The organism is Vibrio sp. AIC-3, assembly GCF_013114515.1.
GTDB classification, from domain to species: domain Bacteria; phylum Pseudomonadota; class Gammaproteobacteria; order Enterobacterales; family Vibrionaceae; genus Vibrio; species Vibrio crassostreae_C.
Map to the genome: position 1 here is coordinate 1 of NZ_VTXG01000022.1, position 57,671 is coordinate 57,671.

A 57,671-nucleotide genomic window follows, 5' to 3' on the forward strand; every position below is an offset into this window, starting at 1 on the left:
TGTTCTTGGCATGGTATTGGTTATGGTTTTACTTTTGGCGAAGCAAATTATAACTCTTTACCATGCTGTTCAAAGAACACTCACGAAAGATCAACACGCCCTAATAACTTTTTCATAAAAATACCTTAAGAATGATTGGAACCGAGATGGCAAGCCACAAAAGCAGTGTCGTGATTATCAAGATTCAATAAGTTCATGGGAGACAGCATCTCCCGACCGATGTTGAACATTATTCCAGAGGTGTTTTGTCGTTACTGTATGGGTTTGTCAGCTGAATCATTACACAGCTGAATGGTAATGGTGAATACCGCACCCTTTAAGGCTTGGCTCTGACCTACCTCCACGGTAGCGCCGTGTTGAGCACAGATCTTCTCGACGATAGACAGCCCTAAACCATGGCCGCTCTTGGCTTTGTTACGCGCTTTGTCGCCAACGTAAAAGGGTTCGAACAGGCGAGCTTGATGTTCTTGAGCCACACCATCACCGTCATCGTGTACCGCAATCTGTAGCTGATCTTGATGCACGGTCGCTGCAATCGACACTTGTGAGCGTGCGAATTTCATTGCGTTACGCACGAGGTTATCTAGTGCTCGGTTAAATAGCGTTTCATCCGCCATTATTGAGCTAGGTTGCTCTGGTAGCGATAGGTCGATGTTGAGCTGAGTGTCTTTGTTCCAACGCGCCATTGCGTGGTCGAGAAAGTCTCGAATCTCTAATGGCTTTTTTAAGTTTTCTAGGTCAGTGCTATCGAGTTTGGCGTAATACAATAGTTCATCGACCATCTTTTCCATCTCTTCCGTGTCTTCGACAATACTCTCAATCGTGCTTTCTTGCTCTGCGTTTAGCTGGGTGTCTTTCAACATTTCAGCTTGCCACTGAATACGGAATATTGGCGTGCGCAGTTCATGAGCGACAGCATTAGTGAGTGAGCGATTACTTTCTACCAAGCGATGAATTCGGTCGGCCATTAGGTTGAAGGATTTGTTCAGTGAACCAATCGCAATACCACTTGAAGTCTCGGCTCGTGTCGAGAGATCGCCCTCCGCAAAACGCAGAGTGGCAGCCTCAAGCTTTTTAACTCGGCGGAAGATAATAAATAGATGACATAACCCATATAAGATAAAGCTCGCTAAAAAGAACAACCAAATGAGGTCATCCTCCAACTCTATTTTTTGCCTAACGAACGCTTCACTGTTGGGGAGGTAGTGATAGGTATTGTCACTGCTTGCTAAGCGAAACCATAGGTCCCGTTCATCATCGTGAAAAACAAAGGTATTCGGATTGGTACTGAAGAACTCTGAAACGGGGCCTGGTATTTCATCGTCTGGGCTGAACGTAACCAGTTTATTTCGTGTGGTTTCTACAAATTGGTTTATCGCTTGATGAGCAGCTTCAAGACCCTGATTTTTAGCGATATTTTCGATCAATTGCTGGTGGGCAGTCGCTTCGTAATCTTCCAGTACATATTCGTAGTCGGTATTGAGCTGATAGACGCTAATCTCGTAGGCGACAAGGCCGGCCATGAAGCAAACTAACAGCCCTAATAGGGACTCCAAAAAGATACGTCGCATAATCGCTCTCTCTATTACGCTCGTATTGAGCGAGGTTAACGCCAGGCGGTCGAAACAAATAAGTAGCCTTTACCGCGAATGGTCTGAATTTTCTCTGCTGGTGTGTGGTCGTCGCCCAAAATCTTCCTTAGACGTACAACCTTGTTGTCAATCGTCCGGTCTATTCCGTCGTACTCAATCCCGCGCAATGTTTGCGTCAAGTAGTCACGAGATAACGGCGTGTCTGGGTTGCTTGCCAATAACCAAAGTAGGTCAAACTCGCTGTCAGTGAGTGATAAAACCGCACCATAAAGTTCACACTTCTTATAAGTGTTTTTCAGAACGAGTTGATCGAACTGAAGGGTGTCTGAGTCATCGACTGAAGCGGTATTGGTGTCTTGGCGGCGTAATAGCGAACGAACTCTGGCCAGCAGAACTCTTGGTTTGATTGGCTTGGTGACATAGTCATCAGCCCCTGTCTCTAAACCAGCGACGTGGTCAAAGTCGTCATCGCTAGCAGTGAGCATCAAGATTTTACCTTTATAGTGCGTACGCGTCTGTCGGCAGATTGTAAGTCCATCAGTTACAGGAAGCATCAAATCCAGCAGTACGATGTGAGGTTGCTCCGTGAGGATGGTGTGTGCGGCATCACTGCCATCGTCCAACACCGTGACATCAAAATCTTGCGCGACGAAGTAGTCCTGCAACATTTTCTGAAGTTTCAAATCGTCTTCCACGATGATCATTTTAGGTTTTGTCATTCCATTATCAGCCTTGTCGTGCGTTTCACTTATTGAGATTAGGTGAGCGAGTCTTCGTCGTGATGAACCATTACGATTATACGCTATTGCATATAAGTTCAGATGCTTCGCCAAATACCTAAAGCGAATGATTAAACACTTTATAAGTTAGTTCAATGATGAATTGGCATTTATAGGAAAATAAAAAACATCGTTCAAATAGGCTCGACATTCTCATACATTTCCACGACAGATAAATTCAGCGCTAAACAATAGAATTTTCTCATCAAACATTTTGGGAATAACGGTATGAACGACTATAGAAATGCATTACTGGCGTTACCTTTGATTCTGTTAGCGGGCTGTAATTCAAGCTCTAACTCAGGTAAAGCTGCCACCAAAGTGCAAGCAAAACCTCAAGCGGATTACGTATTTTCATCAGCGAAACTGGGTGAGTTGTATAAAGAGCGACAAGAGGTCCAAGAATCCATAAAACTTGATTACAACGGTGTGCAGTATGAAATCGTTCTGTTTGCGGAAGATATTAGTGATAAGCAAAAAGTGGTTAGGCTTGCGGATAGTTTAGGTCAAAGTGTGGATCTGTACCTCCCTGATGCAGGATTTGATAGCTGCGGTATCTACACAGAGAGCAAGGGTTTGGACGTGTTTGATTGTGGTGCGGCTCAACGCTCAATCGGCAATGACACCACGTTAATTAACACGACGACGAATACTCATAAGCCCGTCGAGCTTGAGTATCACAATGAACTGGTTCAATACGTGACTAGCCTTGGGTCTACCATTCTGAGTAACACTAAAAGTGGGAACAAGGTAACGATAACCACCTCGTTTGCTTTCAACGCTTTTTACCGTGATGTGCTCAACGAGACTGGCGCTGTTGATCGCATTACTTCCACTCTAGGCGCATCAACCTATTCTCAGCTTTTTGATATCGTGAAATTGTATCAAGGCAGTGAGATGACGTTGAAGTTTACCAACCATATTGGTGGAAGTGCCGACGATGATATCAATATGTACACCGGTCGCATGATCCACAGTAACAACATGACGACGATCGTAACGCCTACGGGGTCGGTGTTCTCTGGCGGCACGGATCTTTTCGCTGCGGGTAACCCACGAGTTTTGCAACGAGCAGATACCACTAAAGCCATTGAGCTTAATAAGCAGGTTGGTGTGCACAGTTGGGCTGAGGATGATAAAACAGCCAAAGACTTCCCATACACGAACGAAAGCCATCGCAAGCAAGCGACCTACTTTAAAAAGGTAATGGGAGACAAAGGAATCGACTTCTATATCTTCACGTTAGATTCTGCTCCGGCTTCTGGCGAACACTGGGTGACTAAGGCTGAGTCAGATAAATACGGTTTCATCACACGCATTGAGTAGCTTAGGCTTGCAATAACATTAGAAACGACTGAGAAGGTTGGTGATGACGCTGTTGTCGCCAACTTTTTTGTTCATTTTTTGATTCGTTACCTGTGTTGATTGTGGATTTCCTTGTCTTAAATTTCAGTATGAAAATTCCTTGATACTTCCTTTCCACTCCCTCCCCAAAAAGTTTCTACAAGGACTCTCACTGATTGATTCTTGAACTTTCTAAGCAAAAACATTTGACCAATAACTATCACACCTCAAATCTTTAATTGTTTTCGTCAGTGCTCTAAATGATATTTAATTTATTGTTTTATAATGATTTTTGTTGTTTTGAATGCTGTATTGTTACGAGTTTGTTTTAAATAATCATTTGAACCCTAACTAAATTTCTGTCATTTTATATTTAACTGAACGTTCAATATAAAATAAAAGGAATGAGAAATGCCGAAGGTTGGGATGCCTGATATACGTAAACCACAGCTTGTTCAAGCCACCATGACGGTGATTGATCGAGTGGGTTTGCATGCCGCGAGTATTGCGTTGATCAGCAAAGAAGCGGGAGTCTCCACTGGCATTATTAATCACTATTTTGGTGGAAAGCATGGGCTGCTCGAAGAGACCATGCGTGAAATCCTTCGTCAACTTTCCAATACCATCACCACGTCACTAAAAGCACTTCCTGTTGATGCTCACCAACAGAGAATTAACGCGATCATCGATGGTAACTTCGAAGGTTACCAAGCTGAAAATAAGGTCGCGAAGGCGTGGTTGGCATTTTGGTCATATTCAATGCATGACGAGCAGCTGAAAAGACTGCAACGTGTGAATGAAAAACGTTTGATTTCACACTTACGTCTTGAGTTGAAAGGTATTTTGAATCATGAACAAGCGGATCTCGTTGCTCACGGGATTGCGTCTCTGATTGATGGTTTGTGGCTGAGAGGCACACTAAACCCAGATGGTATCGATGCTCAAAAGGCGCGTGCCATCATCAATGATTATCTAGATAAACAACTGACGTTCTACTCGTGCAGTACCAAATAGAACGCAGTGTTAGAACTAGAACAGCACTAGAACGACCAATACTTACACCCAAAATTCAAACTAGACCAGTAGAGTCTAATAACAATAATTAAGTCAGAATCTCAAATGGAAATGAACTCGTTATACATCGATGGCGCAGCGGTTAAAGCAACCTCTGGTGAAACCTTTGATAGCATTAACCCTGCCAACGGTGAACCTATCGCGACCTTAGGCCAAGCATCTTCAGCAGATGTCGACAGTGCTATTGAATCTGCGAAACGCGGGTTTGCGGTATGGTCTGCAATGACCGCTGTGGAACGCAGCCGCATTCTTTTGAAGGCAGTGGAAATACTTAGAGCTCGAAATAATGACCTTGCAAATCTTGAGGTTGTTGATACGGGCAAGCCTCTGCAAGAAGCGATTGAAGTGGATGTGGCGTCTGGCGCTGATGTTATTGAATACTTTGCTGGTTTGGCTCCAACGCTACAAGGCGACCAACAGCCGCTGAGCGAATCTCAATTTTTCTACACTCGCCGCGAGCCGCTAGGCATTTGTGCGGGCATTGGCGCGTGGAACTACCCAATTCAAATCGCGATGTGGAAATCGGCTCCGGCATTGGCCGCGGGTAACGCGATGATTTTCAAACCTTCAGAAGAAACGCCGCTAACGGCGCTCAAGCTTGCAGAGATCTTTACCGAAGCTGGTCTTCCTGATGGCGTGTTCAACGTGGTTCAGGGCGATTACCGTGTAGGTCAAATGCTAACGGCGCACCCAGATATCGCGAAAGTGTCGTTCACGGGCGAAACCGGTACCGGTAAAGCGGTAATGGCAGACAGCGCTAAGACGCTGAAATCAGTCACCATGGAACTTGGCGGCAAGTCACCGATGATCGTGTTTGATGATGCGAAATTGGATGATGCAGTTTCCGCTTCGATGGTGGCTAACTTCTACACCCAAGGCGAAGTGTGTACTAACGGTACCCGTGTTTATGTACACGAAAACATCTACAACGCATTCATCGATCAACTTAAAACACGCACTGAGAAGCTGATCATTGGTGATCCAATGGACATGGAGACTCAGATCGGCGCGTTGATTTCTAAAGACCACCTTTCAAAAGTTCTCGAAGCGATTGAGCTGGCAAAACAGTCAGGGGCAACTCTGCTGACGGGCGGCTATCGAGTGACAGACAACGGCTTAGCGAACGGCAACTTTGTTATCCCAACCGTGTTTGTAGATTGCGAAGACAACATGCCTCACGTTCAACAAGAGATCTTCGGCCCTGTAATGTCAGTGTTGAAGTTTACGGACGAAGACGACGTGATTCGCCGCGCTAACGACACCAAATATGGCCTTGCGGCTGGTGTGTTCACGCAAAACCTTTCTCGTGCGCACCGTGTTATTCATCAAATGCAGGCAGGTATTTGTTGGGTGAACACGTGGGGTGACTCACCAGCAGAAATGCCGGTTGGCGGTTACAAGCTTTCGGGTATTGGCCGTGAAAATGGACCAGAAACCCTACTTCATTATACGCAGACTAAGAGCATTCTTATTGAACTTGGCGACTACGCCAGCCCTTATGCCTAACGCGTAACACTCAATTTTATGGGTTAGCTTAACAGAGCTAGCCCCACTGACTTATCTCAGGGAAATCAAAACATGGAACAACGCTACGATTATATTATCGTCGGCGCGGGTTCGGCCGGCTGTGTGTTAGCGGATAGGCTAACGGAAAGCGGTGAACATAGCGTTTTATTACTGGAAGCTGGTGGTACGGACAAGAGTATTTTTATCCAAATGCCAACCGCGCTTTCTTACCCAATGAATACTGAAAAGTACGCTTGGCAATTTGAAACAGAGAAAGAGCCGGGCCTTGATGGACGTGAACTGCACTGCCCACGTGGCAAAGTGTTAGGCGGCAGCTCATCGATCAACGGTATGGTTTATGTTCGTGGCCACGCGTGTGATTTTGACCAATGGGAAGAAGAGGGCGCTGCGGGTTGGAACTACCAAGCATGTCTGCCTTATTTCCGCCGTGCTGAATCATGGAACAAAGGTGGTGATGAATACCGTGGAGACAATGGCCCTGTAGGCACTTGTAATGGTAACGATATGGAGCTCAACCCGCTTTACCAAGCGTTCATCGATGCAGGTAAAGACGCCGGTTACCCAGAAACACAAGACTACAACGGCTACCAGCAAGAAGGCTTCGGCACTATGCATATGACGGTAGACAAGGGTGTTAGAGCCTCAACCTCTAACGCTTATTTACGTCGAGCATTGAAGCGTTCAAACCTGACCTTGAAGAAAGGTATCGTGGCGCGTCGTTTCCTACTTGAAGCACAAGACTCAAATGGTCAATCGGGCTTGAAAGCCGTCGGTGTCGAGTTTGAAAAGTCAGGAAATACCCAGGTGGCTGTGGCGAACAAAGAAGTGATCTCTTCTGCGGGTTCTATCGGTTCTGTTCAACTGCTGCAGCTTTCTGGTATCGGCCCGAAAGCGGTGCTTGAAAAGGCTGGCGTTGAGCTGAAACACGAACTGAGCGGTGTCGGTGAAAACCTTCAAGATCACTTAGAAGTGTACTTCCAATATCACTGCAACGAACCCATCACGCTCAACAGCAAGCTTGGTATGGTCAGCAAGGGCATGATTGGCGCGGAATGGATTCTGACTCGCAAAGGCCTTGGTGCTACTAACCACTTTGAATCGTGCGCGTTCATTCGTTCTCGCAAAGGATTGAAGTGGCCAAACATTCAATATCACTTCCTGCCAGCAGCGATGCGTTACGACGGGCAAGCGGCCTTTGATGGTCACGGTTTCCAAGTACACGTTGGCCCGAACAAGCCAGAGAGTCGCGGTACGGTTGCGATCACTTCTGCTGATCCGCATGCCAAGCCAGAGATCATTTTCAACTACATCTCGACTGAACAAGATCGCCAAGATTGGCGCGATTGTATTCGTCTGACGCGTGAGATTTTGTCTCAACCTGCGATGGATGTGTACCGAGGCAAAGAGATTCAGCCGGGTCTAAATATTACTTCCGATGAAGCGATTGATGAATGGGTTAAGCAGAACGTTGAAAGTGCTTATCACCCTTCATGTAGCTGCAAAATGGGTTCAGATGATGATCCAATGGCAGTGCTTGATGAAGAGTGTCGCGTTCGCGGCATTGATAATCTGCGCGTTGTTGACTCATCTGTTTTCCCTGTTATTCCGAACGGAAACTTGAACGCCCCGACCATTATGGTGGCTGAGCGTGCTTCCGATTTGATTTTGGGTAAGCCAATGCTCAAAGAGCAGGACGTTCCAGTGTGGATTGCACCTGAATGGCAAGAGAAGCAAAGAATCAACAAACCAGTAAGAGAAGCGTAAGCCTCTGTTATTGAGATAAAAATAATAAAAAGTAACAACCAAAATTAGTCAAAAGTCAGCAAAACTGCCCTGATTAGTATGAGTTAGGGCAGAAAAAGGAAAGATAAAAAGGAATCATTATGACGACTCAACATAAACAAACCGCTACAAAAAAGGTATTAGCAACATTAGCCATCAGTTCATTTGCATTTGGTGCTAACGCTTCTATTGAACCACAGCAATGTGAAAACGTCCGCTTCGCTGATGTAGGCTGGACTGACATTACCGCAACAACCGCCGTTACTTCTGAACTATTAAAAGGCCTTGGTTACAAAACCAAAACCGACCTACTTTCAGTACCGGTGACATACTCTTCAATGGCGAACGGCGATATTGACGTATTCCTAGGCAACTGGATGCCAACCATGGAAGGCGATATTGCTAAGTACCGTGAAGAGGGCACGGTTGAAACCGTTCGTGCCAACCTTGAAGGCGCAAAATACACGCTAGCCGTACCAAAATACGTGTACGACTCAGGTGTAAAAAGCTTCGCAGACCTAGCAAAACATGCCGACAAGTTTAAAGACCGCATCTACGGTATTGAGCCGGGTAACGATGGCAACCGCTTAATCCAATCAATGATTGATTCTGACGCGTTTGGCTTGAAAGATTTCAGCCTAGTGGAATCAAGTGAAGCGGGCATGGTATCGCAAGTATCTCGCGCTGCTCGTCGTAGCCAGTGGATTGTTTACCTTGGTTGGGCTCCGCACCCAATGAACAGCAATGTTGAAATGGAATACCTTTCTGGCGGTGACGACTTCTTCGGCCCTAACTACGGCGGCGCGAATGTTTACACCAACGTTCGTTCAAACTACCTGTCTGAGTGTGCAAACGTCGGTCAACTTCTACAAAACCTAGAATTCACTCTTGAGATGGAAAACCAGTTGATGGAAGAGATTCTTAACCAAAAAGTGAAGCCAGAAAAAGCGGCTCAACAATGGTTGAACAAGAACCCTCAACAAGTTGAAGCTTGGTTAGACAACGTAAAAACGCATAAAGGTGAATCAGCGACTCAAGCCGTTACTGAATACCTAAAGCAAGTTAAAGCTTAGTTCTACCTATCTCAACAGCTACATAAATAATAAAGGTGGGCTTGCCAATTTATCGATTGGTTTGAAGTAGCCCACCCATAATAAAAGGCAATATTGTGAATTTTATTACGGAAAACAAAATCCCTGTCGGACAATGGATGGAAGCGGGTGTTGATTGGCTAACAATCAATGCAGCAGGATTCTTTGACGCTATTTCGATTTTTCTAGAAACCGTCATTATGTTTTTAGTCGATGTATTTAAGTGGATGCCGCCTGCACTGCCAATCGTGATGACTGCTGCGATTGCATGGTACTTACACCGTAAACCTTCGCTGGTGATCTTTGTGGTCGCAGCACTGCTGACTATTCTTAACCTCGGCTATTGGCAAGAAATGCTGGAAACCTTTGTTCTCGTCTTTGCGGCGACAACGATTTCCGTATTAATTGGCGTACCGGTTGGCATCCTGGCTGCTCACCGTCCTTGGCTCTATACAGTTTTGCGTCCAATTCTTGATTTGATGCAGACAGTCCCAACTTTCGTTTATCTGATTCCAACTCTGGTTCTATTCGGCTTGGGTATTGTTCCTGGCTTAATCTCTACCATTATTTTCGCGATAGCTGCACCGATTCGTTTAACCTACTTAGGCGTCACTAAAGTGCCTGAAGAGTTGATTGAAGCGGGTAAAGCGTTTGGTGCCAGCCGCATGAAGTTGCTGATGAAGGTCGAATTACCGGCTGCCTTACCAAGCATCATGGCGGGTGTAACCCAATGTATTATGTTGTCGCTTTCGATGGTGGTTATCGCCGCTCTTGTCGGTGCTGACGGACTTGGTAAACCTGTTGTTCGAGCATTGAACACAGTGAACATCTCACAAGGTTTTGAAGCTGGATTAGCGATTGTATTAGTCGCAATCATCCTTGACCGCTTGTGCAAAACACCAAACCAGAAGGAAGCTTAATCATGTCTAACTCTCAGGAAAAAAAGACAATGGACGCGATTACCATTAAGAATCTCGATGTTGTGTTTGGTAATAAATCGAAACAAGCGCTTGAGCTACTCGACCAAGGTAAAACTCGCCAAGAGATCATTGATGAGACTGGCCAAGTGGTTGGCGTAGATAATGTGTCGCTGACCGTTGAAGAAGGCGAGATTTGTGTGCTGATGGGGTTGTCTGGTTCTGGTAAATCATCTTTGCTTCGCGCAGTTAACGGCCTGAATGAGATCAGCCGTGGCTCATTGGCGATCAAAGATGGAGACAAGCAGGTTGATTTAGGTGAACAGTGCGACGAAGCGACCTTGCGTCATCTTCGTACTCACCGCGTTTCTATGGTGTTCCAAAAATTTGCCCTAATGCCTTGGTTAAACGTGTTAGATAACGTGGCGTTTGGTCTTGAAATGCAGGGTGTAGCGAAAGATGTTCGTCGTGCTAAAGCGCGTGAACAGCTTGAAATGGTGGGTTTGGCAGAGTGGGAAACCAAATTTCCACATGAGCTTTCTGGCGGCATGCAGCAACGTGTTGGTTTGGCGCGTGCGTTTGCAATGGACACCGACATTCTGTTGATGGATGAACCGTTTTCGGCGCTTGATCCACTGATTCGTGCTCAGTTGCAAGATGAGCTAATTTTATTGCAAAACAAGCTTAACAAAACGATTCTGTTCGTGAGTCACGACCTAGATGAAGCACTGAAGATTGGTAACAACATCGCGATCATGGAGTCAGGAAAGCTGATTCAACACGGTAAGCCTGAAGAGATCGTATTGACGCCAAAAACAGAATACGTAAAAGACTTCGTTGCACACACCAATCCATTGAATGTGCTTAAAGGTCGCTCTTTGATGCAGCCTCTTGATTCACTGACGCAAGAGAATGAAAGCTGGAAGATCTGCGATTCTAAAGATCTCTGGATTGAACAGAATGAAGGTGCTTTATCTGTGAAAGGTGAATCTGCTTTGGCGCTTGTCGAGTGGAGCGAGTCTGACGACCTAACCGCGATCAGCGCGTCGAGTGTGGTCGTGGCAAGTCCGGAAATTGGCATGCGTGATGCGATTAAACTGAAACAGCTAAGTAATCACCCGATTTTGCTGGTGGAAGACAATCAACTGGTCGGTATTCTGGATAACAGCGAGTTTTACAACGCACTAACGGGTAATTTTCAGATGAATACAGCCGCGTAAAATTTCGTTTTCCAGCTTGGCGATTAGGGCTGGTTTTTTATTAGGTGGAGAGGGTTAAGTCTCTCTACCTCTATGATTATTAAAATATATTATTCTTTGAACTTGTATTCTCTGACTCGTTATTTTTGCCTTCATTGAAGCTTTCATTTCCCCTTCATTAAGTAAAAGTGCCGTACCACGCAAGTTTAGTGGTATAGAAAAGATTGAGAATAGTATGAACATCAGTACAATGCGGAAAAATCAATGAAGTAATTTATCAATTTACAGTGTAATTCGAGCTCACCTGACGTAAATAATCAGGACATATCATCGCTTCGACGCTGTAAAACCATTCACAGTATATTAGTACAAAGGTCTGCATCTTGGACAAACATGACGAAATCCTGGTCGCTATTCGCCAAATTATTCGCGCTATCGATTTACACTCGAAGAAGCTGAGTAAAGAGTATGGTTTGACTGGCCCTCAATTAATCTTAATGAGAGCAATCCAAGAAATGGGTAATGTGACGATCAAAGAATTGTCTAATCACACCAATGTAAGCCAAGCCACCACAACCACGATCATCGATCGCTTGGAACTGAACGGCTATGTACAACGTGTTCGCAGCTCGTCAGATCGCCGCAAAGTACACGCAAACCTGACTGAAAAAGGTCAAGAGTTGCTAAACAATGCGCCACCACCGCTGCAAGATAACTTCGTTAAAAAATTCCAAAACCTAGAGCCGTGGGAGCAAAGCTTACTGCTTTCTTCAATGCAGCGAGTATCATCAATGATGAACGCAGAAGACATCGACGCCGCTCCAGTACTTCAACTTGAAGGCATTGCAAACGTAGCCAAGAGCTAACCTTATTTATAAATTGTTTATTTAGAACAACAACTTAAATAATTGTCAAATGGTCGCACTAAGCGGCCATTTTTGATCCTGCCATTTAAAATCTCTATTTGCCCTGCGTGTTAGTTACGCCTTCTTATTTTAAATTCCCCTGACTTTTTGCCCCGTTTGTAGCCGCCTCATTGGATTGTCATCAAAACTCCATTGACGATTCTCTGACAATAAAACACTAGACCGACCGGTCTGCTGTGTATTATTGTGTGCTCATCTTAACCACGAGGTGATGTATGAAATACGAATTGACGCCAACACAAATGACCATGACGTTGAACAACATGCAGGGAGCTTTTGCACAGAACCCGATGCCAGCGGTATCGGTGAGAATTGAGCAGTTGCTTGCACTTAAATCTGCGCTTATCGACTACACAGATCGTTTGTGTTCAGCCGTGAGTGAGGACTATGGTCACCGCAGTCGACAAGACACTTTGATGGCCGACATATTACCTTGTATCGGAAATATTGATCACAGCATTGAGTGTTTACCTCATTGGTCGACTTCTTCGATTCGTCATTCCGGCCCTTTGCTTTCAACCTCTCGTGTTGAAGTGGTTTATCAACCCAAAGGTGTTGTCGGGATCATTGCTCCGTGGAACTTCCCGATCATGTTATCCGTCGGCCCGCTTATTTCGGCGTTGGCAGCGGGCAATCGCGCCATGATCAAGATGAGTGAATTTACCCCAGCGACGAACCAAGTATTAAGAGCGCTATTGGCGGAAGTCTTTCAATCCGATGAGGTGTGCTTGGTTGAAGGTGAGGTAGAAATCGCAGCCGCATTTTCGGCGTTGCCGTTTGATCATCTTCTGTTTACGGGGTCAACCCAAGTGGGTCGCCAATTGATATCGCGGTTGAGCGAATCATTTATGGTAAGAGCCTCAATAACGGGCAGGTGTGTGTGGCTCCTGACTATGTATTGCTACCCGAAGGGAAAGTTGAATCTTTCATTCAAGAGTATAAAAACAGTACCAATTGCTGTTCGATGAAGGGGTCTATTCCGAGAGTTTGACGTCCCTAATCAATCCTCGTCAATGCGATCGTATTGTCGGCTTGTTGAATGAAGAGCAACAAGCAGGAACGCGAACCGTCGCTTGCCATGACGAAGCGATGGACTTAGGTAACCATCGTTTGGTGACGCACCTAATTGTTGAACCAAGCCTGTCATCCAAGGTGATGAACGAAGAGATTTTCGGCCCACTATTACCCTTGATTACGTATCGCAATATCGAAGAGGCGTTCCAAGTCATCAATAGCAAACCAAGGCCGTTAGCGCTCTATCTAATGAGCTTTGATTTGAGCTTACAAGCTCAGGTTAAACACCAAGTTCATTCCGGCGGAATGTGTATCAATGACTGTGTTTTCCATTTAGCGGTTGATGACGCGCCGTTTGGTGGCATTGGCGAATCAGGCCAGGGCAATTATCACGGTAAAGAAGGGTTTATCACTTTCTCTCACGCTAAAACTGTGTTGGAAACAGGTTTAGATCACCGCGTTAAGCATCTGTTTTCAAAAGAAGACAACGAATTAAAAACCGCAGTGATGGGCATGCTTGGCCAGTAAATCACTGTTGGAATGACACTGTTTATTTTTCAAAAAGTTATTTTCACGAAATTATTTTAAGAGGTTACTTTTATGTTGGAACGTTTTTTTGAACGTACGATCAAATCGTATTTGATGATTACAGGTTTCTTAACAGCGACGGCATTTTCCACTTTCCTAGCGCCAGATTGGAGTATGCAGACGCTGTTCTCGTACAACGATACCATGATGGAAAACAAGGAGTACTTGCTCGGTACTTATCAACACTGGGGTGTGATGGTTGGCTGTATTGGTGTGTTGTTGATGTTCTCGGCGAAGTACAAATCGTTGCGAACCTCGACCATGATTTACAGCGCATTTGAGAAGTCGATGTTTGTTGGTATCTTCTTATACAACGTGTGTATCAACGATTATGAGTGGTTCTATGGCAGCAGCTCAAGAGTATGACCCTGCGCTCGACTTATTACATTGGATGTCGCAAGCCGCGCATTAATTCAAATCTTAACTCAGGTTACTCGCAGAAAAGTTAATTACTGAAAAAGTTAATTACTGAAAAAGTTAATTACTGAAAAAGTTAATCACAGAAATTGGAGAACGTCTTATGCAGACATTCAAGAAATCTTTAGTCTTCACTGCAATGGCTGCGGCAAGCAGTGCTGCTCTGGCGGCTGAATCAGAAAAACCGAATATTGTTGTTATTGTTGGTGATGATGTTGGCTTTGCCGATACACAGCCTTATGGCTCAGAAGCCAATACACCAAACCTAATGGGGCTGGCTGAAGAGGGGGTTAAGTTTACTAATTTTCACGCGTCACCAACTTCATCGGTAACGCGCTCTATGATGTTAACCGGAGCAAATAGCCACGAGGTTGGGCTAGGCACTTTCGACTATGCTGTCTATCCGGGTGCGATTGGCAAGCCGGGTTATGAAGGTTACCTCACCAAGAAAGGGGTTACGGTCGCAACGCTGCTTAAAGAGAGTGGCTATAACACTTACCTCTCTGGTAAATGGCACTTGGGGCACGACGATGGCTTCTTACCTGACGATCGAGGTTTTGGAGAGAGTTACGGTATTTTAGCGGGTGGTTCGAATCACTTTAACCGAGATATGATGTTCCCGGCCAAAAACGCCGCGACAGCGGATGCGCTGCAAAAAGGCGATATTCCCGGTGTTGAAGTTGAGCCAACTTACCGCAACGGTGAAGTGGTTGAGGACAAGTACAAAGGCGAGTACTCAGACCAAGTTTACACCAACGAGATCATCAAGATGATCGACAGCAAAAAAGACGACGGTAAGCCTTTCTTCGCTTACGTCCCATTCACCGGTATTCACCTGCCACTGCAAGCGCCTGAGTCTGCCTATCAAGATAAAGTCGATTACTACGTTGAACATGGTTGGGACTCGGTTCGAGAAGATCGTTTCCAACGCATGAAAGAGATGGGTGTGATTCCAAAAGACGCCGATATTTCAGATCGTAACGCATTAAGCCGACCTTGGGACTCGCTCTCTGAGAAAGAACAAAAGTGGTACGGAAAGAAAATGGCTGTCGCGATGGGCATGATGGAAATGCAGGACCAACAAGTCGGTCAGATAGTCGATTACCTGAAAGAAATCGGGGAATACGATGATACTTACATCATGTACTTAGCGGATAACGGCCCAGAAGCGGCGGATATTACCGGTGAAAATATCAGTGATTTGATCCGAACGTGGACTGCTCATCATTTTGATAATTCGACTGAAAACTTGGGCAAGGCGAACTCCAGTGTGTCACTTGGCCCTGAGTGGGCAAGCGCTTCAACCGGTGGCCTATCTTGGTACAAAGCTTACACAGCAGAGGGCGGTATCCGTGTGCCGTTTATCGTTAAGCCAGCCAAAGCGCTTCTAGAAGGTGAAGATGCGTTACAGCCGGGAACTCAAACAGATGACTTATCACAAGTGAAAGACATTGCAGCCACGATTCTTGAGATTGCAGAGGTCGATCATCCAGGAACCGAATATCAAGGTCGAGAAGTGGCGCCGATGAGTGGTGTGAGCTTGTTGCCTTACTTCAAAGGGGAAACGGCAGACGTGCACAGTGCCAACAATGCGATTCCATTTGAATTGTTTGGTAGCGGAATTCTGCTTAAAGGTGATCATAAGATCATCCGAATTTCTACGGGAATGGGCGGTGACAGTGAGTGGCACTTATACAACACCAAGAAAGATCCAGCTGAGCAACATGACTTGAGAAATGAAATGCCAGATCTGTTCCTTGAAATGGTCGCTGAATATCAAGAATACGAAAAAGCGCAAAATATCGTCCCGGTTGACGAAGCGTGGAACCCGTTTGAAAACGTGAAATAGAGGAAAAAACCACTCGGCCAACCTAATGCCATTAAGCTTGGTTGGCCGATGAACACCGTGTAAAGGAATTACGAATTGTTTTGGCTAATACAATAACTTTACATCGAGGCACTTTTCATGACGACATTATCGCTATCAAATTTGAGTTCAGTTCCGCAGTTCAATGGCAAAGCACACAGCAAGCTTCAAGCGCTAGCAAAACCGATTGGGGCGGTGTGTAATATCAGTTGCACCTACTGTTATTACTTAGAAAAACAACAGCTGCTTGAATACCCAAAAGGCTCTCAATATACGATGGATGAAGCTCTGTTAGAGCGTTATATCAAGCAATATATAGAAGGGCAGAATACACCTGAAATCATCTTTTCTTGGTATGGTGGAGAACCTACTTTATTGGGGATTGAATATTTTCAAAAGGTGGTCGCACTGCAGAAAAAATATTGCCCTAGCTACAGCAAGATCAGCAATGACCTTCAAACCAACGGCACGTTACTGAATGATGCGTGGTGTGAGTTCTTCAAGAAGAATGACTTTATCATTGGTGTGAGTATTGACGGCCCAGAGCACTTACACAATCACTACCGAACCAACCGTGCAGGCAAAGGCACTTTCTCTCAAACAATGCGCGGCATTCGCTACTTGAAGCAACATAACGTCGAGTTCGCGACCCTAAGCTGCGTGAATGATGTGACAGGAAAGTATCCATTAGAGGTCTATCGCTTTCTGCGTGATGAAGTGGGTTCGAAGCAATTGCAGTTTATTCCTGTGGTCGATAAGCGCGAAGCTCACACCAACAATAAATGGTTGAGCAACCAACAAGCGATCATACCCGTATCAGGCGAGGTTGAAGCTTGGAGCGTCGATTCAGTGCAATGGGGAGAATTCCTCACTACCATTTTTGACGAGTGGTTCGAACACGATTTTGGTCGGGTATTAGTGCCGTACTTTGAAAATTTTGTCGGCGTATGGATGGGCAGAGAAAGCACCATGTGCACCTTGAGTGAGATCTGCGGCAAAGGGTTAGCAGTTGAGCCCAATGGCGATGTTTATTCATGTGACCATTATGTCTTTCCTGAATTTCAGTTAGGTAATATTCAGGAACAAGCACTTTCAACTTTAGCCTTCTCGCCAAAGCAGCAGCGTTTTGGGTTCGCCAAACAGAAGTCTCTGCCGAAACAATGCCAAGCCTGTGAGTTTAAATTTGCATGCCATGGCGAGTGCCCTAAAAACCGCATCATCAAAAGCCGAGATGGTGAGGCTGGGTTAAATTATCTCTGTGAAGGATGGCTAAGCTTCTTCAAGCATGTCGACCCTGTTATTAAGGGCTTACTCAAAGCCAATAATATTCCGTCTCGTCTGGGGTAACGGAGTAGGCGTGAGTCAATTTAGTTAATATTTACAGTAAGATAGAAGGCTCGCATGAATTATGCGAGCCTTTTGGTATTTGGTAACGGGTATATCTAGTCAGCCGATTCTTGGGCTGGGCTTATGGCGAGAAGAGTCTCTTCCATGGCATTGTTTAGAATCGAACGGTTACGCTGCATGGCGGCCATGAGCGTTGAGCCTAGCCATAGGCCATAAAGCATTCGAGACAGCGATTCTGGCTCTGCGATCGTGAAATCACCGGTCTCATTACCTTCTTCAAATAGCTTCGCCATACGCAGGATGATCTTTTCTGCGCCTATTGCCATGGTCGATTGCAACGGGTTAGCAGACCCAGATACTTCTCCCGCCAGTTTTACGACAAGACATTGGATATTGAAGTCTTCAGTCAGTTTCGATGCACACCAAAACTCGAAATAGGCTTTAACGCGATCACGACGAGAAAGCGACTCATCACTTAAAAAGTCGTCCAGCTTAGCGAGATGCTCATCAAAGTAGTTAGTAAGAAGGATCTCACCAAAGTGTTCTTTGGATTTGAAGTAATGGTAAAAAGAACCCTTCGTGCCTTCCGCTTGGTTGATGATTTTCATCAGGCCAACACCAGCAAACCCGTGTTCATTGATAAGGCTAAACCCTGCATCGAGCATAGCTTGTCGCATGTCTTTCATTGTTCTTACTCTTTATGCTGAGAATGAGGAATAGTGTAACGAGCAACATACCAACCGTCCAGTCTAGCGCGTTAGGACGCGGTCAATAATTGACTCGTTTCGTCAAAGTAACTTTTTCTCTTATTGTCGCTTCTAAGCGACAAAACTTTTTTCAAGATAAGCACATCCTATAAATCGAAAATAACAACCTTAAAGGGCTTGTTTGGTGCCTTAAAATGGCTAAAACAGGGCATTTTAAGTTGCTGTTTTTGTTGGTTTTTAATTTGGTGTATTCTTAAGATCGCAATGGTAGTCTTAGCTTAATTTCTTTAGGGGGCTAAATGGACACCAATAACAGCACTTATCATCACCACAATTTTGCTCAGCAAGACTTATCAGAGCTTACATTTACAGCCTGTACGTTTATCCGTTGTGATTTCAGACGTTCGAACTTACGTGATGCAACGTTTATTAACTGTAAGTTTATCGAACAAGGCGATATTGAGGGATGCCACTTCGATGTTGCAGATTTGCGTGATGCAAGTTTTCAGAACTGTCAGTTGGCGATGGCGAATTTTAGCAACGCGAATTGCTACGGTATTGAGTTACGTGATTGTGACCTGAAAGGGGCGAACTTTACTCGTGCTAACTTTGCCAACCAGGTAAGCAATAGAATGTATTTTTGCTCCGCGTATATTACGGGCTGTAACCTGTCATACGCCAACTTGGAGCAAGCTTGTTTAGAGAAGTGTGAGTTATTTGAAAACCGCTGGATAGGTACTTACCTTGGCGGAGCGTCACTAAAAGAGTCCGATCTTAGCCGAGGCGTGTTCTCGGAAGATGTATGGGGGCAATTTAGTATGCAAGGGGCGAATTTATGCCATGCTGAATTAGAAGGGTTAGATCCTCGCAAAGTAGACACATCGGGGATTAAAATCGTTGCTTGGCAGCAAGAGCAACTGCTTGAAACCATGGGTATTGTGGTAATGCCCGATTAATAGGGCTAGCGAAGCGAGTAAATGGTATAGAGAAGGCGGTTGTTTTGTTTTCCTAACCATTGATAGACTACTGGCTCGCGGCTGCACATGTTTATATTCAATTTAATCTAGAGAAAATTATGACTATAGAAAATGTGCTTCCTGAAGATGATGCAGAAATGCTTAAGGTTTGGGAGAATTCGGTCCGAGCAACTCATGACTTTATTACAGAAGAAGATATTGAGTTTTTTAAACCTATCATCATGGAACATGCGTTCCCTGCGGTTTCTTTGAAATGCGTTAAAAATGAAAGTGGTTCGATAGTTGGCTTCGTGGGTGTCCATGATGCAAAAGTCGAGATGCTTTTCGTTTTGAATGAAGTTCGAGGGCAAGGCGTAGGTACGGTGCTGTTGCAACATGCGATTGAGCAGTTAGCAGCCACCAAAGTTGACGTTAATGAGCAAAACCCACAAGCGGTAGGTTTCTATCAGCACATGGGGTTTAAAGTAGAATCACGCTCACCACTTGATGATATGGGAAAACCATTTCCAATTCTGCATATGACGCTGTAAGACTCGGTTGTCGTATCACTCGGTTGTAATCAACCACAGTCGCTAGAAGAAAAGCCCAAAGCTAATAACTTTGGGCTTTTCCGTATCTGAACCAATGATAACCAAATTATCCAATATGAGGCAGATCTGAATAGGTGCGTGAACGAGGTGTTACTCACTTACAAAGTGGTGGTGTTTGTATTTCATACGGGATCTTGGTCACTGATCTTAGCGCTTAACATTACCCAAACGCCCAAATTAAATGTAACCATCATCACAATTAATACTTGGTCAATATGTATAAATAGATCTTTATCACGTTTGTGTAATCTTATTTAAATCCTATAATTGGGCTTGCTATCAAATTTAAACTATTGACTTGTTGTTAATAATAAAATTGTAATTAAATTTCATGATAAATATGAGAGGTAGAGAATAACTAATCGTTTGACTCTGATATTTAAGTGACCTGGATCTCACTTTGTTGCCATTTCTCTATTCTTCTACTTCCATTGATAATAATCCCAACAAAAACGAACAAAGAATAACTGGGATATATTATGCTTTATGACCTTATTGACCACGACCTAATTGATGTTATTAACCACTCTGAATACAAGTGGGAAGATGCAGTTAAGGAAACGACTCGTTACCTACAAGATAAGGGCTACGTTACCGATAACTACGCAGACGCGATCATTCAGTCAACGCATGATAATGGACCTTATTACGTTCTTTGTCCAGGTATTGCTATGCCTCATGCCCGCCCAGAAGCAGGTGTACTAAAGACTGGACTTGGTATTCATGTCTTTTCTAACCCGGTGGATTTTGGGTCTGATATGGGGCCTGCCAATGTCTTATTAACATTAGCTGCAAAGGATTCAGATACACACATTGAGGTTATTCAAGCGCTTAGCGAAATGCTGGTTGATGAAGAAAACATTGCCAAACTGGCTGCTTCTTCTTCAAAAGCAGAAGTGCTTGAAATTATTAAAAGTTACTAATAATAACCTTTGAAAATAAGGAATATAACGTGTCTACAAATATAAGAGCCAAAGTGCAAGCTTTTGGTGGTCATCTGACTGCCATGGTATTGCCAAATATCGGAGCCTTCATTGCTTGGGGCTTCATTACCGCATTATTTATCCCAACAGGTTGGATGCCGAATGAGTATTTCGGTGAGCTTGTTGGTCCGATGATTACCTATTTATTACCATTATTGATTGGTTATACCGGTGGTCAGATTGTTGGTGACAAGCGTGGTGCTGTAGCTGGTGCTATCGGTACTATGGGTGTTATTGCCGGCGCCGAGATTCCAATGTTTGTTGGTGCAATGATCATGGGTCCACTAAGTGGCTGGGTGATTGTTCAAATCGATAAACGCCTACAAGACAAGATCCCTTCTGGTTTCGAGATGGTGGTAAACAACTTCTCGCTAGGTATCTTCGGCATGTTGATGTGTCTATTTGCTTACGCGATTGTTGGTCCAGCTGTAACTGCAGCGAACCTATTCGTTAAATCGGGCATCGAAGCGCTTGTAGCGACTGGCTTCCTACCGTTACTTGCAATTATTAATGAACCAGCAAAAGTCTTGTTCCTGAACAACGCTATCGACCAAGGTATTTACTACCCACTAGGCCTACAAGCAGCAGCTGAAACAGGCAAATCTATCTTCTTTATGGTGGCGTCTAACCCTGGCCCTGGTTTAGGTATGCTTCTGGCTTACGCTAAGTTTGGTCAAGGTCTAAGTAAGAAATCAGCACCAAGTGCAATCATCATCCACTTCTTCGGTGGTATTCATGAGCTGTACTTCCCATACGTGCTAATGAAGCCAATCATGATTTTAGCGATGATTGCAGGTGCGGCAACAGGCATCGCAACGTTCAATCTACTTGATGCTGGTCTGGTTGCAGGTCCAAGTCCAGGTTCAATCTTCTCTTACCTAGCTCTAACACCAAAAGGCAGCTTCTTCGCGACCATCGCCGGTGTAACAACAGCAACGATTGTTTCTTTCTTAGTCGCAAGCGCAATCCTCAAAGTAAGCAAGAAAGAGGAGTCTGAAGAAGAGTTTGAGCAATCAATCACAGACATGAAAGATATGAAAGCTGAAGGTGTAGCAGCAAAATCGCCAGCACAAGCAGCGGTAAAAGCAGAAGCGAAAGACATTAAATTTGTCGCCTTTGCATGTGATGCAGGGATGGGCTCAAGCGCAATGGGGGCATCAACCTTTAAGCGCAAACTCGAAAAAGCCGGCTTTAACGTTGAAGTGAAGAACTTCGCAATCGAAAAAGTGCCGAGCAACGCGGACGTGGTGGTGACCCACGAGAGTCTAGAGAGTCGAGCAATCAAAGCAACAGGCCTGCCTGTGGTGACCATCAAGAACTTCCTACATGACCCAGCATTAGACAACCTAATGGACACCATCGGTCAGCAAGCTTAATTAATATTCTGGGGTCAGGTATTGGCCCCACTTTTCGGAGATAAAATCATGGTTCAAACAACTGCAGCGGTAATTTGTGGTGAGAAAGACGTTCAACTAAGAACCTTCGATCTACCAAAGATTTCAGATGATGAACTGCTGGTTAAAAACGTTTCAAACAGCATCTGTCTATCGACTTACAAAGCAGCACTCCTCGGCAGTAACCACAAACGTGTGCCTGAAAATATTGCTGAAGTACCTGTAATGACAGGCCATGAATACGCAGGTGTGATTGTAGAAGTAGGTGCTAACTTACAAGACCGTTTTAAGCCGGGCGAACCATTTGTACTGCAGCCCGCAATGGGCTTGCCAACAGGCTACTCAGCAGGCTACAGCTACGAGACATTCGGTGGTAACGCGACGTACTCAATCATCCCTAAAGTAGCGATTGATTTAGACTGTGTGCTGCCATACAAGAGTTCTTACTATGCAAACGCATCGCTTGCAGAGCCAATGTCTTGCATCATCGGTGCGTTCCACGCTAGCTACCACACAACCCCATACGTGTATGAACATCAAATGGGCATCAAAGAGGGCGGAGCGTTAGCGCTACTTGCATGTGCTGGCCCTATGGGTATTGGCGCGATTGATTACGCGATTAACGGCCCTGTGAAGCCAAGCCGTATTGTGGTGACTGATATCGATGAAGCTCGTCTCTCGCGCGCAGAAAGCCTTATCCCGGTATCAAAAGCGACCGAGAATGGTATTGAACTCCATTACGTAAACACAGCGAAAATTGATGACCCTGTTACGTACTTAAAAGAACTGAATGACGGCAATGGCTATGACGATGTCATGGTGTATGCAGCGGTTGCACAGGTGCTTGAGCAAGCTGATGAGCTATTAGGTAACGATGGCTGCCTGAACTTCTTTGCTGGTCCAACAGATAAGCAATTTAAAGTACCGTTCAACTTTTACAATGTGCATTATGAATCTACGCATATTGTAGGAACCTCTGGCGGTTCAACAGGGGATATGGTTGAATCCATTGAACTTTCGGAAGCGGGTAAGATCAACCCATCATTTATGCTAACTCACGTTGGTGGCTTAGAGGCGGCACCTCACACTATCCTAAATCAACTGGATATTCCGGGTGGTAAAAAGCTAATCTACCCGCATATTGACCTGCCACTGACGGCAATTGATGAGTTCCATAAGCTAGCAGAGCAAGACCCGTTCTTCGGCGAACTAGACCGAATTTTGAAAGATAACAACTACGTTTGGAACGAACTGGCAGAGAAAGCACTGCTTGAGTTCTACGGCGTTAGCCTAACGGCGTAATCGATGATTTCGTGGCAGCTACACTGCTGCCACGACCAATAAGGAACATGTTATTACGGTGCAAGACGAATTATTAGATGCCTTAGAAGAGTGCGAAACCGCCACTTGTTTTATCCAAGCATCTCATAAGCTGATTAGCGTTAAGTTAAAGCATTTGTTACCAAGGGTATTTGTTCAAGATCCTTTGGTGATTGAGTATGCCGTGACCCCTCTACTCAAAGAGGATGGTCCTTTGGTCGAGATTGATGTGGTATCAAAGCTGATGTTTGCGATGGGTAAGATCTCACTAGAGAGTTACGCAGATATTAACTTGTTTGACCAAATGCACGGTTTTGTCGCTCAGCAACAAGAGCCAATTTCGTTTAGTGATGATGTCATTTACGACTTCATCACTAATCAAGCGACGCTCTCAAAGAGCGACGGCAGCATCTATCTTGATTCGATTAACCAATTAAAATTTTCATCATTCGACTCCTTTTCTCAAGCTCGCTATGAGTCACTGGTCAAAACCGTGTTGAAGCTCGCTTGCGAAGGTTTGTTAGAAACCGTGGAGAACGAAATTTTAGATTAAGGCTTTTCATATGAAAGTTTCCCTAAATGTCAGTGGCTTTGAGACCGAAGCTGTGTTTTCAGATAACAATATCGAACAAATTCATAAGCCATTGGTTGAAAAGTTTTCTCGTCTTTACCAAGAAAAGAACGAACGAACGGTTATATTCTTAGCTGCGCCTCCTGGCAGTGGAAAATCAACCCTAGCGGCATTCTGGGAGTACCTATCTCACACAATCCCAAATGTTGAACCATTGCAGGTGCTGCCTTTCGATGGCTTTCATTACCCGAACGAGATCCTCGATTCGAATTACACCATCCGCGGTGAAGAGAAGATAAAGCTGCGTAGTATTAAAGGCGCACACGAAACCTTTAACCTCACATCTCTTATCGACAAACTCAAGAAGCTAAAAGTTCAAGACCCAAAGTGGCCTTACTACGATCGTAACCTGCATGATCCAGTTGATGACGCAATCACCGTTGAAAAAGAGATTGTGGTGATTGAGGGAAATTGGCTTCTGCTCGATGAACCAGTATGGAGTGGGTTGAATGAGCTTGCTGATTTCACCATCTTCATCGATACCGCTCCTAAGTTTTTAGAAGAGCGTTTAGTGAACCGCAAGATTCGTGGTGGCTCAACGCTTGAAGAGGCTCTCGCTTTTTATAAAAGTTCAGATTCAAAGAATGTAGACATGGTTTTAAATCATTCTGTAAAAGCGGACCTAACTCTATATATGAACCAAGATGGTTCTTTTGATATCAATTAATTCTAGGAGGTCGCTATGAAGATCGTCGTCGACAGCCACACTCATACTCTTGCCAGCGGCCATGCTTACAGCACTATTATTGAGAACGCTAAAGCAGCACAGCATAAGGGGCTGAAACTTCTTTGTACAACGGATCATGCTCCTGAAATGCCGGGTGCCCCCCACTACTGGTTTTTCAACAATCAAAGAATTTTGCCCCGCTTTCTTCACTATGTTGGAATCCTGCGTGGAGTGGAAGCAAACATCACCAACATTGAAGGAGACTTAGATCTATCCCCTTCAACCTATCAGCACCTTGACTGGACTATTGCCAGCTTCCACGAACCTGTGTTTCCTCCATCCACTGAAGAGATACATACCCAAGCCCTCATTAATATAATTGAGGGGGGAAAGGTTGATGTGCTTGGGCACCTTGGTAACCCAAATTACCCATTTGATATTCGAGCCGTGCTCGAGTGTGCTAAACAGCACAATGTGGCGATTGAGGTGAACAATACCTCTTTGACGGGAAAAAGCCGCAAGGGGAGTGATGTACGCTGTTCTAAGATTGTGGAGATTGGAAAGCGAGTTGGTGTTTACTTTTCTACAGGTTCTGATGCGCATTTCTGTGAAGAGATTGCTCATTTGGGTCTTGTAAAAGCATTACTTGAAAAGCACGGTGTGGAAGAAGACAAAATAATCACTACCTCAACATCCCGCTTTTTGAACTTTTTATTACTGCGCGGTAAGAGTCGAATCGAAGAATTTGCACACTTATATTAAGTGTGTTGCTGAGTTAATGATTACTGGTATCAAAAAGCCCAAAGCTAATAACTTTGGGCTTTTCCGTATTTGGTAACCAGCATTTTATAATGAATTGTAGAAAAGAGAATGCTTGGTGAATAGAGAACTGATTAGTGCATGCCTGAACGCATCTTGTCGGCGAGAGCAAAGAAGACAAAAATGACGAAGCATACTAGAGCAACACACAGTGAAGCTATGATTGTTGTTGCGTCTTTTGATATCAATGGAACAACGATAGAAGCTAATGCAACTAACATAACCAAGATATGAACGATTCGTCCGATGATTGGGTTTTTATGACAGAATGAAGCCCATAGGTAACGCATTTTTAACACCAGTATAATATTAGTGGGTTTATTCTATTTTCTTAATGAGTATTTTGTAAATAACATTTTGTTACAAGAACCAGTAAGTATGATCTAAGTCGTTTTAGTATAAAACTGATTAAATAACAGAAAGTTACTTGTATTATATACAATGTTTATCATCTAAATGAGAAACATAGTATTCCGTATTCTTTGGAATACTAAGTCAAATATTATTCAACTTTTTGTTTCTTGACTTAAGATCTCATTTATTGAGTGTTTTATTAAGAGATCGGTTGCGTATAGCCATTGATATCGTAACTATCAATCGAATTAGAGTTATTCTAGAGCCTGTTATTCGCTTTATGTTATTTATCAAAGCGACTCCTCAAATTGAGAGCGAGGTAATCTTGTGAGTTGTTCGGTTTGATATACTCAGTACTCAGTACTCGTTCGATAAAGATGATGGAGATGATATGTCGAAAACCGCGAAGATCATTAATGAAGATAAGCTGGTAAAAAAAGCAGTTGAAGTCGGTTTTAAGATGGCAAAACTACAAGGTTTTGATTTGCCAAATTCATCCCAACCGATAAAGGTTAAAGCGGTGTACTTGTTCCTTGTTGAAGTCAATCAGATCACACCTCTCCCTGAGAGCAAGCTTGATGGTGCGAACATCAAGAAGCGTTTAGCACTCTGGCTTCATAATGCACTTCCTGACAATGACCCTTTGAAGTAAACCTTTTCTAAGCTGATATTCCTGAACTCGTTCCCTCTGAGTTCATTATTCATCGATATGTTAGATAAGAAACCTAGCGAGCTCTCGCTAGGTTTTTTTGTTTTTGAGGCCGATATTTTAATAGTGGATAGCGAGTCACTGCCATTCGAAGCGTTGTTATCTACTCGATAGAATGTTCAACACTGAGAGTGTTGGTGATTTATGCCGCTTGATTGGCAATCTGAGCACATAATTTACTAATGACTCTAACCTTCTTTTGACGCTTATTCGGTTAAAGACATTTTCTTAAGATCTCCACCGATCAAATACATTAGAACTCAAAGTATTATTTAATTCATGCTGACCGCTATTAAATGTGATACAGATCACTTATTTTTGTTTTTTAAAGTTAAGGTGTTGATCTTAGTAGGGGGTAAATGCTCATAATAAAAAGGAATTTAATTAGAGCTCAAAGGAATTTCTCGGTATGATTACATCAGCGCCTTGGGTGTTGTGTCCAGAAGTGATAGAAAAAACGAGTGAAGAATGGAGTTTTCGCGAGCCCAAAGCTTCAGATGGCAACGACATTTATCGACTGATTTCAGAATGTCCGCCACTAGACACCAACTCGTCATATTGCAATTTTTTGCAATCCACTCACTTTAGTAAAACTTGTATTTTGGTTGAGAACAAAGGTGAGCTTGCGGGCTTTATCTCGAGTTATCAAAAACCGAGTGAGCCTAATGTTCTCTTTATTTGGCAAGTTGCAGTTGCCCCTCGATTTAGAGGTCACTCTTTAGCTTACAAGATGTTGAACAGCTTACTTCGTCGAGAGTGGCTGAAGAGTATAGAAGCTATTGAAACAACCATTACTAAGTCAAATCAAGCGTCTTGGGCACTCTTTAAAAAGCTAGACGCAAAAAATAGTAGCACTGGAAAAGTGACCACTTTCTTAGATGAAAATGTTCATTTTAAAGGGCTGCACGATACTGAGTATTTGTATCGAATACCCCTTAAATAATCATTAACTTATAGGAATCAAATAACGGCCTTATCATGGATATTTTTAAAAAGCAGGAATCTAACGTACGTTCATACTCGAATAGTTTTCCAGTCACTTTTGCTAAATCAAAAGGCTGCTGGCTTGAAACAAAACAAGGTGATCGTTACCTCGATTTTCTTGCTGGAGCAGGATCTCTCAATTACGGTCATAACAATCCAATACTTAAGCAAGCTTTACTTGAGTATATTGAAATGGATGGAATTACACATGGCTTGGATATGAATTCAGAAGCCAAAGCTGAATTCCTAGAAGCTCTTAGTCGCTTTATTTTGGAACCTCGAGCATTAGATTACAAAGTTCAATTTACCGGCCCGACAGGAACAAATGCGGTTGAGGCAGCGATTAAGTTGGCGAAAAAAGTAAAAAGTCGAAGCAGTATTGTTGCATTTACCAATGGTTTTCATGGTTGTACGGCGGGTGCATTGGCTGCTACAGGCAACCAACACCACAGGCAAGGTGCGGGCTCAAATCTCAACAACGTTACGCGTTTGCCATTTGAAGGTTACGCTGGAATCGATGGTTTAAAATTATTTGAAACGATGTTAACCGATAATTCCGCTGGTATGGATAAACCTGCTGCCGTTTTATTGGAAACGGTTCAGGGTGAAGGTGGGTTAAATGTCGCTTCAAATGAGTGGCTACAGAAGTTAAGCAAAATCTGTAAAGCCCACGATATCCTACTTATTGTGGATGATATTCAAGCCGGTTGTGGTCGAACAGGAACGTTTTTTAGCTTTGAACCTTCAGGTATAAAACCAGATATCGTTACGCTATCTAAGTCGATAAGTGGTTATGGCTTACCGATGGCTGTGGTTTTATTAAAGCCTGAACTAGACAAGTGGGAGCCGGGAGAACACAACGGCACCTTCCGTGGTAACAACCATGCGTTCATTACTGCTGCTAAAGCGTTAGAAATGTATTGGTCAAATGATGATTTTGAAAATCATATTCAACGTAGCTCAAGCATGGTCGATGATGTCATTCAACGCAATCTCAAGCGTTTCCCTGAGCTATTTGTTCAACGCAAGGGACGCGGAATGATGATTGGCATTGAATGTAAAGATGGGAACACAGCTGATGAGATTGCAAAAGTGTGTTTTGACAAGGGCATGGTAATTGAGACCGCAGGTCCAAACGATGAAATCTTGAAGTTCTTTTGTCCATTAACCATTTCAGAATCGGAATTGATGCAAGGTTTAACTATTTTCGAAGACTCAGTTGAAGTGGTAGCAACCAAGCATTTCAAGAAAGCATCGTAATAGGGAGAGTAAAATGATTGTTAGAACACTTGATGAATGTCGTAATAGTGAAAGACGTATTGTATCGGATAACTGGGAAAGCACTCGCATGTTATTGAAAGATGACAATATGGGATTTTCTTTTCATATCACAACAATTTACGAAGCGACAGAAACACATATCCATTACCAAAACCACTTGGAGTCTGTGTTTTGTATGAGTGGTGAAGGGGAGATTGAAGTCGTTGGTGGTAAAACTTACCCAATCAAACCCGGTACGTTGTACATCCTAGATAAGAATGATGAGCATTATTTACGCGCATATAAAAACAAAGAAATGACAATGGCTTGTGTGTTTAACCCACCAATTACTGGCGCTGAAGTACACGATGAAAACGGCGTTTATCCACTCGTTGATTAACCCATATATTCAGGGGTGATATCTCACCCCGCTCCCTATTATTTAGTCTTTAATCTCTTCAAGAACAAAGGTCTTTTATGACATTTACCGTAGAAAAAATCGGCGGTACATCAATGACAGCATTTGATGCTGTGCTCGACAATATTATTCTCCGCCCTCAAAATCCTTATAACCGAATCTTTGTTGTGTCCGCTTACAGCGGTATGACGGATGCATTGTTGGAATGTAAAAAAACAGGTAAGCCTGGTGTCTATCAATTGATAGCGATGCGTGACGATTCGTGGAAGGATGCTCTATCTTATATTGAACGCCGCATGCTATTGACCAATGAGCATATTTTTGCGGATCCAATGAATCGTATGAGAGCAGATAAGTTCATCCGGTCTCGTATTTCAGAAGCCAAAAACTGTATTACTAACATTCTTGAAACGTGCCAATACGGACAGTTTTCACTGAGACATTATTTACCACAGATTAGAGAGTTTCTTTCTTCAATTGGAGAGTCACATAGTGCATACAACACGGCTCTTAAATTAAAAAACATTGGTATAAATTCGACCTTTGTTGACCTTTCTGGTTGGGACAACAAAACCCCTCAAAGTTTGGACGATACGATTAGAGAGGCTTTCTCTGACATTGATGTTACTGAGGAGCTTCCCATAGTAACTGGTTATGCGTATTGCAAAGAAGGTTTGATGCATACTTATGATCGTGGTTACAGTGAGATGACGTTTAGTCGTATCGCTACTATTACTGAGGCATCATTGGCGATCATCCATAAGGAGTATCACTTTAGTTCGGCTGACCCAAAAGTCGTTGGTGTAGGTTCGGTTAAACCGATTGGGGCAACTAATTATGATGTTGCCGATCAACTGGCTAACCTTGGTATGGAAGCTATTCACTCTAATGCGGCTGCTGGGTTACGAGAAAGTGGCATAGAACTGCAAATCAAAAACACCTTCGAGCCAGAACATGAGGGTACACTGATTTCTTCTGATTACCGACCAGACACGAATCACATTGAGATCATTGCCGGAAAACAGAAGGTATATGCGTTACATGTTTTTGACCAGGGAATGGTCGGTAAGGCGGACAATGTTAGTTATGAGTTAATGGAGATTATCGCAGATGCTAGAGTGAACCTTATTGGTAAAGAGATGAACGCCAATTCTATTACCTATTATCTAGGTGGTAGCACCGAGAGTTTAAACAAGGTGTCTTATAAGGCTGAGAAACGTTACCCTCAGGCATCTATTTCAGGTCGAATGGTCGCTATAATCTCAGCGATCGGTTCTCAAATTGATACCAATAAAACGCTCGCTAATGGTGTATTGGCTTTGATGAACCATAGTGTTACGCCTATTGCATTACATTCGTCTATGAGAAACGTAAATGTGCAATTTGTTGTGAGTGATGACAAGTATCAACAAGCGATTTGCGCGTTGCATGAAGAATTCTTTGACCAAGATAAAAGAACCGAGACATCGGTGAATGCAGCATAAAATTTAACAGTGGAGGGCTCACCCTCCACTGTTAAATTTTCATGGAAAAGCAAAACATCAACTGCAAATTAACGATCGCCTGTATCTATTTTGATCACACAGCAACATCAGATATGAGTATTACTACTCTTGATACTTATCGAGCTTGTTATAAAGCGTTTTGATGCTGATTCCCAAGTCTTGTGCTGTTTCCTTTTTGTTGCCTTCATTTTCTTCGAGCGTATTGATAATCGCCGCTTTCTCAATCTTCTCAAGAGAAACACCCGCCGGAACCATATCCTCAACGGTAGTCCCTGTTTCTAAAGGAGGAGTATCAAAAATTAGGTGTTCATCTTTAATCGTCTCATCTGCCAATATAAAAGCTCTTTCAATACAGTGTTTTAATTCCCTGACATTCCCTGGCCATGCATGGGCTGATATTTTTTGAAGCGCTGATGTGAAAATGGTCTTCGCAGTGGTTTCATTTGCGTTGCGATGAGCAATAAAATGTTTTGCTAAGCCGACGATGTCGTCGCCTCTTTCACGCAATGGAGGGACATGTATGGGGAAGTGAGCCAACCTGAAATAGAGATCCTCTCTCAAAAACTGTTCTTCAATAGCGACTTGTGGATCTCGGTTTGTCGCTGCAATGACTCGAGTATTAGCGATACTCGTTGCATTACTGCCTACAGGGCGATATTCACCTGTTTCTAAAACTCGTAGTAATTTGACCTGGTGTTCAAGTGGCATTTCGGTGATTTCGTCGAGAAACAATGTGCCACCTTCTGCTTGCCTAAACACCCCTTGGTGTGTGCGATTCGCCCCTGTAAAAGCGCCTTTTTCATGACCAAATAATTCACTATCAACTAACTCAGGGCTGATAGCACCGCAGTTGATCGCAATAAAAGGTTGGTTTTTACGATCACTGGCAAGGTGAATCGTTTGTGCGACTAATTCTTTACCTGCCCCACTTTCGCCGACAATCAAAACATTGGTGTCAGTCTTCGCGACTCTTCTTAAAGTTCGATACAGCTTATGCATGGGCTTAGAAGAACCGACTAACATACCGAACTGGTCTAAATCGCTGGTGGACACTTTACGCCCTTCTTCCTGCTTCTGGAGGAAGTATTGACTGAAGTCTGCAAGGGTATCTTCCAATATTTGCATGTCGACGGGCTTTCTATAATGGAAGATTGCGCCATGGTTCATCATCATGTCTAAATTTTTGTTTGGCGTACCTGTACTGATAATAATCAAGTCCATTTCGTCCAACCCTGTTGCACTCGATAAGGACTTAAAATCATCGTTAGTAAATCGAGAGACTTCAACAATAGCAGTATCTGGTTGCAGTTGTTGTAGCTTGTCAATCCAATGAACATCCATAGTACTTTGAATTATTTCAAAGCTTGATAATTCATCTAGAGAGTTTACTTTAGACCGCAATAATTCATCTTTTAACTCTATAAAAAGTGTCGGTAATGACATGATTTAACTCTCTTTTTGTACGACAGAAAACGACCTTGATAATAACATGATGTCCTTCAAATACGAATCTATCATTTACTATACGCCACCTTTTAAATGTAGTTACAATATTACTGATAGTAGAAGTGGCTAATTAACAGTATTGATATTAATTATTCTAGGATCTCCATTGATGATAATTTTTACAAAATACTCGTGTAATTAATACACCTCCGATTATTTTACCAATGGTAAATTTTCAAAATTAAAGTGTAAATCCTTTATTTTCAGTCAGTTAAAAAGTTGGCATGCTGGTTGCAATTGTACAAGTGTCAGTTAACTAGAGGAGATAATTAATGAGAAATACTGCAAGTAAAATATTATTAGCTACTTTGATTGCAACTTCTTCATCAACTGTTTTTGCTAATAGCATGTGGGAAAAAGAAACTTTCGATGCGTGGATTGATGGAAAAGCAGAAACGACTTTATTACTGAATACTAATTTAAACTCATTTGACATCAACACCTACGTTAAAAATCGAGTGGTTACTTTAACTGGCTCGGTTAAAAATGAAACAGAGAAAGATTTGGCAGAAGAGTTAGTGCTAAGCCTAGATGACGTTAAGTCTGTAAAAAACGAACTTACAGTGATTGATGAAGACAAAGAAAAAACACCCGCAGCCGTACAAGCTTTGACTGATGCTCACATAAAGACACTGGTAATCACTCGTTTATTAATGAATACCAATGTTAGTGGTAGCGATATTCAAGTTGAAACCGAAAACAGTGTGGTTATCTTGAAAGGTTCAGTTTCATCAAGCAGTGAACACGACTTAGCTTTATCTATAGCAAATAATACCCCGAATGTAGAGAGAGTGGTGGATAAATTAAATATTATTTAACCTCTCTACAATTGGTAATTTATTAAAAATTGGGGAATAACGATGATTCGCTGGTCGCTAATATTTTTTATTGTCGCAATTATTGCCGCCCTATTGGGATTTAGTGGTATCGCTGGGGCTGCTGCGACAGTAGCAAAGATCATATTTTATATATTTGCAATATCACTACTGGTTTCAGTGGTAATTATGTTGCTGAATAAAAACAAACATTAGGAGTTTATATGAACATCAAATCGAACGCTTACCGTTTTTTAACTATTGTGGGTATTACATTTGCACTTGCGGCATGTAGTGATGAAGGTCCGATGGAACAAGCCGGGGAAAATGTAGATGAGGCTGTAGAGGATACTCAAAACGCAATAGAAGATAGCTGTGAAAATATTAAAGAGCATTTAGATGCGAAAGATGAAGATTGCTAGAACTGTCATCTAGAGTGCAATGAGATGCCAAAATCCTCATAAAAATAAACCAATGAAGTAGGAATTAGACATGAAAAATATATTTGATGTGCTCAAAGACAGTCATGAAAAGCAACGACTTTTGATGGATGCGTTACTCCAAACTTCGGGAGACACACAAGCTAGGCAAGAACTCTATGTTAACCTTAAGGATGAGTTAACCAAGCATGCGATTGCAGAAGAGCGCCATTTTTATGCACCTTTGATCGAGAGTGATAAATCCATTGACATGACTAGACATGGAATCGCTGAACATCATGGAATCGACAAAATACTCGCTCAACTCGATGATACAGAGATGTCTTCACCAGCTTGGCTTGTTTTAATGAAAACATTAAAAGATAAGGTTGAACATCATTTAGAAGAAGAAGAGCAGCGTTTTTTTCAAACCGCAGGTCGAGTCTTAGATACTGAACAAAAAGAAACATTAGCTCGTAAATATGAAAAAGAGGTTGCTTGAATCACGAAGTAATCAAATTCTTTAAATAAGTATAAAACTGCTTTGTTATCAAGCTAAGGGCTCATTCTTGAGCCCTTCTTTTATTTAATTTAGAGATAGATAAATTTACGGATAAATATATTTAAATTCACGGATAAATTAAGGCGTAACATGTTTATTATTAAATATTATATGCTTCTTGCTATAGCTTGTTTTTTTGCTGCTGCTCTTATACCACAACTAATAATCCGTGGTGTTTTTTCCTGGTGTAGTTTGTCGATGTTCATCGTTAGTGTTGCCTACATCTTCGATATGCCGTCAATATTTAGGAAGACTAGCGATGGGAAAATAGTGTGGTGGATTAGATGGATCTTCATTCCATTCTTCTTAGGTGTTCGACTGTACAATGCATGGGCAATGAAAAGAGATAAAGTTGAACCAATACAGAAGGTTGGAAAAGGTTTATATGTATCTCGTCGTTTGTTCCCTTCAGATTTATCGTTCTTAGAATCTCAAAACATCCATTGTATTGTAGATGTTACAGCTGAGTTTTCTGGTTTAGAAAGTGCAATGACCGGTGATCAATTTCGCTATTTAAACACCCCGGTTCTTGATCATAAAGTCCCTAAAACGCATAAGCTTAAACATGCTATAAATTGGATCGATACCCAAATCAATCAATCTAGATCGGTTGTTGTGCATTGTGCTCTCGGTCGAGGACGTTCTGTCTTTGTCGTAGCTGCCTACCTTTTAGCAAAAAATCCGTCACTTACTGTAGAGCAGGTCTTGAAAAGTATTAACGACGTGCGAAGTACAGCCCAATTGAACCATCTACAACTAAAAACACTTCAAGCAATCAGTGATAAAGGTTTGCTCACTCTTGGCCATAAAGCTTGCCTTATTGCCAACCCTGTTGCAGGTGGTGGTAAATGGTTGGCGAATGAACAACAGGTTATTCGTGAACTTACGAGAAAGTACAGTTTAGATATTTTTCTTACTAGCCAAGAAGTATCAGCAGAAATATTAGCTAAGCAGGCCAAAGACCGGAATACTGCGCATATTATCGTTGCAGGTGGCGATGGGACGGTTAGTGAAGTCGCAAGGCAAGTTAGGAAGACTGATACACAACTCGGGATTATACCTTTGGGTACCGCGAACGCTCTATGTCATATGCTTTATGGATTGACCTCGAAAATATCGCCTGTTGAAAAAGCGTGTGAGGCTATTTTATCTGGCAACTCAAAAAGAATCGATCTGGCGTTCTGTAATCAACAACCAATATTACTGCTTCTTGGTATTGGGTTTGAAGAACAGATGATCGATTACGCACATCGAGAACAAAAAAATGAAAAAGGGCAATTCGCGTATTTGACTGGGTTCTTCAATGCAGTAATCACCGACGATAATCAACACTTTCAAATTTCAATCGATGACCAACCATCACAAAGTATGAAATTACAAAGTTTGGTCGTGGCGAACTCTTCCCCTTTTAGTACTGTGCTTGCTCAAGGGGGACAGCCTCCTAGGCCGGATGATGGGAAGCTGCATATTACCTATTTGGAAAACACAAATTCACTTAGTAAACGAGCTATCGCTCTATCTGATCTGTTGTTATCGAGTCTCGGAGCGAAAGAACAAGCTAGTTACTTTACTTATGCTTCGGCACAGCTCGTTAAAATTGATTCTGACCGACCTATTTCATACGTGATTGATGGAGAGACGTATTTGGCTGATTCACTGGAGATAAGTATTGATAAGCAAGCCTTAACGGTTTGTATTCCATGAATGTATTGAATAATCCGCATATTGAATAAGAAGGAGACACCATGGAAATGAATCTCTCTTTTAACTTAGAGAAGTTTCAGCATCTGATAGAGGGTAAGTTAGAGCATTGGTTAGTTGAAGCAATTAAACTTATCCCTAACCTGATTGTTGCTTTTGTTACGTTTCTTATTTTTATCTTTGTTGCCAACATAAGCGGCAAGTTGTTTAAAAGATTGAGCAATAGAGTTGTCGACTCTCAAGAAGTCATTAACTTACTGGCTTCTATTGTTAAGGTTACCATTGTTACTATTGGATTTTTTGTCGCGTTAGATTTTGTTGGGCTCCAAGGTACGGTTACATCGTTGCTTGCCGGTGCCGGTATTCTAGGTTTAGCTATCGGTTTTGCTTTTCAAGATATGACTGAGAACCTCATTTCAGGTATTACAATGAGTATTCGTAAACCTTTTAAAATTGGCGATGTTGTTGGTTCCAACGATGTCATGGGTACCATAGTCAAAATAAACTTACGAAATACACTGGTTGAAACGTTCTCTGGTCAACACGTCATGATTCCCAATAAGATGGTTTTCCGAAATATTTTGACGAACTACAGTCGAAAAGGACGAAGAAGGGTCGAGATCCCTGTGGGGATTTCCTACGCAGACTGTCCCAAAAGAGCCGCTGAGGTGATAACCAAAGCGATAAACCAAAAGTCTTATGTTAGTCGGAAAGAAGATACGACGGTTTACGCTTCAAGCTTTTCTGATAGTAGCGTTAACTTATTGGTTTGGTTTTGGATTGAGTACCCAGGAGGTTTTGGTTATATGGACGCAAAGCACGACGGTATTATAGCGGTTAAAGAGTCATTATCAGAGGCTGGAATGACAATACCGTTTCCGATTAGAACACTTGATTTTGATCCCAAAGGCGGTAAAAGTCTGTCTAGAATGATGACTGGGGCTGTCGATGACGCTTCCTAGAATAACATAGCGGTCCCTCTCGTAAAAAAGCGTCAAGGCAATATGCCTCGACGCTTTTTATTTTGAGTGATGTCAGAATTAGATCAGAATTAAACCTAGATTATTCCCACTGTTTAATTATTGTGTTGTAGGCTTTGATTCTCTTCTCAAGTTAATTAATCGTATCTATTTTAGATGGGTTATATCTGTTACAAATGCTTTGCTATCTCATCATTTTCAACTTGCAACGCCGCAACCCAATAGGAGAAAAAAGCAGACATATGTTGATTGTTAAACTTTCTAATAGTGTTTTTGAGGTAAGAAATTAGGCTTAAATTACTCTGGTACATATCGTTATAACTAACAATTAACGCAGGGGGCTGACTCAATATGTCATTGTCATTAACTTCATTGTTAATGCAGAACTTGGTGTTTACTTCGTTTATTAATGAACGTTCAACTTTTATAAATCGATTTGCAGCTCTTGCAATGTTCCCATGTGCTTTCTGTTCAATTAGGTCAACACATGAGAAGTAGTGATCTTTCAATGTACATAGTATTTTTTCTATGCCTTTATAGTGAATTACCTCAAGGGGATCATTGTCCTTTTTAAACAACATATCATTACTCCTTTTTATCTCAGTAGTATTTATAATTTCAGTTGATTTATAATAATTAAAATAAGCCTTTTCTTTGATTCTGATTTCCAACCATCATTCGCTAATAACTAATTCTGACGCATGTTGTGTATTTGGTCTCGACATGATTCCATTTCATTTTTTACCACTTTTAATCTTCTTCTCCCTTCTAAATCAGGGTTAGTTTCTAGCAGTGATTCAATGTCGGAAATGATCTTTGTCTCGACACCTTCTAGGTGCTTTAAATAGAGCTCTTGATTGTTTTTACCTTTTGTATCTTCCGCTTCAATACAGCGCTCTCTGGCATTTATCGTATAACTAGCGGGTATCTGTTCTTGATGTATTTTTGAGTAGTAAGTTAAAGATTGTAACTTTAACTCTGCACATTTCTTTACCGTGTAGATATCAAAAAGATTTTTTGCCATCTTTTCACTTCTTATGTTGGATATCGCTTTTTCGTAAATAATATTTCCACTTTTTATCAGGTTAACAATAGATAATATACTTTGGTTTCTCATGAATCCTCATTTGGTTCTAAGCTGTATTTGGTTTATTGCATTTTTTATGCCAATTAATAACCCTATATTCAGCTTGTTTCGTCTAAGGTTTTACTTTGTTTTTGTAAAAAATACATTAATAGATGTTTTCTAGTGAAATTATTACATTGATTAATGCCATTTATTAATGATATGGGAGCTTATCTTCAATTATTCTGGTACTTGTGAAAGTTGGCACGATGCTAGCATTGATTATTAAAGTAGCTAGAGATTAATAGTATTAATATTATTCTCTGGCTTATGATAATCAAATAAGGAGAAAACTTATGCCAAAGTCAAACGCTAAAAATTCAGAAGCCAAACAACAAATTGAAGAAACTTATGAAAAAGCTGAAGAGGCCGCAGTAGAAGTTATCGAAAATGTGAAAGAGGCGGTCCATGAAACTCTCGAGGCCAGCTCTGAAAGTGTGAAGAACACGTCTGAGAAAGCGGAAAACATCATTAAAGAGCGTCCATTATTGAGTGTTGGCTGTGCGTTTCTCGCTGGTTGGGCTGTCTCGAAGTTAATCAAATAGCCATATATCAACATCGCAATTGAGAGAGCACCGTTATGCAGGTAAATAGTCAAAATGATCCAGTAAACTCTGCCAATGATAAATCGAGCGATCGTAAGGTGGATGATCTTAAACGTTCTGCTTCTGAGTTAAATGGATTGTGGAAAGACTTAGCTATATTACAGACACATACCCAGCAATGGTCTCAATCGACCTTAGAGCTTTTCTTATTGGAGTTTCGCAATAGTGTTGATGCATTTAAAAAGCGTCTTGTGTTTCAGCTCCTCTTTGTTGCGTTGTTACCGCTGTTTCTTTTTAGTATCGCCGTCGGTGCTGGAGTAGTGATCTACTACTTCACTTTGAATCTGTTAGCGGGTTACGGCGCGTTTATATTCACACTCGGTTTGATTCTAATATGCTTGGTACTTCGTTCTAGTTACTTAAAGCAATTTATAGGTTTTGAATGTACGAAAGAGCAATTGAAGGAGGGGTTACATGTCAGCACTCAAGAATCGACAAAGACAGATTCAAATGAAAAGACTTGAGGGGAGAAGTAGAGCTCGTCAAGTTGCACTTTGTATGGGACTTATTCGTCACAAAGGAAAAGAGTTTGTTCACAAGTACCCCTTGTATGCTCTTGGCATCACAGGCCTTGGTGTTGTAATTTTGAATCGAACTCATCGTTTTAAATCGTCTGTTTTTGGTTATAAACAGCTATCGCTAATACTTAATTTACTTAAGTAACCATCATTTTTAATTCAAGTTAGTGTTGGCTGACGGTATCGAGTGCCTGATTCAAATTGACGAAGCCTCAAAAACAAAACCTCCTACTCATAGGAATAAAATGACATCAAAAAAATACAGTATTCTTAGACAACGAAGTGTGTTGCAAACTAGTTTTATGCTCCTTGCTGTTCTCATTATGTCTATTTTTACATTACATATCGGCAAGCCATTTTTGTTGCCAATCATCTTTGGTGCTTTTATTTCTTTGCTATGTAGCCCTCTAGTTAACTACCTTACTCGCTTCGGTATCCCTCGAGTCATTAACGTAATGGCTGTACTTATTGGTTTTATTGGCTTTGTTGTGATTAGTTTGAATATGTTGAGTGAGCCCGCTCAGCAATGGTGGTCAAAATTACCAATGTTGGTTGAGAATGTATCTAATGAAGTGAGTGAGGTTACTCAAAACAGTCGCTTAACTGACGCCACCGGGTTCTCCATGAGTAGTACTGTTACCAATGATGGGCTTACCAATAACACGGCTTTTTCCATTATAGAATCAGTGCTTACGACAACACCAACCATTGTTACTCAGTTGTTGGTTGCGTTTCTTATGGCGTATTTCATGATGAATTACGGTCGAAAAATTTATTCTCAAAGCTTATCTCTTTTTGAATGCTTTTCAGATAAGCGTAGGGCTGTTGAATTGGTTAAAGTTGTTCAAAAGGATTTGTCTCGTTACATAGGCGCCATCACCATCATTAATGTTTGCTTAGGACTCACTGTTGGCTTTGCTTTTTATATGATGGGATTGCAAGACCCTTTCCTTTGGGGCGCTTTTGCAGGCTTAATGAATTTTATCCCCTATCTTGGCCCGATGGTTTCAGTTACGTGCTTTGCTTTAGTCTCTTTTATACAGTTTGAGTCGTTTAGCTACGCATTGACGGTCGCTGCGATCTTCCTGGCGATTAATTTGATAGAAAGCCAATTGGTTACTCCTACATTACTGGGGAAAAGGTTTAGTCTCAATCCGCTGATTTTATTTGTATGGCTTGTATTTTGGGGTTGGCTATGGGGCTCTATGGGAATGCTAGTAGGGGTCCCATTACTTGTCTGTGTGAATGTATTTTTTGAACAGTTAAGACATCCAAGGTTGAATGCTCATAAAGGTCAGTAGAGCAGAAGTAAGCCTTGATAACCACTCAGCGTCACTTCTTTCACATAGTCTCCAATGTTGCCATTTGTATCGACGGGCCTCATTGGCTTGTTTAATGGAATACTGAGTTTCGGTGCCGAATAGAAGTCACGATTTTTACCATAGAAATCGGTTCGATAAAGTACGCGCCCATGCTCAAACTCTCTCGCGAGCACCATCTCTTGTGGGCCTCTCTCTACGATGTTTGTTTCCGATCGATAAAGAAAATAGGTATAGGTTGGTAACAGCTGAACCTTGCCGTTTGGCAGATCAGCATGCACAACTTGATGCTTGGTTGAATCGCCGACAATAGTGTAGTCACTGGGTGTTGAGTGTGTGGTCGAAAGCATCAACGGAATGGGCTCTAATTTATTCGGAATCCGGTTGGCTGGAAAGCCTAGGTCGATCTTGTGCAGTTGTGTCGGTCGGTAAGCCATGTTTTTCGGCACGCCACTCTTCCAAAAATTCTCTTCGGTAGTATTGCCGCTGCCATACACATAACTGCTATTCCATTGGTTAAAATAACTATGTTGTGGCTGGTAACTGAGGTAATAAATAGCGAGGGTTGAATACTGATCTTGTTGCCAGTTATCTTGGCTGTTACCTAGGTATTGAACGCGCCCATAGCGAGTAGTGGCTTGGAATATAACGTTTGAATCAGTGTTAGCTAACGCTGAGTTATCCCAAAACTTAGACAACCCGGCATAACCACTAAAGCCTGTAGAGGGGAATAAGTAGTGCTCCCTAAAGTACAGGTTTCCTGAGTCAATTAAGTGTGATTGCCCGTTTCGGCCATAAAGGTTGGCCGTTCCAATATTAAGGCCAATTGAAAGAGTGTCGTCGTTAGCTGATAACCGTTTGAGAAAGGCTGCGAATTGCGTTTTGTATTGCTTATCCGCTTCATTAGACCCTACGACAAGACCAAGCTCTTGAATGGTTCCTCCTGAATGAACCTCAAATTGATTGCTGCCAAGGAGTTTGTTGGTATCGTCGTTGTAGGCGCCATTGAGCCCCTGTTGCCCCCAATGTTTGGAATAGTAGTTTCGCATCAACATCAGTAGGTCTGGGTTAGCAAGGTTGGCCAATGACCATGATGAGTTTTGGTTCCACATTCGGCCGAAAGGAATGACGCGAGACTCCCAACGAAATCGAGCCGTAGCCAATTTGTTGTTCCTATTTTTATATTCAACAGGTGATAAATAGTTGTCTTGGTCGAGATCGGCTGATTGGTCAAAACCACGGATCTTGCGCCAATGCTTGGTTTCGTTTGGTGGTTGTGAATCTGTCTTTGAAGTCTGCAGATCTTTGAGTACGATTCTCGGGAAATAGTCCTTCAATTGAACTTGATTTAAGCGAGGGCGGATATCATTTGGGTTCCCTTGCCAGCGCACCCTAACAACGTATAAACGCCCGCCATCTCGAATAAACGTAGAACCAAAATACTGACCCCCACCATAACTCTGACCACTTCCATCGTGAGTATTTGCTCTTACCCAGTTAGATGGGACTCGCCAGTTTACGGCTTGGTTTCGGGTCATGTTGTTCGTGTTATCTTCCGTTACAACGACGTTAGACCATGCCGTGACTTTGCCCTCAATGTTTATCGATGATGGATACTCAATCTGAAACTCTCCGCCCTGTGCAAAGTGTGAAAATTCGAATGCTAAGTGATTGAATTTTTCAGAGTGATAAACGTAGAGAGCGCCACCTTTGTCGAAATATTCAAACACATCAGCATCCCAAGGTGGTGGTTGATAAAGAGCAAAGCCCGCGTGCTTTTCATCAGCGGTATAGCCGATAATCATAGGTTTGCGATTTAAAGTGGTATTGGCGCCGTGACTCGTATCAGGCTCTGCCAGAATCGTGTCTTCTGAAAAGTGTAGGAAAAAATCTTCGTAATCAATGCCATTTCGCTCTGCGGCGTTTCTAATTTCGTTTTCTAATTCTCCTGAATTCAGATCCAATTTTTGGTTGTACATATAACCAATCGCGCTGACGCTTTCGTTATCATTTTTATCGGCGTAAGCCCCAAACACTAAGTCACTATTGTTGACCTCCCAATCGATCACCTCTCTGGCTGATAAGGGGGAGCCATGTAAATTGAACCCATTCTCATGTTGGCTTGGTAGCACAATGGTATAGCTTGCCAAGCTGGTGTTTGAAGACACAAGGCATGTGAAGGGAAGGGCCAATAGTAGTCGAGTACGGTGTTTTTTCATCAAGCTTCCTAGTCACAATGGGAGCGATTTAATATCAGCCAAATTAAGCATCTCACGCTATGTCAGTGTAGCAAAGCACGGTATTGGGGTTCGGTGTAAATCGGGAGGTTAGCTCGAATAGATATCAGCATGTAGCTTCTAACTTGACAGTTTGGAGGTTACTAACAACTATTAAGTTGATGATTTTAAATCCGTAATCCATTGGTTCACCTAAGGTGAATGACTAAGGAAGTAGGTGCGGGTGTTTTGTGATGTTCAATATGACTGAACTCGATAAATAAGGAGGGGATGCCCCTTATGATGTCTTTACTGTTTTTGTTATTACTTGTAGCGATGATATGTGCTGTTTTTGGTACAAAGACCGCTGCGTATGGCTTTTTCGCTAGCTCAGTGATCCTTGGTTTGTATTGGTTCAATCATCATGCCACTGATCCACTCTCAATCTTATTGTAAGGAGCTAGCATGAATCGAAATCAGTTAACTCTCTTGAATACGCTTGGCCTGCTAGGCATGACAGCCGTTTTATTGATCGGCTTTGTTCTGCAGTTCGTGTTAAATGAACTTCCTTGTCCTTTGTGTTTGTTGCAGCGCATTGGTTTTGTGATGGTGGCGTTTGGCTTCATGCTGAATGTGGTTTATGGGCCTCAATCTCGTCACTATGGCGTCATTCTGATTGGCGCTTTGTATGGTGTGGCCACATCGCTAAGACAAGTCTCTTTGCACGTAATTCCCGGAACTCCAGGCTACGGCAGCCCTATTTTGGGAATGCACTATTACACTTGGGCCTTTGTACTGTTTGTGGCGACGATTCTTGCTGTGTCGATTATTTTGATGCTGACCAATAAGACCGAATCTCATGAACCATACAAGATGGGTAATTTCGGGCGGATTGTGTGTCTTCTGGCAATCGCGGTGGTGGCCTTGAATGCTATTGCTACGTTTGTGGAGTGTGGGCCATATCAGTGTCCGGATAACCCGGTGAGCTATTGGTTACTCAATCAAGGTGCGAGTTAGAAAAATGGTGCTTTGAGAGAGCGATTAAAGAGCAACTGGCAAAAGAAAAGCCACAGCGTTCGCTGTGGCTTTGTCGTTAGTGTTGTGGAGTTTATTACCGTCAGCAATTAGCTAGAGTGGTGCAATCCATTCCAAACGATGTCGCGGTAACGTGTTTGGTTGGTGTCGCCTTCCGTGCTGAAGAGCATGATGGTTGCGTCTTCATTTAAGCCTAGAGTGTCACGCGTTGCTTGGTCTGCGCCCTCTCGACAAAGTTGGTAAAGAAGACCTAGTGTAATCGCACCTGACTCACCGCTGATGATTTGGCTGTCACCTTGTAGTGGGTTACCTAGAACACGCATCCCGTTTGCTGAAATACTGTCATCAACCGAGATAAAGTAGTTACTACAATCACGCAATACTGGCCATGTCACTGGGTTTGGTTCTCCACACGCAAGGCCCGCCATGATTGAGTTCAACTCACCGGTTACGTTGACCATTTCGCCTTTCTCGCCTGAGCGGAAAATACAATCTGCGGCTGCTGGCTCTGCAATGATGGTTTCAAATGTATCTGCGCCTAGCTTGTCTGCAAGGTAGCCTAATATGCCGCCTGCCATTGCACCTACACCAGCTTGTAAGAATACGTGAGTTGGAGCGCTAAACTCTTGCTCTTGAACTTGCTCGACGGCTTCGTCTGCCATGGTCATGTAACCTTGAGAGATCCATGTTGGGATCTCTTCATAGCCATCCCATGCTGTGTCTTGTACTAGCATCCAACCGTTATCTTGAGCGGTTTGGTTTGCCATGCGTACCGTGTCGTCGTAGTTAACTTCCGTCACGATGCATTCTGCACCTAAACCTTGAATGCGGTTAACACTGGCTTGAGACGAGCCTTTTGGCATATAAACCACAGCTTTTTGGCCCATTTCACGAGCCGCCCACGCGACACCAGTGCCATGGTTACCCGCTGTTGCTGTCGTAAATACAAGTGGCTTATCCAGTTTTGAAGCAACGGTTTTAAGGTTGATCTCAGAGATGTCGATACCAAGATGTTTTGCCAGTTGACGACCTAGAGCGTAAGAGCCACCTAGCACTTTAAATGCATTCAACCCAAAACGCTTAGATTCGTCTTTTACTAGGATCGCTTTAACACCAAGGTGATTAGCAAGATTAGGAAGAGAGACAAGTGGCGTTGGTTGGTAACCTTCGATCTGACGGTGAAACTCACGCGCTTGTTGCGCTTGAGATGCAGTGAATAGCTCGCAAACTTGTCCAGTGTAAAATGAATTTTTTGATAGTTTTAACATAGGGCACACTTAGATACAGGCAGAGGAATTAAAGGCCATCAAGCGATGTTCAATGACCTTACTTTGTCGTTAATAACATTACATAGTTATTTTTTGCTATACGCAGTCACTAAAAGCAATACGTGATTACTTGATGTAAGCGATCGCTTCAACTTCGACTAGTGCGTCTTTTGGCAAACGAGCGGCTTCAACACAAGAGCGTGCTGGCGCGTTCTCTGTACCAAATACTTCCGTGTACACCTCGTTAAATGCAACGAAGTTTTCCATATCAGATAGGAAACATGTGGTCTTAATAACAGTGTCCAGTGAACCACCGCTTTGCTCTAGTACAGCTTTCAAATTTTCTAGTGACATACGAGCTTGCTCTTTAATGCCACCTTCAACAAACGCCATTGTTTTTGCATCAAGAGGCAGCTGACCAGAAGTGAAAATAAGGTCTTTGAATGCCATGCCTTGAGAGTATGGGCCGATTGCTGCAGGTGCTAGATCTGTATGGATTTTTGTTTTCATTTCATTTCTCTTTATAGGATTTTTAAGCTCTAAACTCGCGGATATATTTATAGATAGCGTGGCGAGTTATACCAAGACGTTCAGATACGAATGCTGTCGCCTCTTTCAATTCGAAAATACCATTCTCAAGCAATAGCTTGGTAATGGCTTTGTTTCGACCTTTCAAGTTGACTGACTCATCGTTGTCGACTTCAAAAATAGCGTGCTCAAGTGCTTGCTCAATCACTTCTGTTGTTGAAGCTCCAAAGTTCTCATGCACACCCACAGGGGCATGAGCAATGTCCGGCATTAAAGTTTTTATGATCTCAGGAAACGGGTGAGACAAATTCATGTTGATACAGAATAGTCCAATCGGTTTGCCATTTTCTCCAGCTAGCACACAGGTCGTAGATTTAAGCAGTGACCCATCTTTGCTGGTGGTGAAGTAACTCTTTGGCGTGACCTCACCAGTGCTCTCAAACACACTCAGCATTTTCAGCCCTAGATCGGTGATAGGTGACCCTACTTCTCGACCTGTGTGATGACCGTTCACGATCTTCACCACTGATTTTTCAAAGCTCTCGAATGAGTGAATCACTACCTCACAATGCGGACCAATAAAGTCGGCAATAGTTTCGGCTAAGCGAAAGTTCAGTGCGAGATGCTCTCTGTCATTGTCGGTGAATTCTACGTTAAACGATTTATATGCTGATGCGTTCATTTTAGACCACTGTTGTTAACTTTAATTGCCTTTCATTATCTTTGGTTACTCGATGGATTTCAAGTTGCCAATTAACTTTATGTAACTATAAAACTATACACTCGCTCCTTGCACAAGCCTAAAGTTACAAATAAGTACCTAAAATTGATCAAAATCAACAAAAATTCTGGTTTTAGATGCGTTTGGGTCACTATAGTTAACTGTGAGATTGTGGTCACATTATTTAACTGGAATGTCAGTAAGATGCTCATCGTAACGTAAACAAAATTGAACTATAGGGTCGGTTCGTAATTGCTGACCCAACAATAATAATTAGAGGCCCCAATGACTAACTACCTAAACCGAGGCTTTGAACAAGCTGAGTTTGAAAACAGAACATCACGCGCTCAAAAAGTTATGCATGAGATGAAGCTAGACGCGATGATTTTTACTACGGAACCAAACGTTCGCTATTTTACTGGTTTTCACACTCAGTTTTGGCACAGCCCAACTAGACCATGGTTCGTTGTTATCCCAGCAGAAGGTAAACCTATTGCTATTGTTCCTGAGATTGGTGCTAGCGGTATGGCAGGAACATGGGTTGAGAACATCATTACTTGGCCTTCACCAAGGCCAGAAGATGACGGCATTAGCTTGGTTGCAAGCACGTTGAACTCTTTACCTTGTCGTCACGGCAGAGTTGGCGCGACATTAGGGATTGAGTCTCACTTGCGTATGCCAGTAAATAACTACCTCAAATTAACCACCATGGTTAAGAAAGATTTTGTTGATGTGTCATTAGCGATGCATGAGCTTCGTCAGATTAAATCACAAGCTGAAATAGAAAAAACTCGCGAAATCTGTCGTATTACCAATGTGGGCTTTAGCAAAATTCCTGGGTATGCAAAAGCCGGCATGACCGAGCGTGAAATCTGTAAACAGTTCCGTATCGATATGTTGTTAGAAGGTGCAGATGAATGTCCTTACATCATCGCAGGCTCAGGACCTGATGGTTATGACAGCATCATCATGGGTCCTACCGATCGCATTATTGAACCGGGAGATGTGTTGATCATCGATACGGGTGCTGTACGCGATGGTTACTTCTCTGATTTCGACCGTAACTGGGCATTTGGTCATGCGAGTGAGCAAACCAAAGCGGCATACCGCGCTACTTACGAAGCGACCACGAAAGGCTTCGAGGCAGCGAAACCGGGCGCAACCACGACTGACATCTACAACGCGATGTGGGGAGTACTAGAAGCTAATGGTGCATTGGGTAACGACGTTGGTCGTCTAGGTCATGGATTAGGTATGGAACTGACAGAGCGTCCGTCTAACACCGCTACCGACAACACAGTACTTAAGCCTGGCATGGTGATGACGCTAGAACCGGGCATGGTTTACGCACCGGGTAAGTCGATGGTTCACGAAGAGAACATCGTGATTACTGAAGACGGCGCTGAATGGTTGAGCGAACGAGCTGAACCAGAACTGATCATTATTTAGCTAAAAATTTAGCACCGTACAAAAGCTGACTCTGGATTCTGGAGTCAGCACATAAAAACTATAAAAATACGAGTTTCTCATGCAAACAATAGAACAGTTTCGACAATTTGAAATCCCATTACAGCACGTTCAGGCTCCAAGGATTGGTCGAGTTCATATCGGTTTAGTGCAACTAAGTACTGACCACTCTTTAGAGATGGACTGGGCAAAATTACTGGGCACACAAGCAGGAGTGTTTAGCTCCCGTGTTTATTACAGCAGCGAAATGACTCCAGAAGCGCTCGACCAAATTGCGGTTGGTATCAGTGAAGCATCCGATCTAATAGCGACGGGTTTACCCATGGATGTCATGGCGTTTGGTTGCACTTCAGCTTCTATCATTATCGGTGAAGAAAAAGTCGCTAACCTTCTTACACAAAATCGCGGTGATATTCCCGCAACCAACCCATGGACAGCTGCTCAAGCCGCATTTAAGCACTTGGGTGCAAAGAAAGTTGCCGTGTTTTCCCCCTACCCAACAGAAGTGAATTTCCCTCTTTATCAACAACTGACTGCCGCTGGCTTTGAAGTCCCTGTTTTAGGTTCACTTGGCATTGAGAAAGACACTGACATCACGACGGTTTCAAAGGAATCGATGATGGAAGCGTTGAGCAAAATGTTGCCGGGCTCTGGTGCCGATGTGGTGTTTATGTCTTGCACCAACCTTCGTGTTCTTGACCACATTCAAGAGATTGAAGATCGATTTGGTATCCCAGTCGTGTGCAGCAACTCTGCGATGTTCTGGCACTGCATGCACTTAGTCGGCAACAAAGCTCAATGTCCAGGTTACGGACAATTGCTAAATCAATAGCAACCAATGAATAAAGGAATTTTAAGATGAGTAATACAACTAAAGGTTGGTTAGCTGCCATTTTCATTGGCATGCTTTGGGGTATTCCGTGGATCGTAGGGACACCTATTTTAGAAGTAATGGACGCACAAGTCTTGGTATGGGTTCGCTATACCGTCGCTTTCATTACTCTGTTTGTGATTATCCAAGTCAGCAATGCGATGGGTAAACCACAGAAAAAAGTCGATTTTAAACTTAATTGGGCAAACCGACACGACATCTTCTGGGCGGCATGTTGCGGCATTATTGGTCAAGGTGCTTTCAGTTTTCTATCGTTCCTATCTCTTGATTACATTACCGCTTCAGAAAACGGCGTGATCCAAGGCCTTATCCCAATCATCATTTTGTGTGTCGGTTTCCTTCGCCACGGCGAGCGTTTTACACCACTACAAATCTTGGCAGCTGTTGGCGCCTTCGTTGGTGTCGCTATTTTGGTCATGGACCCTTCTGTTGAAGGCAGCGGGTTTAACATTGGTCACTTGATCTGTCTGGGTAGTGCCGCGAGCTTCTCTACGATGGCTTACGCTCGTGCCAAGCTTGCTGAGAAATATGGTTCAGTAGCGACGATGTATCACCAGTTTGTTTTTGCGGCAATTGGCTTCGGTCTTTACCTACTGGTTGTCGGCGCCGATTTCTCTTCAGCTCTCGGTATTTTCAGTTCTCCACTTCGTATGGCTTGTATTGCAATTCTGGGTGTGGGTATTTCAGGTATCAGCTACCTAATCTACATCTATGCAATGGCACGAGTTGGCGTAGACGGAACGGGTATGGCACTTAACTTGATGCCTCTGTCTTCTTTCGTCCTGGCTGTGTTTGCTCTCGGTGAAGCGGTGACGCCAATGCGACTACTAGCGATAGCCGTAGTTATTGGTTCGATGATGATGTTCATGAAGTTTGGCAAGGCGAAGAAAAAAGTGCCTCAGCTGAAAACGGCGACGGAAGCGAATTAACCACTAGTTTCTACATGTAAATCATGAATATTCAGGCGGTGTTCTGCACCGCCGTTATCAAAAATTATGGAAGATAGACAGATGAACACAACAAACAGAGACACATTTTTAGGATGGACTGCTGCCATTGCTGTTGCCTGTATCTGGGGCGTAACTGGGGTTGTATCAAAGCCACTTTCTATAGCGGTTGACCCGATGACATTGGTATTTTTCCGCTACGTTACCGCGGTAATTGGCCTTTCCATCATTTTCTTTTTTACATCACGTAGCAAAAGCTTGAGCGCTGACTTAGGTTCTTCATTGAAGATCGATACCAAAGATATTGGTCGCATTGCGCTTTGTGGCATCGTTGGACAAGGGGTGTTTTCACTGTTTAACTTCCTTTCTCTGTCTCACATTGGTGCGACTGAAAACGGTGTTATTCAAGGCATGCAGCCGTTCGCGACGGTTTTCTTTGGCATGATGTTTATGAACTTCCGCATGAACAAGATTCAGTGGGGTGCTTTTATTGCCTCTGCGGTATGTATCTATGCGATGAGTGTTGGTCCAACAAACTCCATTGAAGGTGGTACACCACTACTAGGCTATGTTTACGTGACGTGTTCAATGCTGGCGCTAGCGTGGACTGCTCACTTACGAGCGAGCCTGGCGGATAAATATGGCTCAGTCGTTTCTATGCTGTACCAATATATTTCAGTTGCTGTCATGGGCATTATTGTTGTGATCACCATGGGGTTAGACTTATCTCAGATCTACATCATATTCTCTAGCCCATTGTTGATTGCTCTGCTTATTTTCTTAGGTACAGGTATCTCTGGTGGTAGCTACTTGATTCAACTTTATTCCTTCAAACGTATTGGTGTAGAGAAAGCGACAATGGCTCTTAACCTAATGCCTTTGGTTGGTTATTTGGTGGCGGTACTAACACTAGGCGAACAGATGGCTCTGGGAAAAACCATTATCGTGTCACTGATTGTTGTAGCACTTTACGTATTCACTAAGTTCGAAACGAAACAAGAAGAGCAGACTACGGAAAGATTGCCTAGCAATAAAAAAGCAACACCGGAAGCGAGCTAAATGATGAAATCTGTGACTAAAGGTTGGATGGCGGCGATTGGCGTAGGGTTGTTATGGGGTTCTGAGGGCGCATTAGCTACCTTGCCATTACAAACCATTGATGCGCGATTGTTGGTGTGGTTACGCTACATGATGGCATTCTTTGTCTTATCTTTAGTCCTGATTTTCTCAGCAATGCTCCACAAGAAAACTCAAAGCAAACCGAAGTTGGCGTTTAGTTGGGCTAATCGGAGCGAACTATTCAAGTTGTTGGTGTGCGGTGTTGTTGGCCAAGGTTTGTTTAGCTTTCTTTCGTTTCTCTCGTTGGACTATATTTCACTGTCAGAAAATGGCGTCATTCAGGGACTTGTTCCCATCGCTATCTTAGCGATAGGTCAGCTTTTTTACGGCGCTCGATTTACTCGCATGCAAATCGTCTCTAGCGGAATTGCTTTGGTTGGCGTCACCATGTTAGTGCTCGCTCCTCCGTTTACTTCTCAAGATAGAGGGGTAAATATCGGGCACCTGATTTGTCTATTGAGTGTGCTGAGCTTTGCATCGGTGACTCATTTGCGAGCTCAGCTTGCAGAAAAATACGGTGCAACTTGCACCATGCATTATCAATTTGGTTTTGCGGCGGTTGGATTTTTCATTTATCTACTGGTTTCAGGCATTGATGTACCAAGTCTGTTACTGGTAATTCGCCCTTCTTGGTCGTTACTCTGCATTATTGTGTTGGGTGGCTTTGTATCAGGACTGGGCTACATCGCATACATATACGGCATAGAGCGTGTTGGTGTTGAAGGCAGCAGTATGGCTTTAAATCTCATTCCTATGTCTGCATTTTTCATCGCTGTTTTGGTGTTTGGAGAACCCATCACACTTTTTAGGGCGCTGGCTGTGGGCTTGATTATTGTAGCAATGACGCTGTTTGCGGCATCTAACAAGTCCCGCGAGATGACATCTAAAACAGTTTTAACAAATTAATTTTAAGTATTTATTGGAGTTTCCATGACTAACATTGCCAACGTTACAGAATGGCGCCGCCATTTACATCAGTACCCAGAATTTGGTACTGAAGAGTTCATCACATCTGAATTCGTAGCGAACAAGCTCGAAGAGTTCGGCATTGAAGTTCACCGCGGTATTGGCGGGACAGGTGTGCTTGGAATTCTGAAAAATGGCACAAGCGATCGCTCGATTGGTCTACGTGCGGACATGGATGCCCTGCGTATTCATGAAAAGAACACTTTTTGTCACGCTTCAAAGCATGAAGGAGCGATGCACGCTTGTGGACATGATGGCCATACCGCGATGCTACTGGGTGCGGCGCAAGAGTTGGCAACCAAGAAGCATTTCGATGGCACTGTATACTTCATTTTTCAACCAGATGAAGAGCGAGGTACAGGAGCGAAAGCGATGATCGCTGATGGCCTGTTCACTCGTTGGAATATGGATGCAATTTACGCTATGCATAACTTACCGGGTATCCCTGAAGGTAAATTTGTGACTCGTCCAAGCTCGCTCATGGCAAGTGAAAGCAGTTTTGAAATTGTGATCAAAGCGACGGGCGGCCACGCGGCGATGCCACACATGGGAACCGATCCGATTGTGGTTGGTGCTCAAGTGGTCACTGCACTGCAAACCATCGTTTCGCGTCATTTGAGCGCCATTGATGAGACGGCTGTTATCTCGGTGACTAACTTTGTTACTAACGGTACTGTCAATGTGATTCCTTCGCAAGTGACTATTTCTGGTGATACTCGCAGCTTCACCGATCAAGCATTGCACAAGATTGAGAAAGCGATTGAGCGTGTCGTCGCTGGCCAGTGCATGTCAGCAGATGTTGATTACCAATACCACTTCAACAACAGCTTTCTATCAACGATTAATACTCCGGAAGAGACTGCTCATGCGGTAAAAGCAGCACAGGCGGTTGTCGGTGAAGATAATGTGAATGGAGCTTGTGAACGCTTCACCATCAGTGAGGATTTCTCGTTCATGTTACGCGAAGTAAAAGGGTGTTATGTGTTAGTTGGAAATGGTGTTGGTGAGTGTGGAGGCACTGCTCTTCATAACCCGCACTATGATTTTAACGATAATATTTTGGAACACGGTGTTGGGTTTTGGAAGACGCTTGTAGAGCAACAATTGTCACAGTAAATTGAAGAAAATAGAGCGAGAGGTTAACCTCTCGCTCTATTTGTATGCAATGCGTTCTCAAATTGGTGAACGATTTGGCTGACTTGGTTTGTTTAGCTTAACGATTCACCTGCTCAACAACCTCGCGTGTTAGGCGTGCGATCTCGTCCCACTCCTCGTTTATAACCAGCTTCTTGTCGACCATCCATGTACCACCGCAAGCTAATACTTGAGGCACTGCTAAGTAGTTATCGATGTTTGATGGCGTGATACCGCCAGTTGGCATGAGTCGAATATCGCCGTATGGGCCAACGAGCGATTTAACCATGCTGATCCCACCAGATGCTTCTGCTGGGAAGAACTTCAAGGTTGTTAAGCCCATCTCTAATGCCGCTTCAACGGTGCTTGGATTGTTCACACCTGGAATGATATCGATGCCGATCTCTTGGCATGCTTTAACTGTGTTCGGATTAAAGCCCGGTGATACTACAAAGGTCGCGCCCGCTTCTTTTGCTGCGAGTGCTTGCTTATGGTTCAAGATGGTGCCCGCGCCGATCAGCATGTCAGGCTGTGCTTGGCGAAGCAGTCGGATAGCTTCAACAGCGGCGTCTGAACGGAACGTAATTTCAGCGGCGGGAAGCCCATTCTCAGCCAATACTTTGCCTAGAGGGATAATATCCTCTGCGTTATCAATGGCGATAACAGGGATAACTTTAAGTGCTTTTAGCTGTTCGTTAATTGTAGACATGGGTTTACTTCTTAATATCAGTTTGAAAGAGTGTCGGTGATGGGTTTTGGGATGATTGCGCCGTGATGTTGAATGACCAGTCTCGCCAGTGCATTGCCTTTGCGGCAGGCTTGCTGAACAGAGCCGCCAGATAGATAGCAAGACAAGAATCCGCCATTGAATGAATCGCCTGCTGAAGTGCTATCAACCACGGTTTCTACTGGCGTGGTTTCAATTAGGCTTGGCGTTTGGGCTGGAGTTTCACTGACCAAACAGCCTTCAGCACCGAGTTTTACAATGATGGTCTGCACGCCAAGCCTGTGTAGTCGGTCGATGGTGTCTTGAGGTGTTTGGTCGCCCCATAGTTGCTGTTCATCATCAAAGGTAACCAAGGCGATATCAGTGGTTTGATAACCCAGTCGATAGCACTCTTTGGTCGCGCTTTCTGATTCCCATAGTTTTGGTCGGTAGTTACTATCAAAGGCGATGGTAACGCCACGTTCACGCAGGCCTTCAATGATAGTGAGCAACTTTAGCTGATCGCTGTGTGGCAGTATCGCGAGGGAAATGCCACTCAGAAACACCATATCAACATCGTGAAGTTGGTTGGCTATCTTATCGAAATCGGGGTGCTGTACCATGTAGCGAGCCGCCGAATCGTTGCGCCAGTATAGGAAGGTGCGCTCACCAACATCGTCGAGTTGAATGAGATAGAGCCCGGGTGAACGCTGCTCGTCAATAAGCACGAATTCGGTTGATAGTCCTTCATCTTGCCATCGGTTAAGCATCTCTTGGCTGATAGCGTCAGAGCCAAGCGCCGAGACATAGCTAGTTCGCATCGCTGGATTCGCAGTGTTATTGCAGTTCATGGGGTTGCTAACCGCAGCGCTGCGGTTCAAGTAGATTGCCGCGTTTAATGTGTCTCCACCATAGCTTTGATGCATGTCGCCAAATGGAGCCCCATTCAGTTCAATCATGCACTCACCGATGATTGCGATGTGGGTCATAATATAGCCTTAGAAAGGAAAGGTTGGGTTTGTTCGTATTGAGGAAAGCATGACCATAATGAGATATGGTCATGCTTTTTCGATTCTAATCTTACGGGAGTGAGACTAGCCGATTACTTGTTGTCTAGTTTTACGAACAACATCGTTAGGACGAAAGACAGTGCAAATACACCCACCACGCCCATCAGTGCTTGAATGAAGTTTTGCGTACCGCCTGCAAGGTAAGCTGGCAAGCTGAATACAGAAGAAAGAATGTAGCTTGTTAAGTGCGTATCGATTGTTACCGAGATAGCACCGAACACGCCTGCAGCCAAGCTCGCGGTCATCATCGCTTTGGTGTATTTCGTGAGTACACCGAACAGAGCTGGTTCTGTGATACCTAGAATCGCAGTAACACTTGAGCCCATTGTGATTGAAGATTGCTCTTTAGAAACCGTTTTACGTTGCTTGTGCCAGATAGCCATTGTCGCGCCAGCAATTGCCATGTTACCCAAACACATGATTGGCATAAGTAGATCCTTACCATACAGTGCAAAGTTGTTCAGGCTGATTGGCGTCATGCTGTGGTGGATACCAAATACGATGGTGATCGGGCGAGTTAGACCAAACACAAAGCCTGTTAACGTCGGAGAGATTTCCAGTAGTGAGCTCATCACCCAACCTGCGCCATTACTTAGCCAGATACCAGCAGGGCCAACAAATGATAGCGTGATGGTCGAAGTTACCGTAAAGGCAAGCAGTGGTGTAAATACAGGCTTCGCAGAAGAAGGAACTAGGCGGTCAACTAACGGAGTCACTTTAGACAATAACCAGATTGCTAGAATCGCAGGAACAATCGCGCCGCCGTAGTTGAGCAGCTCAATAGGAACCACGCCAAGAACGGTCAGCTCCGGAGCAGCGCCTGCGTCTTTTAGCATTGTTGCTTTATCAACAAGCAGAGGCGCTAGCATTGCTGAAGAGACAGCAAGCGCAATGTATTCGTTTACTTTGAATACCTTAGCGGCAGAGAAAGAAACCAGCATAGGTAAGAAGAAGAACACAGCAACAGAGATCGAGCGGAAGAAATAAACTGTGTCTGAGGTTTCAGAGATAACATTGGTTGCAATAAGACCAGACAACAGGCCCATCAACATACCCGCGCCAGCGATTGCGGGTACAACCGGACCAAAGATGCCTGCGACAATACGCATCACGCCTTGGAACAGCTTGCCTTTCTCTAGTTCATCAGCCGGATTAGCGTCAGCTTGTTGAGTGTTTGATAGCGCGTTGAACCACTTCTCGACCTCAACACCGATGATGACTTGAGTTTGGCCTTGTTGAAGTACCACACCTTTCACATCTGCGATCTGCTTGATTGCTTCTTCGTCTACCAGCGACTCGTCTGCTAATTTGAATCTCAGCCTTGTCATACAGTGCGTGATACTCACGATATTGTCTTCACCACCAAGTGCAGTGATTAATAACTGTATATTTTCTTTGAAATTTTTCTTCTTCGATGATGACTTCGAGTTATTAATAACGGCATCACTTTTTTCTACCATTTGCATACTACACCTGTTATTGGAATATATTTAACTCGAGCAATCATAACGACAACCAATTTAAATCCAACGGAGTAAAAAGAGATCTCAATCACACTTAAAATTCGAAAAATTATTTTTCCACCGTTTTTAGCCAATTGGTATGTTTTGTTTATCAAAAAAATACTCTTAACGTACCAATTATTTTTACGAAAAATTAGCGCTTGAAATGTGCTTTTTAAAGCGGTTAGATAATAGGAGTTGACTTAAGTTTAGGTTATTTAATTGTGAAAGAAACTATTATATCTGATATCCATTGTATTATTACTAAACCAGACAGACACAACCTCATTACCGTGGTAGTTGAAACGAATGAAGGCGTGACAGGGTTTGGTTGTGCGACATTCCAACAAAGACCGCTTGCTGTAAAAACAATGGTCGATGAATATTTAAAACCTATTCTTATTGGTAAAAACGCCAATAATATTGAAGACTTATGGCAAATGATGATGGTCAACGCTTATTGGCGAAATGGCCCTGTTATCAATAATGCAATTTCCGGTGTTGATATGGCACTGTGGGATATTAAAGCCAAATTGGCGGGTATGCCGTTACACCAGTTATTTGGTGGTAAGTCTCGTGATGCTATTCCTGTATACACACACGCGACGAGCGACACGATGGAAGGGATTTATGAGCTGGTGGAATCTTTCCTAGACAAAGGCTACAAGCACATTCGTTGTCAGCTTGGTTTCTATGGCGGCGTTCCAACGGATTTGCATACCACTCAAAACCCGACTGAAGGTTCGTACTACGACCAAGATCAGTACATGGACAATACTCTAACGATGTTTAAGTCGCTGAGAGAGAAATATGGTAACCAATTCCATATTCTTCATGATGTTCATGAGCGCCTATTCCCGAACCAAGCGATACAATTTGCGAAGGAAGTCGAGCAATATAAGCCGTATTTCATTGAAGATATTCTGCCGCCAAATCAAACGGAATGGTTGGATAATATTCGCAGCCAGAGCTCAGTTTCATTAGGTTTAGGGGAGTTATTTAATAACCCTGAAGAGTGGAAATCATTGATTGCTAACCGCCGCATTGATTTCATTCGTTGCCATGTTTCACAGATTGGTGGTATTACCCCAGCTCTGAAACTCGGCCATCTATGTCAGAACTTCGGTGTTCGTATTGCATGGCATTGCCCGCCAGATATGACGCCAATTGGCGCAGCGGTAAACACGCATTTGAATGTGCATTTACACAATGCTGCCATTCAAGAACATGTCGAGTACAACGAGAATACACACAAGGTATTCCCGAACGCTGCAGAGCCAATTAATGGCTACTTATACGCTTCTGAAATCGCAGGTATTGGTGTTGAAATCGACCGAGAGGTTGCAGCCGAGTTCCCTGTTATGTATCGCCCCCACGAGTGGACTCAAAGTCGCCTTCCTGATGGCGCGATTCATACCCCTTAACTCGTATTTTTAATATCAAATGGTCGCTATAAGCGGCCATTTTCTTATTTAATATACTTACCAGATATTACGTATTATCTGGTAAGTATATTTCTAGTATCATTAAATTAATAATATTAGATGTGAAATAATATTAGTGGCTAATCTATAGAGTAATTAACTTATATCTATAAAAATTAACCATATTAAATCGAATTAAAAGGTTACTTCTTATCTCGGAAGCTCATGCTCTCATTGTTAAAAGGAGTGTGATAGGTGCATTGATATTTGATGTCGATGAGATCGCTGACGATGAATAGATCCCCCGATGCTAAGAAACCTCGGTTGGTGATATTCATCGCCG

57 protein-coding genes and 3 pseudogenes (1 of these 60 running past the window's edge) are annotated in these 57,671 nt (G+C 43.1%); 45 read left to right on the plus strand and 15 right to left on the minus strand.

The genetic code is table 11. From position 1 onward, the window contains the following. Positions 1–251: 251 nt before the first annotated feature. Both F0229_RS14975 and F0229_RS14980 read right to left on the minus strand, forming a co-directional pair. Positions 252–1,571, minus strand: a complete 1,320-nt coding sequence (locus tag F0229_RS14975; RefSeq protein WP_171733153.1) for a cell wall metabolism sensor histidine kinase WalK — start codon at positions 1,569–1,571, stop codon at positions 252–254. Positions 1,572–1,606: 35 nt separating this feature from the next. Beyond that, positions 1,607–2,311, minus strand: a complete 705-nt coding sequence (locus tag F0229_RS14980; protein ID WP_029235467.1) for a response regulator — start codon at positions 2,309–2,311, stop codon at positions 1,607–1,609. Between the two features lie 288 nt (positions 2,312–2,599). Here F0229_RS14980 and F0229_RS14985 point away from each other — a divergent pair, with 288 nt between their 5' ends. The 13 genes and pseudogenes from F0229_RS14985 (at position 2,600) to F0229_RS15045 (ending at position 17,464) form a co-directional block, all read left to right on the plus strand. Then, positions 2,600–3,697: an alpha/beta hydrolase gene (locus tag F0229_RS14985; RefSeq protein WP_102393797.1), complete on the plus strand. Its 1,098-nt coding sequence runs from the start codon at positions 2,600–2,602 to the stop codon at positions 3,695–3,697. 429 nt (positions 3,698–4,126) lie between these two features. Continuing rightward, entirely contained in the window at positions 4,127–4,729 is a 603-nt protein-coding gene (gene betI, locus F0229_RS14990; protein ID WP_048610022.1) for a transcriptional regulator BetI, read from the plus strand. Positions 4,730–4,834: 105 nt separating this feature from the next. Further along, positions 4,835–6,295, plus strand: coding sequence for a betaine-aldehyde dehydrogenase (gene betB, locus F0229_RS14995; RefSeq protein WP_171733154.1), 1,461 nt, complete (start codon positions 4,835–4,837; stop codon positions 6,293–6,295). Between the two features lie 72 nt (positions 6,296–6,367). Then, positions 6,368–8,080, plus strand: a complete 1,713-nt coding sequence (gene betA / locus F0229_RS15000; protein ID WP_171733155.1) for a choline dehydrogenase — start codon at positions 6,368–6,370, stop codon at positions 8,078–8,080. A gap of 119 nt (positions 8,081–8,199) precedes the next feature. Continuing rightward, on the plus strand, positions 8,200–9,171 hold the full coding sequence (locus tag F0229_RS15005) for a choline ABC transporter substrate-binding protein (RefSeq protein ID WP_171733156.1): 972 nt from the start codon (positions 8,200–8,202) through the stop codon (positions 9,169–9,171). A gap of 95 nt (positions 9,172–9,266) precedes the next feature. After that, on the plus strand, positions 9,267–10,109 hold the full coding sequence (gene choW / locus F0229_RS15010; protein WP_171733157.1) for a choline ABC transporter permease subunit: 843 nt from the start codon (positions 9,267–9,269) through the stop codon (positions 10,107–10,109). A 2-nt stretch (positions 10,110–10,111) separates the two neighbouring features. Further along, positions 10,112–11,326: a choline ABC transporter ATP-binding protein gene (gene choV / locus F0229_RS15015; protein ID WP_171733158.1), complete on the plus strand. Its 1,215-nt coding sequence runs from the start codon at positions 10,112–10,114 to the stop codon at positions 11,324–11,326. 362 nt (positions 11,327–11,688) lie between these two features. After that, positions 11,689–12,171 (plus strand): MarR family winged helix-turn-helix transcriptional regulator, encoded by a 483-nt coding sequence (locus F0229_RS15020; protein ID WP_017061075.1) that lies wholly within the window; start codon positions 11,689–11,691, stop codon positions 12,169–12,171. Positions 12,172–12,446: 275 nt separating this feature from the next. Next, positions 12,447–13,773 (plus strand): annotated as a pseudogene (locus tag F0229_RS15025) (aldehyde dehydrogenase family protein). Positions 13,774–13,845: 72 nt separating this feature from the next. Next, positions 13,846–14,181: pseudogene (locus tag F0229_RS15030) on the plus strand (hypothetical protein); the annotation flags it as partial. Further along, positions 14,177–14,245, plus strand: a pseudogene (locus F0229_RS15035) (sel1 repeat family protein); the annotation flags it as partial. The pseudogenes F0229_RS15030 and F0229_RS15035, both read left to right, overlap by 5 nt. Positions 14,246–14,353: 108 nt before the next feature. Beyond that, a complete protein-coding gene (locus F0229_RS15040) occupies positions 14,354–16,099 on the plus strand; it encodes an arylsulfatase (protein WP_171733160.1) in 1,746 nt (581 codons plus the stop codon). A 117-nt stretch (positions 16,100–16,216) separates the two neighbouring features. Beyond that, positions 16,217–17,464, plus strand: a complete 1,248-nt coding sequence (locus tag F0229_RS15045; protein ID WP_171733161.1) for an anaerobic sulfatase maturase — start codon at positions 16,217–16,219, stop codon at positions 17,462–17,464. Positions 17,465–17,559: 95 nt separating this feature from the next. On the opposite strand, the gene F0229_RS15050 is transcribed toward F0229_RS15045, so the two are convergent. Continuing rightward, the gene (locus F0229_RS15050) at positions 17,560–18,150 is read right to left on the minus strand and encodes a TetR/AcrR family transcriptional regulator (protein ID WP_171733162.1); all 591 of its coding nucleotides are present in this window, start codon (positions 18,148–18,150) and stop codon (positions 17,560–17,562) included. 320 nt (positions 18,151–18,470) lie between these two features. On the opposite strand from F0229_RS15050, the gene F0229_RS15055 reads away from it, so the two are divergent. From F0229_RS15055 to F0229_RS15090, 8 genes are all read left to right on the plus strand, one after another. Continuing rightward, a complete protein-coding gene (locus F0229_RS15055) occupies positions 18,471–19,127 on the plus strand; it encodes a QnrS family quinolone resistance pentapeptide repeat protein (protein WP_171733163.1) in 657 nt (218 codons plus the stop codon). A gap of 119 nt (positions 19,128–19,246) precedes the next feature. After that, on the plus strand, positions 19,247–19,678 hold the full coding sequence (locus F0229_RS15060; RefSeq protein WP_171733164.1) for a GNAT family N-acetyltransferase: 432 nt from the start codon (positions 19,247–19,249) through the stop codon (positions 19,676–19,678). 539 nt (positions 19,679–20,217) lie between these two features. Further along, the gene (locus tag F0229_RS15065; protein ID WP_017065190.1) at positions 20,218–20,661 is read left to right on the plus strand and encodes a PTS sugar transporter subunit IIA; all 444 of its coding nucleotides are present in this window, start codon (positions 20,218–20,220) and stop codon (positions 20,659–20,661) included. 29 nt (positions 20,662–20,690) lie between these two features. Next, positions 20,691–22,097, plus strand: a complete 1,407-nt coding sequence (locus tag F0229_RS15070; RefSeq protein ID WP_171733165.1) for a PTS mannitol transporter subunit IICB — start codon at positions 20,691–20,693, stop codon at positions 22,095–22,097. Between the two features lie 48 nt (positions 22,098–22,145). After that, a complete protein-coding gene (locus F0229_RS15075; protein WP_017065192.1) occupies positions 22,146–23,417 on the plus strand; it encodes a zinc-binding dehydrogenase in 1,272 nt (423 codons plus the stop codon). Between the two features lie 52 nt (positions 23,418–23,469). Beyond that, a complete protein-coding gene (locus F0229_RS15080; protein WP_048609996.1) occupies positions 23,470–23,988 on the plus strand; it encodes an MltR family transcriptional regulator in 519 nt (172 codons plus the stop codon). Between the two features lie 10 nt (positions 23,989–23,998). Continuing rightward, positions 23,999–24,733, plus strand: a complete 735-nt coding sequence (locus F0229_RS15085; RefSeq protein WP_017065845.1) for a nucleoside/nucleotide kinase family protein — start codon at positions 23,999–24,001, stop codon at positions 24,731–24,733. Between the two features lie 15 nt (positions 24,734–24,748). Then, positions 24,749–25,495, plus strand: a complete 747-nt coding sequence (locus F0229_RS15090; RefSeq protein WP_017065846.1) for a phosphatase — start codon at positions 24,749–24,751, stop codon at positions 25,493–25,495. 131 nt (positions 25,496–25,626) lie between these two features. Here F0229_RS15090 and F0229_RS15095 read toward each other — a convergent pair whose 3' ends face one another. Beyond that, positions 25,627–25,842, minus strand: a complete 216-nt coding sequence (locus F0229_RS15095; RefSeq protein ID WP_017065847.1) for a hypothetical protein — start codon at positions 25,840–25,842, stop codon at positions 25,627–25,629. A 455-nt stretch (positions 25,843–26,297) separates the two neighbouring features. Here F0229_RS15095 and F0229_RS15100 point away from each other — a divergent pair, with 455 nt between their 5' ends. The 5 genes from F0229_RS15100 (at position 26,298) to F0229_RS15120 (ending at position 30,761) form a co-directional block, all read left to right on the plus strand. Next, positions 26,298–26,558, plus strand: a complete 261-nt coding sequence (locus tag F0229_RS15100) for a DUF5062 family protein (RefSeq protein WP_065677671.1) — start codon at positions 26,298–26,300, stop codon at positions 26,556–26,558. A gap of 466 nt (positions 26,559–27,024) precedes the next feature. Then, a complete protein-coding gene (gene ectA, locus F0229_RS15105; protein WP_010431975.1) occupies positions 27,025–27,558 on the plus strand; it encodes a diaminobutyrate acetyltransferase in 534 nt (177 codons plus the stop codon). A gap of 35 nt (positions 27,559–27,593) precedes the next feature. Beyond that, entirely contained in the window at positions 27,594–28,859 is a 1,266-nt protein-coding gene (ectB, locus tag F0229_RS15110; protein WP_171733166.1) for a diaminobutyrate--2-oxoglutarate transaminase, read from the plus strand. A 13-nt stretch (positions 28,860–28,872) separates the two neighbouring features. Further along, positions 28,873–29,259, plus strand: coding sequence for an ectoine synthase (locus tag F0229_RS15115; RefSeq protein WP_010431969.1), 387 nt, complete (start codon positions 28,873–28,875; stop codon positions 29,257–29,259). A gap of 77 nt (positions 29,260–29,336) precedes the next feature. Next, positions 29,337–30,761, plus strand: a complete 1,425-nt coding sequence (locus F0229_RS15120) for an aspartate kinase (RefSeq protein WP_010431966.1) — start codon at positions 29,337–29,339, stop codon at positions 30,759–30,761. Between the two features lie 123 nt (positions 30,762–30,884). Here F0229_RS15120 and F0229_RS15125 read toward each other — a convergent pair whose 3' ends face one another. Beyond that, positions 30,885–32,225, minus strand: coding sequence for a sigma-54-dependent Fis family transcriptional regulator (locus F0229_RS15125; protein WP_171733167.1), 1,341 nt, complete (start codon positions 32,223–32,225; stop codon positions 30,885–30,887). A gap of 335 nt (positions 32,226–32,560) precedes the next feature. On the opposite strand from F0229_RS15125, the gene F0229_RS15130 reads away from it, so the two are divergent. From F0229_RS15130 to F0229_RS15155, 6 genes are all read left to right on the plus strand, one after another. Next, the gene (locus F0229_RS15130) at positions 32,561–33,106 is read left to right on the plus strand and encodes a BON domain-containing protein (RefSeq protein WP_017065851.1); all 546 of its coding nucleotides are present in this window, start codon (positions 32,561–32,563) and stop codon (positions 33,104–33,106) included. A 42-nt stretch (positions 33,107–33,148) separates the two neighbouring features. Beyond that, positions 33,149–33,319 carry a DUF1328 domain-containing protein gene (locus tag F0229_RS15135; protein ID WP_010431958.1) on the plus strand — a complete coding sequence of 57 codons (171 nt, stop codon included), beginning with the start codon at positions 33,149–33,151 and terminating at the stop codon, positions 33,317–33,319. Positions 33,320–33,327: 8 nt separating this feature from the next. Next, positions 33,328–33,525 carry a hypothetical protein gene (locus F0229_RS15140; RefSeq protein ID WP_010431955.1) on the plus strand — a complete coding sequence of 66 codons (198 nt, stop codon included), beginning with the start codon at positions 33,328–33,330 and terminating at the stop codon, positions 33,523–33,525. 70 nt (positions 33,526–33,595) lie between these two features. After that, the gene (locus F0229_RS15145) at positions 33,596–34,024 is read left to right on the plus strand and encodes a hemerythrin domain-containing protein (protein ID WP_017065200.1); all 429 of its coding nucleotides are present in this window, start codon (positions 33,596–33,598) and stop codon (positions 34,022–34,024) included. Between the two features lie 150 nt (positions 34,025–34,174). Beyond that, complete coding sequence (locus F0229_RS15150) at positions 34,175–35,788, plus strand: diacylglycerol kinase family protein (protein ID WP_171733168.1); 1,614 nt, start codon at positions 34,175–34,177, stop codon at positions 35,786–35,788. Positions 35,789–35,829: 41 nt separating this feature from the next. Continuing rightward, complete coding sequence (locus F0229_RS15155) at positions 35,830–36,747, plus strand: mechanosensitive ion channel family protein (protein ID WP_016797856.1); 918 nt, start codon at positions 35,830–35,832, stop codon at positions 36,745–36,747. 188 nt (positions 36,748–36,935) lie between these two features. Here F0229_RS15155 and F0229_RS15160 read toward each other — a convergent pair whose 3' ends face one another. Together F0229_RS15160 and F0229_RS15165 are read right to left on the minus strand one after the other, a co-directional pair. Further along, positions 36,936–37,346, minus strand: a complete 411-nt coding sequence (locus F0229_RS15160) for a hypothetical protein (protein WP_010431943.1) — start codon at positions 37,344–37,346, stop codon at positions 36,936–36,938. Positions 37,347–37,453: 107 nt separating this feature from the next. Continuing rightward, entirely contained in the window at positions 37,454–37,882 is a 429-nt protein-coding gene (locus tag F0229_RS15165) for a hypothetical protein (RefSeq protein WP_010431941.1), read from the minus strand. A 305-nt stretch (positions 37,883–38,187) separates the two neighbouring features. Between F0229_RS15165 and F0229_RS15170 the strand changes: the two genes are divergently transcribed. The 4 genes from F0229_RS15170 (at position 38,188) to F0229_RS15180 (ending at position 40,315) form a co-directional block, all read left to right on the plus strand. Continuing rightward, a complete protein-coding gene (locus F0229_RS15170) occupies positions 38,188–38,436 on the plus strand; it encodes a hypothetical protein (protein WP_010431939.1) in 249 nt (82 codons plus the stop codon). Positions 38,437–38,471: 35 nt separating this feature from the next. Continuing rightward, on the plus strand, positions 38,472–38,960 hold the full coding sequence (locus tag F0229_RS15175; protein WP_010431936.1) for a hypothetical protein: 489 nt from the start codon (positions 38,472–38,474) through the stop codon (positions 38,958–38,960). Next, positions 38,947–39,159, plus strand: a complete 213-nt coding sequence (locus F0229_RS21905; RefSeq protein WP_016795981.1) for a hypothetical protein — start codon at positions 38,947–38,949, stop codon at positions 39,157–39,159. The genes F0229_RS15175 and F0229_RS21905 overlap by 14 nt, the downstream gene beginning before the upstream one ends. A gap of 100 nt (positions 39,160–39,259) precedes the next feature. Then, on the plus strand, positions 39,260–40,315 hold the full coding sequence (locus F0229_RS15180) for an AI-2E family transporter (RefSeq protein ID WP_171733169.1): 1,056 nt from the start codon (positions 39,260–39,262) through the stop codon (positions 40,313–40,315). Here the strand turns inward: F0229_RS15180 and F0229_RS15185 are convergent. Next, a complete protein-coding gene (locus F0229_RS15185; protein WP_171733170.1) occupies positions 40,309–42,552 on the minus strand; it encodes a hypothetical protein in 2,244 nt (747 codons plus the stop codon). The two genes, F0229_RS15180 and F0229_RS15185, sit on opposite strands and share 7 nt — an antisense overlap. Positions 42,553–42,849: 297 nt before the next feature. Here F0229_RS15185 and F0229_RS21910 point away from each other — a divergent pair, with 297 nt between their 5' ends. Together F0229_RS21910 and F0229_RS15190 are read left to right on the plus strand one after the other, a co-directional pair. Next, positions 42,850–43,005: a DUF5993 family protein gene (locus tag F0229_RS21910; RefSeq protein ID WP_253820999.1), complete on the plus strand. Its 156-nt coding sequence runs from the start codon at positions 42,850–42,852 to the stop codon at positions 43,003–43,005. Between the two features lie 9 nt (positions 43,006–43,014). Beyond that, on the plus strand, positions 43,015–43,566 hold the full coding sequence (locus F0229_RS15190) for a disulfide bond formation protein B (RefSeq protein WP_102487553.1): 552 nt from the start codon (positions 43,015–43,017) through the stop codon (positions 43,564–43,566). Positions 43,567–43,673: 107 nt separating this feature from the next. Here the strand turns inward: F0229_RS15190 and dpaL are convergent, their stop codons facing one another. The 3 genes from dpaL to F0229_RS15205 form a co-directional block, all read right to left on the minus strand. Continuing rightward, positions 43,674–44,852: a diaminopropionate ammonia-lyase gene (gene dpaL / locus F0229_RS15195; protein WP_004732392.1), complete on the minus strand. Its 1,179-nt coding sequence runs from the start codon at positions 44,850–44,852 to the stop codon at positions 43,674–43,676. A gap of 126 nt (positions 44,853–44,978) precedes the next feature. Further along, a complete protein-coding gene (locus tag F0229_RS15200) occupies positions 44,979–45,362 on the minus strand; it encodes a RidA family protein (protein WP_004732389.1) in 384 nt (127 codons plus the stop codon). Positions 45,363–45,384: 22 nt separating this feature from the next. After that, positions 45,385–46,062, minus strand: coding sequence for a transcriptional regulator (locus F0229_RS15205; RefSeq protein ID WP_017068123.1), 678 nt, complete (start codon positions 46,060–46,062; stop codon positions 45,385–45,387). Positions 46,063–46,386: 324 nt separating this feature from the next. On the opposite strand from F0229_RS15205, the gene F0229_RS15210 reads away from it, so the two are divergent. The 6 genes from F0229_RS15210 to F0229_RS15235 all read left to right on the plus strand — a co-directional run bounded on the left by F0229_RS15210 (position 46,387) and on the right by F0229_RS15235 (position 52,608). After that, positions 46,387–47,550, plus strand: a complete 1,164-nt coding sequence (locus F0229_RS15210) for a Xaa-Pro peptidase family protein (protein WP_017068124.1) — start codon at positions 46,387–46,389, stop codon at positions 47,548–47,550. A 79-nt stretch (positions 47,551–47,629) separates the two neighbouring features. Next, positions 47,630–48,400, plus strand: a complete 771-nt coding sequence (locus F0229_RS15215; protein WP_017068125.1) for an aspartate/glutamate racemase family protein — start codon at positions 47,630–47,632, stop codon at positions 48,398–48,400. A gap of 26 nt (positions 48,401–48,426) precedes the next feature. Continuing rightward, the gene (locus F0229_RS15220; RefSeq protein ID WP_171733171.1) at positions 48,427–49,389 is read left to right on the plus strand and encodes a DMT family transporter; all 963 of its coding nucleotides are present in this window, start codon (positions 48,427–48,429) and stop codon (positions 49,387–49,389) included. An 81-nt stretch (positions 49,390–49,470) separates the two neighbouring features. Beyond that, on the plus strand, positions 49,471–50,466 hold the full coding sequence (locus F0229_RS15225) for a DMT family transporter (protein WP_017068127.1): 996 nt from the start codon (positions 49,471–49,473) through the stop codon (positions 50,464–50,466). Further along, positions 50,467–51,432 carry a DMT family transporter gene (locus tag F0229_RS15230; RefSeq protein ID WP_017068128.1) on the plus strand — a complete coding sequence of 322 codons (966 nt, stop codon included), beginning with the start codon at positions 50,467–50,469 and terminating at the stop codon, positions 51,430–51,432. 24 nt (positions 51,433–51,456) lie between these two features. Then, positions 51,457–52,608, plus strand: a complete 1,152-nt coding sequence (locus F0229_RS15235) for a M20 aminoacylase family protein (protein ID WP_017072481.1) — start codon at positions 51,457–51,459, stop codon at positions 52,606–52,608. Between the two features lie 97 nt (positions 52,609–52,705). On the opposite strand, the gene F0229_RS15240 is transcribed toward F0229_RS15235, so the two are convergent. The 3 genes from F0229_RS15240 to F0229_RS15250 all read right to left on the minus strand — a co-directional run bounded on the left by F0229_RS15240 (position 52,706) and on the right by F0229_RS15250 (position 55,868). After that, the gene (locus tag F0229_RS15240) at positions 52,706–53,335 is read right to left on the minus strand and encodes a bifunctional 4-hydroxy-2-oxoglutarate aldolase/2-dehydro-3-deoxy-phosphogluconate aldolase (protein WP_171733172.1); all 630 of its coding nucleotides are present in this window, start codon (positions 53,333–53,335) and stop codon (positions 52,706–52,708) included. A gap of 17 nt (positions 53,336–53,352) precedes the next feature. After that, complete coding sequence (locus tag F0229_RS15245; protein WP_171733173.1) at positions 53,353–54,321, minus strand: sugar kinase; 969 nt, start codon at positions 54,319–54,321, stop codon at positions 53,353–53,355. A gap of 113 nt (positions 54,322–54,434) precedes the next feature. Continuing rightward, the gene (locus tag F0229_RS15250; RefSeq protein ID WP_017068132.1) at positions 54,435–55,868 is read right to left on the minus strand and encodes a PTS transporter subunit EIIC; all 1,434 of its coding nucleotides are present in this window, start codon (positions 55,866–55,868) and stop codon (positions 54,435–54,437) included. A gap of 260 nt (positions 55,869–56,128) precedes the next feature. Here F0229_RS15250 and F0229_RS15255 point away from each other — a divergent pair, with 260 nt between their 5' ends. Then, complete coding sequence (locus F0229_RS15255; RefSeq protein WP_004732372.1) at positions 56,129–57,328, plus strand: enolase C-terminal domain-like protein; 1,200 nt, start codon at positions 56,129–56,131, stop codon at positions 57,326–57,328. Positions 57,329–57,531: 203 nt separating this feature from the next. Here F0229_RS15255 and F0229_RS15260 read toward each other — a convergent pair whose 3' ends face one another. Then, a protein-coding gene (locus F0229_RS15260; protein ID WP_171733174.1) for a GntR family transcriptional regulator crosses the window boundary here: on the minus strand, positions 57,532–57,671 show its end. Its footprint extends 568 nt past the window's final position; 140 of the gene's 708 nt are visible here — the last part of the coding sequence; its start codon lies beyond the right edge, outside the window; its stop codon occupies positions 57,532–57,534.

Bases quoted from the DNA above. Each gene is read 5' to 3' on its own strand.
- F0229_RS14975 (WP_171733153.1), bottom strand. From the start codon at position 1,571: ATGCGACGTATCTTTTTGGAGTCCCTATTAGGGCTGTTAGTTTGCTTC.
- F0229_RS14980 (WP_029235467.1), bottom strand. From the start codon at position 2,311: ATGACAAAACCTAAAATGATCATCGTGGAAGACGATTTGAAACTTCAG.
- F0229_RS14985 (WP_102393797.1), top strand. From the start codon at position 2,600: ATGAACGACTATAGAAATGCATTACTGGCGTTACCTTTGATTCTGTTA.
- betI (WP_048610022.1), top strand. From the start codon at position 4,127: ATGCCGAAGGTTGGGATGCCTGATATACGTAAACCACAGCTTGTTCAA.
- betB (WP_171733154.1), top strand. From the start codon at position 4,835: ATGGAAATGAACTCGTTATACATCGATGGCGCAGCGGTTAAAGCAACC.
- betA (WP_171733155.1), top strand. From the start codon at position 6,368: ATGGAACAACGCTACGATTATATTATCGTCGGCGCGGGTTCGGCCGGC.
- F0229_RS15005 (WP_171733156.1), top strand. From the start codon at position 8,200: ATGACGACTCAACATAAACAAACCGCTACAAAAAAGGTATTAGCAACA.
- choV (WP_171733158.1), top strand. From the start codon at position 10,112: ATGTCTAACTCTCAGGAAAAAAAGACAATGGACGCGATTACCATTAAG.
- F0229_RS15040 (WP_171733160.1), top strand. From the start codon at position 14,354: ATGCAGACATTCAAGAAATCTTTAGTCTTCACTGCAATGGCTGCGGCA.
- F0229_RS15045 (WP_171733161.1), top strand. From the start codon at position 16,217: ATGACGACATTATCGCTATCAAATTTGAGTTCAGTTCCGCAGTTCAAT.
- F0229_RS15050 (WP_171733162.1), bottom strand. From the start codon at position 18,150: ATGAAAGACATGCGACAAGCTATGCTCGATGCAGGGTTTAGCCTTATC.
- F0229_RS15055 (WP_171733163.1), top strand. From the start codon at position 18,471: ATGGACACCAATAACAGCACTTATCATCACCACAATTTTGCTCAGCAA.
- F0229_RS15060 (WP_171733164.1), top strand. From the start codon at position 19,247: ATGACTATAGAAAATGTGCTTCCTGAAGATGATGCAGAAATGCTTAAG.
- F0229_RS15065 (WP_017065190.1), top strand. From the start codon at position 20,218: ATGCTTTATGACCTTATTGACCACGACCTAATTGATGTTATTAACCAC.
- F0229_RS15075 (WP_017065192.1), top strand. From the start codon at position 22,146: ATGGTTCAAACAACTGCAGCGGTAATTTGTGGTGAGAAAGACGTTCAA.
- F0229_RS15085 (WP_017065845.1), top strand. From the start codon at position 23,999: ATGAAAGTTTCCCTAAATGTCAGTGGCTTTGAGACCGAAGCTGTGTTT.
- F0229_RS15090 (WP_017065846.1), top strand. From the start codon at position 24,749: ATGAAGATCGTCGTCGACAGCCACACTCATACTCTTGCCAGCGGCCAT.
- F0229_RS15095 (WP_017065847.1), bottom strand. From the start codon at position 25,842: ATGCGTTACCTATGGGCTTCATTCTGTCATAAAAACCCAATCATCGGA.
- F0229_RS15100 (WP_065677671.1), top strand. From the start codon at position 26,298: ATGTCGAAAACCGCGAAGATCATTAATGAAGATAAGCTGGTAAAAAAA.
- ectA (WP_010431975.1), top strand. From the start codon at position 27,025: ATGATTACATCAGCGCCTTGGGTGTTGTGTCCAGAAGTGATAGAAAAA.
- ectB (WP_171733166.1), top strand. From the start codon at position 27,594: ATGGATATTTTTAAAAAGCAGGAATCTAACGTACGTTCATACTCGAAT.
- F0229_RS15115 (WP_010431969.1), top strand. From the start codon at position 28,873: ATGATTGTTAGAACACTTGATGAATGTCGTAATAGTGAAAGACGTATT.
- F0229_RS15120 (WP_010431966.1), top strand. From the start codon at position 29,337: ATGACATTTACCGTAGAAAAAATCGGCGGTACATCAATGACAGCATTT.
- F0229_RS15125 (WP_171733167.1), bottom strand. From the start codon at position 32,225: ATGTCATTACCGACACTTTTTATAGAGTTAAAAGATGAATTATTGCGG.
- F0229_RS15130 (WP_017065851.1), top strand. From the start codon at position 32,561: ATGAGAAATACTGCAAGTAAAATATTATTAGCTACTTTGATTGCAACT.
- F0229_RS15135 (WP_010431958.1), top strand. From the start codon at position 33,149: ATGATTCGCTGGTCGCTAATATTTTTTATTGTCGCAATTATTGCCGCC.
- F0229_RS15140 (WP_010431955.1), top strand. From the start codon at position 33,328: ATGAACATCAAATCGAACGCTTACCGTTTTTTAACTATTGTGGGTATT.
- F0229_RS15145 (WP_017065200.1), top strand. From the start codon at position 33,596: ATGAAAAATATATTTGATGTGCTCAAAGACAGTCATGAAAAGCAACGA.
- F0229_RS15150 (WP_171733168.1), top strand. From the start codon at position 34,175: ATGTTTATTATTAAATATTATATGCTTCTTGCTATAGCTTGTTTTTTT.
- F0229_RS15155 (WP_016797856.1), top strand. From the start codon at position 35,830: ATGGAAATGAATCTCTCTTTTAACTTAGAGAAGTTTCAGCATCTGATA.
- F0229_RS15160 (WP_010431943.1), bottom strand. From the start codon at position 37,346: ATGTTGTTTAAAAAGGACAATGATCCCCTTGAGGTAATTCACTATAAA.
- F0229_RS15165 (WP_010431941.1), bottom strand. From the start codon at position 37,882: ATGAGAAACCAAAGTATATTATCTATTGTTAACCTGATAAAAAGTGGA.
- F0229_RS15170 (WP_010431939.1), top strand. From the start codon at position 38,188: ATGCCAAAGTCAAACGCTAAAAATTCAGAAGCCAAACAACAAATTGAA.
- F0229_RS15175 (WP_010431936.1), top strand. From the start codon at position 38,472: ATGCAGGTAAATAGTCAAAATGATCCAGTAAACTCTGCCAATGATAAA.
- F0229_RS21905 (WP_016795981.1), top strand. From the start codon at position 38,947: ATGAAAAGACTTGAGGGGAGAAGTAGAGCTCGTCAAGTTGCACTTTGT.
- F0229_RS15180 (WP_171733169.1), top strand. From the start codon at position 39,260: ATGACATCAAAAAAATACAGTATTCTTAGACAACGAAGTGTGTTGCAA.
- F0229_RS15185 (WP_171733170.1), bottom strand. From the start codon at position 42,552: ATGAAAAAACACCGTACTCGACTACTATTGGCCCTTCCCTTCACATGC.
- F0229_RS21910 (WP_253820999.1), top strand. From the start codon at position 42,850: ATGATGTCTTTACTGTTTTTGTTATTACTTGTAGCGATGATATGTGCT.
- F0229_RS15190 (WP_102487553.1), top strand. From the start codon at position 43,015: ATGAATCGAAATCAGTTAACTCTCTTGAATACGCTTGGCCTGCTAGGC.
- dpaL (WP_004732392.1), bottom strand. From the start codon at position 44,852: ATGTTAAAACTATCAAAAAATTCATTTTACACTGGACAAGTTTGCGAG.
- F0229_RS15200 (WP_004732389.1), bottom strand. From the start codon at position 45,362: ATGAAAACAAAAATCCATACAGATCTAGCACCTGCAGCAATCGGCCCA.
- F0229_RS15205 (WP_017068123.1), bottom strand. From the start codon at position 46,062: ATGAACGCATCAGCATATAAATCGTTTAACGTAGAATTCACCGACAAT.
- F0229_RS15210 (WP_017068124.1), top strand. From the start codon at position 46,387: ATGACTAACTACCTAAACCGAGGCTTTGAACAAGCTGAGTTTGAAAAC.
- F0229_RS15215 (WP_017068125.1), top strand. From the start codon at position 47,630: ATGCAAACAATAGAACAGTTTCGACAATTTGAAATCCCATTACAGCAC.
- F0229_RS15220 (WP_171733171.1), top strand. From the start codon at position 48,427: ATGAGTAATACAACTAAAGGTTGGTTAGCTGCCATTTTCATTGGCATG.
- F0229_RS15225 (WP_017068127.1), top strand. From the start codon at position 49,471: ATGAACACAACAAACAGAGACACATTTTTAGGATGGACTGCTGCCATT.
- F0229_RS15230 (WP_017068128.1), top strand. From the start codon at position 50,467: ATGATGAAATCTGTGACTAAAGGTTGGATGGCGGCGATTGGCGTAGGG.
- F0229_RS15235 (WP_017072481.1), top strand. From the start codon at position 51,457: ATGACTAACATTGCCAACGTTACAGAATGGCGCCGCCATTTACATCAG.
- F0229_RS15240 (WP_171733172.1), bottom strand. From the start codon at position 53,335: ATGTCTACAATTAACGAACAGCTAAAAGCACTTAAAGTTATCCCTGTT.
- F0229_RS15245 (WP_171733173.1), bottom strand. From the start codon at position 54,321: ATGACCCACATCGCAATCATCGGTGAGTGCATGATTGAACTGAATGGG.
- F0229_RS15250 (WP_017068132.1), bottom strand. From the start codon at position 55,868: ATGCAAATGGTAGAAAAAAGTGATGCCGTTATTAATAACTCGAAGTCA.